This window comes from Cytobacillus gottheilii (assembly GCF_900166665.1).
Classification (GTDB): domain Bacteria; phylum Bacillota; class Bacilli; order Bacillales; family Cytobacillaceae; genus Cytobacillus; species Cytobacillus gottheilii_A.
Window position 1 is genome coordinate 3,481,075 of the sequence record NZ_LT800494.1, and the last position, 57,671, is coordinate 3,538,745.

The 57,671-nt window shown below is 38.6% G+C and carries 56 protein-coding genes and 1 riboswitch (2 of these 57 only partly in view); of the genes, 19 read left to right on the plus strand and 37 right to left on the minus strand.

Going from position 1 to position 57,671, the window contains the following annotated elements; genetic code table 11:
* The 4 genes from B7E07_RS17055 to B7E07_RS17070 form a co-directional block, all read right to left on the minus strand.
* Window positions 1-405, minus strand: partial view of an alpha/beta fold hydrolase gene (locus B7E07_RS17055; protein WP_080847796.1) — the start only. The gene continues 522 nt to the left of window position 1, outside the view; the window shows 405 of its 927 coding nt (coding positions 1-405); it begins with the start codon at window positions 403-405; its stop codon lies beyond the left edge, outside the window.
* A 131-nt stretch (window positions 406-536) separates the two neighbouring features.
* Window positions 537-935 carry a VOC family protein gene (locus B7E07_RS17060; protein WP_176215231.1) on the minus strand — a complete coding sequence of 133 codons (399 nt, stop codon included), beginning with the start codon at window positions 933-935 and terminating at the stop codon, window positions 537-539.
* 81 nt (window positions 936-1,016) lie between these two features.
* On the minus strand, window positions 1,017-1,535 hold the full coding sequence (locus B7E07_RS17065) for a GNAT family N-acetyltransferase (RefSeq protein WP_080847802.1): 519 nt from the start codon (window positions 1,533-1,535) through the stop codon (window positions 1,017-1,019).
* 400 nt (window positions 1,536-1,935) lie between these two features.
* Window positions 1,936-2,520 carry a hypothetical protein gene (locus B7E07_RS17070; RefSeq protein WP_080847805.1) on the minus strand — a complete coding sequence of 195 codons (585 nt, stop codon included), beginning with the start codon at window positions 2,518-2,520 and terminating at the stop codon, window positions 1,936-1,938.
* Window positions 2,521-2,767: 247 nt separating this feature from the next.
* Between B7E07_RS17070 and B7E07_RS17075 the strand changes: the two genes are divergently transcribed.
* The 6 genes from B7E07_RS17075 to vanT all read left to right on the plus strand — a co-directional run bounded on the left by B7E07_RS17075 (window position 2,768) and on the right by vanT (window position 10,130).
* A complete protein-coding gene (locus B7E07_RS17075; protein WP_080847809.1) occupies window positions 2,768-3,868 on the plus strand; it encodes a metallophosphoesterase in 1,101 nt (366 codons plus the stop codon).
* A gap of 411 nt (window positions 3,869-4,279) precedes the next feature.
* The gene (vanR, locus tag B7E07_RS17080; protein ID WP_080847812.1) at window positions 4,280-4,984 is read left to right on the plus strand and encodes a VanR-ABDEGLN family response regulator transcription factor; all 705 of its coding nucleotides are present in this window, start codon (window positions 4,280-4,282) and stop codon (window positions 4,982-4,984) included.
* Window positions 4,977-6,080 carry a vancomycin resistance histidine kinase VanS gene (gene vanS / locus B7E07_RS17085; RefSeq protein WP_373886057.1) on the plus strand — a complete coding sequence of 368 codons (1,104 nt, stop codon included), beginning with the start codon at window positions 4,977-4,979 and terminating at the stop codon, window positions 6,078-6,080. The genes vanR and vanS overlap by 8 nt, the downstream gene beginning before the upstream one ends.
* A gap of 122 nt (window positions 6,081-6,202) precedes the next feature.
* On the plus strand, window positions 6,203-7,255 hold the full coding sequence (gene vanG, locus B7E07_RS17090; protein WP_080847815.1) for a D-alanine--D-serine ligase VanG: 1,053 nt from the start codon (window positions 6,203-6,205) through the stop codon (window positions 7,253-7,255).
* The gene (locus tag B7E07_RS17095) at window positions 7,252-8,019 is read left to right on the plus strand and encodes a D-alanyl-D-alanine carboxypeptidase family protein (RefSeq protein WP_080847819.1); all 768 of its coding nucleotides are present in this window, start codon (window positions 7,252-7,254) and stop codon (window positions 8,017-8,019) included. The genes vanG and B7E07_RS17095 overlap by 4 nt, the downstream gene beginning before the upstream one ends.
* Window positions 8,016-10,130 (plus strand): serine racemase VanT catalytic subunit, encoded by a 2,115-nt coding sequence (gene vanT / locus B7E07_RS17100; RefSeq protein ID WP_080847822.1) that lies wholly within the window; start codon window positions 8,016-8,018, stop codon window positions 10,128-10,130. Before B7E07_RS17095 ends, vanT begins: the two co-directional genes overlap by 4 nt.
* 249 nt (window positions 10,131-10,379) lie before the next feature.
* Here the strand turns inward: vanT and B7E07_RS24495 are convergent, their stop codons facing one another.
* From B7E07_RS24495 to B7E07_RS17135, 8 genes are all read right to left on the minus strand, one after another.
* Window positions 10,380-10,511: a hypothetical protein gene (locus tag B7E07_RS24495; RefSeq protein ID WP_257391484.1), complete on the minus strand. Its 132-nt coding sequence runs from the start codon at window positions 10,509-10,511 to the stop codon at window positions 10,380-10,382.
* A 45-nt stretch (window positions 10,512-10,556) separates the two neighbouring features.
* Window positions 10,557-11,558, minus strand: a complete 1,002-nt coding sequence (locus B7E07_RS17105; RefSeq protein WP_080847825.1) for an HAAS signaling domain-containing protein — start codon at window positions 11,556-11,558, stop codon at window positions 10,557-10,559.
* Window positions 11,542-11,892, minus strand: a complete 351-nt coding sequence (locus B7E07_RS17110) for a PadR family transcriptional regulator (RefSeq protein WP_080847829.1) — start codon at window positions 11,890-11,892, stop codon at window positions 11,542-11,544. Before B7E07_RS17110 ends, B7E07_RS17105 begins: the two co-directional genes overlap by 17 nt.
* A 156-nt stretch (window positions 11,893-12,048) precedes the next feature.
* Window positions 12,049-12,273 (minus strand): hypothetical protein, encoded by a 225-nt coding sequence (locus B7E07_RS17115; protein WP_080847832.1) that lies wholly within the window; start codon window positions 12,271-12,273, stop codon window positions 12,049-12,051.
* A 73-nt stretch (window positions 12,274-12,346) separates the two neighbouring features.
* On the minus strand, window positions 12,347-12,691 hold the full coding sequence (locus tag B7E07_RS17120) for a DUF6176 family protein (RefSeq protein ID WP_080847835.1): 345 nt from the start codon (window positions 12,689-12,691) through the stop codon (window positions 12,347-12,349).
* On the minus strand, window positions 12,688-13,104 hold the full coding sequence (locus tag B7E07_RS17125; RefSeq protein WP_080847837.1) for a GNAT family N-acetyltransferase: 417 nt from the start codon (window positions 13,102-13,104) through the stop codon (window positions 12,688-12,690). The genes B7E07_RS17120 and B7E07_RS17125 overlap by 4 nt, the downstream gene beginning before the upstream one ends.
* Before the next feature lie 600 nt (window positions 13,105-13,704).
* On the minus strand, window positions 13,705-14,052 hold the full coding sequence (locus tag B7E07_RS17130) for a short-chain dehydrogenase (protein WP_080847838.1): 348 nt from the start codon (window positions 14,050-14,052) through the stop codon (window positions 13,705-13,707).
* A gap of 29 nt (window positions 14,053-14,081) precedes the next feature.
* Window positions 14,082-15,806, minus strand: a complete 1,725-nt coding sequence (locus B7E07_RS17135; RefSeq protein ID WP_080847840.1) for an ABC transporter substrate-binding protein — start codon at window positions 15,804-15,806, stop codon at window positions 14,082-14,084.
* 102 nt (window positions 15,807-15,908) lie between these two features.
* Here B7E07_RS17135 and B7E07_RS17140 point away from each other — a divergent pair, with 102 nt between their 5' ends.
* The 3 genes from B7E07_RS17140 (at window position 15,909) to B7E07_RS17150 (ending at window position 19,790) form a co-directional block, all read left to right on the plus strand.
* Window positions 15,909-16,478, plus strand: a complete 570-nt coding sequence (locus B7E07_RS17140; RefSeq protein ID WP_176215232.1) for a non-canonical purine NTP pyrophosphatase — start codon at window positions 15,909-15,911, stop codon at window positions 16,476-16,478.
* Window positions 16,478-17,668 (plus strand): MFS transporter, encoded by a 1,191-nt coding sequence (locus tag B7E07_RS17145; RefSeq protein ID WP_080847846.1) that lies wholly within the window; start codon window positions 16,478-16,480, stop codon window positions 17,666-17,668. Before B7E07_RS17140 ends, B7E07_RS17145 begins: the two co-directional genes overlap by 1 nt.
* A gap of 409 nt (window positions 17,669-18,077) precedes the next feature.
* A complete protein-coding gene (locus B7E07_RS17150) occupies window positions 18,078-19,790 on the plus strand; it encodes a methyl-accepting chemotaxis protein (protein ID WP_080847848.1) in 1,713 nt (570 codons plus the stop codon).
* A gap of 125 nt (window positions 19,791-19,915) precedes the next feature.
* Here B7E07_RS17150 and B7E07_RS17155 read toward each other — a convergent pair whose 3' ends face one another.
* Window positions 19,916-20,428: a hypothetical protein gene (locus B7E07_RS17155; protein WP_257391485.1), complete on the minus strand. Its 513-nt coding sequence runs from the start codon at window positions 20,426-20,428 to the stop codon at window positions 19,916-19,918.
* Window positions 20,429-20,676: 248 nt separating this feature from the next.
* On the opposite strand from B7E07_RS17155, the gene B7E07_RS17160 reads away from it, so the two are divergent.
* Both B7E07_RS17160 and B7E07_RS17165 read left to right on the plus strand, forming a co-directional pair.
* Window positions 20,677-21,396 carry a hypothetical protein gene (locus B7E07_RS17160; RefSeq protein WP_080847851.1) on the plus strand — a complete coding sequence of 240 codons (720 nt, stop codon included), beginning with the start codon at window positions 20,677-20,679 and terminating at the stop codon, window positions 21,394-21,396.
* Window positions 21,397-21,475: 79 nt separating this feature from the next.
* A complete protein-coding gene (locus B7E07_RS17165; protein ID WP_080847852.1) occupies window positions 21,476-22,474 on the plus strand; it encodes a DUF3231 family protein in 999 nt (332 codons plus the stop codon).
* A gap of 231 nt (window positions 22,475-22,705) precedes the next feature.
* Here the strand turns inward: B7E07_RS17165 and B7E07_RS17170 are convergent, their stop codons facing one another.
* A complete protein-coding gene (locus tag B7E07_RS17170; RefSeq protein WP_080847854.1) occupies window positions 22,706-23,176 on the minus strand; it encodes an NUDIX hydrolase in 471 nt (156 codons plus the stop codon).
* A 133-nt stretch (window positions 23,177-23,309) separates the two neighbouring features.
* Between B7E07_RS17170 and B7E07_RS17175 the strand changes: the two genes are divergently transcribed.
* Window positions 23,310-23,804 carry a pyridoxamine 5'-phosphate oxidase family protein gene (locus tag B7E07_RS17175; RefSeq protein WP_080847857.1) on the plus strand — a complete coding sequence of 165 codons (495 nt, stop codon included), beginning with the start codon at window positions 23,310-23,312 and terminating at the stop codon, window positions 23,802-23,804.
* A gap of 147 nt (window positions 23,805-23,951) precedes the next feature.
* On the opposite strand, the gene B7E07_RS17180 is transcribed toward B7E07_RS17175, so the two are convergent.
* A complete protein-coding gene (locus B7E07_RS17180) occupies window positions 23,952-25,874 on the minus strand; it encodes an FtsX-like permease family protein (protein ID WP_080847859.1) in 1,923 nt (640 codons plus the stop codon).
* Window positions 25,871-26,632, minus strand: a complete 762-nt coding sequence (locus B7E07_RS17185; RefSeq protein WP_080847861.1) for an ABC transporter ATP-binding protein — start codon at window positions 26,630-26,632, stop codon at window positions 25,871-25,873. Before B7E07_RS17185 ends, B7E07_RS17180 begins: the two co-directional genes overlap by 4 nt.
* Before the next feature lie 292 nt (window positions 26,633-26,924).
* Here B7E07_RS17185 and B7E07_RS17190 point away from each other — a divergent pair, with 292 nt between their 5' ends.
* A complete protein-coding gene (locus B7E07_RS17190; RefSeq protein WP_080847862.1) occupies window positions 26,925-27,245 on the plus strand; it encodes a PadR family transcriptional regulator in 321 nt (106 codons plus the stop codon).
* On the plus strand, window positions 27,238-28,434 hold the full coding sequence (locus tag B7E07_RS17195; protein WP_080847863.1) for a DUF2812 domain-containing protein: 1,197 nt from the start codon (window positions 27,238-27,240) through the stop codon (window positions 28,432-28,434). Before B7E07_RS17190 ends, B7E07_RS17195 begins: the two co-directional genes overlap by 8 nt.
* Window positions 28,435-28,476: 42 nt before the next feature.
* Here the strand turns inward: B7E07_RS17195 and B7E07_RS17200 are convergent, their stop codons facing one another.
* The 4 genes from B7E07_RS17200 to B7E07_RS17220 form a co-directional block, all read right to left on the minus strand.
* On the minus strand, window positions 28,477-29,127 hold the full coding sequence (locus B7E07_RS17200; RefSeq protein ID WP_080847865.1) for a YdeI/OmpD-associated family protein: 651 nt from the start codon (window positions 29,125-29,127) through the stop codon (window positions 28,477-28,479).
* Between the two features lie 811 nt (window positions 29,128-29,938).
* A complete protein-coding gene (locus B7E07_RS17210) occupies window positions 29,939-30,259 on the minus strand; it encodes a hypothetical protein (protein ID WP_139785653.1) in 321 nt (106 codons plus the stop codon).
* Window positions 30,260-30,456: 197 nt separating this feature from the next.
* On the minus strand, window positions 30,457-30,627 hold the full coding sequence (locus tag B7E07_RS17215; protein ID WP_445079832.1) for a macro domain-containing protein: 171 nt from the start codon (window positions 30,625-30,627) through the stop codon (window positions 30,457-30,459).
* 110 nt (window positions 30,628-30,737) lie between these two features.
* A complete protein-coding gene (locus B7E07_RS17220; protein ID WP_080847870.1) occupies window positions 30,738-31,274 on the minus strand; it encodes a VUT family protein in 537 nt (178 codons plus the stop codon).
* Between the two features lie 142 nt (window positions 31,275-31,416).
* A riboswitch (PreQ1 riboswitch) is annotated at window positions 31,417-31,463 on the minus strand.
* Between the two features lie 172 nt (window positions 31,464-31,635).
* On the opposite strand from B7E07_RS17220, the gene B7E07_RS17225 reads away from it, so the two are divergent.
* Window positions 31,636-33,831 (plus strand): diguanylate cyclase, encoded by a 2,196-nt coding sequence (locus B7E07_RS17225; RefSeq protein WP_176215233.1) that lies wholly within the window; start codon window positions 31,636-31,638, stop codon window positions 33,829-33,831.
* Between the two features lie 20 nt (window positions 33,832-33,851).
* Here the strand turns inward: B7E07_RS17225 and B7E07_RS17230 are convergent, their stop codons facing one another.
* The 3 genes from B7E07_RS17230 to B7E07_RS17240 form a co-directional block, all read right to left on the minus strand.
* Window positions 33,852-34,712 carry an aldo/keto reductase gene (locus tag B7E07_RS17230; RefSeq protein WP_080847872.1) on the minus strand — a complete coding sequence of 287 codons (861 nt, stop codon included), beginning with the start codon at window positions 34,710-34,712 and terminating at the stop codon, window positions 33,852-33,854.
* Window positions 34,713-34,779: 67 nt separating this feature from the next.
* Window positions 34,780-34,977: a hypothetical protein gene (locus tag B7E07_RS17235; protein WP_080847874.1), complete on the minus strand. Its 198-nt coding sequence runs from the start codon at window positions 34,975-34,977 to the stop codon at window positions 34,780-34,782.
* A gap of 152 nt (window positions 34,978-35,129) precedes the next feature.
* Complete coding sequence (locus B7E07_RS17240) at window positions 35,130-35,999, minus strand: helix-turn-helix transcriptional regulator (RefSeq protein ID WP_080847876.1); 870 nt, start codon at window positions 35,997-35,999, stop codon at window positions 35,130-35,132.
* Window positions 36,000-36,262: 263 nt separating this feature from the next.
* Between B7E07_RS17240 and B7E07_RS17245 the strand changes: the two genes are divergently transcribed.
* From B7E07_RS17245 to B7E07_RS23820, 3 genes are all read left to right on the plus strand, one after another.
* On the plus strand, window positions 36,263-36,934 hold the full coding sequence (locus B7E07_RS17245) for a hypothetical protein (RefSeq protein WP_080847878.1): 672 nt from the start codon (window positions 36,263-36,265) through the stop codon (window positions 36,932-36,934).
* A 396-nt stretch (window positions 36,935-37,330) separates the two neighbouring features.
* The gene (locus tag B7E07_RS17250) at window positions 37,331-39,955 is read left to right on the plus strand and encodes a cation-translocating P-type ATPase (protein ID WP_080847880.1); all 2,625 of its coding nucleotides are present in this window, start codon (window positions 37,331-37,333) and stop codon (window positions 39,953-39,955) included.
* A 237-nt stretch (window positions 39,956-40,192) separates the two neighbouring features.
* The gene (locus B7E07_RS23820; RefSeq protein ID WP_176215235.1) at window positions 40,193-40,357 is read left to right on the plus strand and encodes a hypothetical protein; all 165 of its coding nucleotides are present in this window, start codon (window positions 40,193-40,195) and stop codon (window positions 40,355-40,357) included.
* 270 nt (window positions 40,358-40,627) lie between these two features.
* Here B7E07_RS23820 and B7E07_RS17255 read toward each other — a convergent pair whose 3' ends face one another.
* From B7E07_RS17255 to B7E07_RS17300, 11 genes are all read right to left on the minus strand, one after another.
* Entirely contained in the window at window positions 40,628-41,374 is a 747-nt protein-coding gene (locus tag B7E07_RS17255; protein ID WP_080847881.1) for an SDR family NAD(P)-dependent oxidoreductase, read from the minus strand.
* Window positions 41,375-41,416: 42 nt separating this feature from the next.
* The gene (locus tag B7E07_RS17260; RefSeq protein WP_080847883.1) at window positions 41,417-42,076 is read right to left on the minus strand and encodes a suppressor of fused domain protein; all 660 of its coding nucleotides are present in this window, start codon (window positions 42,074-42,076) and stop codon (window positions 41,417-41,419) included.
* Between the two features lie 204 nt (window positions 42,077-42,280).
* Window positions 42,281-42,505 (minus strand): hypothetical protein, encoded by a 225-nt coding sequence (locus B7E07_RS17265; protein WP_080847884.1) that lies wholly within the window; start codon window positions 42,503-42,505, stop codon window positions 42,281-42,283.
* 251 nt (window positions 42,506-42,756) lie between these two features.
* Window positions 42,757-43,725, minus strand: a complete 969-nt coding sequence (locus tag B7E07_RS17270; RefSeq protein ID WP_080847886.1) for an NAD(P)-dependent alcohol dehydrogenase — start codon at window positions 43,723-43,725, stop codon at window positions 42,757-42,759.
* Between the two features lie 138 nt (window positions 43,726-43,863).
* A complete protein-coding gene (gene queE, locus B7E07_RS17275; protein WP_080847889.1) occupies window positions 43,864-44,580 on the minus strand; it encodes a 7-carboxy-7-deazaguanine synthase QueE in 717 nt (238 codons plus the stop codon).
* Entirely contained in the window at window positions 44,577-45,062 is a 486-nt protein-coding gene (gene queD, locus B7E07_RS17280; RefSeq protein WP_080847893.1) for a 6-carboxytetrahydropterin synthase QueD, read from the minus strand. Before queD ends, queE begins: the two co-directional genes overlap by 4 nt.
* Window positions 45,052-45,720: a 7-cyano-7-deazaguanine synthase QueC gene (gene queC, locus B7E07_RS17285; protein ID WP_080847896.1), complete on the minus strand. Its 669-nt coding sequence runs from the start codon at window positions 45,718-45,720 to the stop codon at window positions 45,052-45,054. The genes queD and queC overlap by 11 nt, the downstream gene beginning before the upstream one ends.
* Before the next feature lie 302 nt (window positions 45,721-46,022).
* On the minus strand, window positions 46,023-46,145 hold the full coding sequence (locus B7E07_RS24500; protein WP_257391486.1) for a hypothetical protein: 123 nt from the start codon (window positions 46,143-46,145) through the stop codon (window positions 46,023-46,025).
* 266 nt (window positions 46,146-46,411) lie between these two features.
* Window positions 46,412-49,387 (minus strand): hypothetical protein, encoded by a 2,976-nt coding sequence (locus B7E07_RS17290; RefSeq protein WP_080847898.1) that lies wholly within the window; start codon window positions 49,385-49,387, stop codon window positions 46,412-46,414.
* Window positions 49,387-52,521 carry a UvrD-helicase domain-containing protein gene (locus tag B7E07_RS17295; RefSeq protein WP_176215236.1) on the minus strand — a complete coding sequence of 1,045 codons (3,135 nt, stop codon included), beginning with the start codon at window positions 52,519-52,521 and terminating at the stop codon, window positions 49,387-49,389. Before B7E07_RS17295 ends, B7E07_RS17290 begins: the two co-directional genes overlap by 1 nt.
* A gap of 233 nt (window positions 52,522-52,754) precedes the next feature.
* Complete coding sequence (locus B7E07_RS17300; protein ID WP_080847903.1) at window positions 52,755-54,473, minus strand: DNA cytosine methyltransferase; 1,719 nt, start codon at window positions 54,471-54,473, stop codon at window positions 52,755-52,757.
* Between the two features lie 196 nt (window positions 54,474-54,669).
* On the opposite strand from B7E07_RS17300, the gene B7E07_RS17305 reads away from it, so the two are divergent.
* On the plus strand, window positions 54,670-55,116 hold the full coding sequence (locus B7E07_RS17305) for a very short patch repair endonuclease (RefSeq protein ID WP_080847906.1): 447 nt from the start codon (window positions 54,670-54,672) through the stop codon (window positions 55,114-55,116).
* 25 nt (window positions 55,117-55,141) lie between these two features.
* Here the strand turns inward: B7E07_RS17305 and B7E07_RS17310 are convergent, their stop codons facing one another.
* The 3 genes in view from B7E07_RS17310 to B7E07_RS17320 are tightly spaced (each overlapping or abutting the next) and all read right to left on the minus strand, a layout consistent with a single transcriptional unit that may run on beyond the window.
* The gene (locus B7E07_RS17310) at window positions 55,142-56,632 is read right to left on the minus strand and encodes a DNA cytosine methyltransferase (RefSeq protein WP_218970433.1); all 1,491 of its coding nucleotides are present in this window, start codon (window positions 56,630-56,632) and stop codon (window positions 55,142-55,144) included.
* Complete coding sequence (locus tag B7E07_RS17315) at window positions 56,607-57,584, minus strand: DNA cytosine methyltransferase (protein WP_080847911.1); 978 nt, start codon at window positions 57,582-57,584, stop codon at window positions 56,607-56,609. Before B7E07_RS17315 ends, B7E07_RS17310 begins: the two co-directional genes overlap by 26 nt.
* A protein-coding gene (locus tag B7E07_RS17320) for a hypothetical protein (protein ID WP_080847914.1) crosses the window boundary here: on the minus strand, window positions 57,581-57,671 show its final stretch. The gene runs 95 nt beyond the window's last position; only the last 91 of its 186 coding nucleotides appear in the window; its start codon lies off the right edge, out of view — the gene reads right to left on this strand; it ends in the stop codon at window positions 57,581-57,583. The genes B7E07_RS17315 and B7E07_RS17320 overlap by 4 nt, the downstream gene beginning before the upstream one ends.

Below are 57,671 nucleotides of genomic sequence, written 5' to 3' on the forward strand. Positions count from 1 at the left end.
CATCGCTAGTCCGCCAAAAGAGTGGCCGACCAATATAAAAGGCGGATCTATTTTTAGTGCACTAAGAACATCTCTTAGTTCTTCTACACTATCCAAAGAGGTCATTGTCTTCCTATTTGTCCTGCTCCAGCCATAACTGCCCCGATCATAGGAAATGACACGAGCATGCTTAGAAATCTCTGGCTGAATGTAGCACCAATCAATGGAGATTGAGCTCAGCCCGGCTTCTAGAATGACCGTAACAGGTCCTTCACCACTAACAATGGCATGTACCTCTGAAAATTGGGTTTTAACAATCTGTCCAGGCGGTTTCACCTTATTTTTCCGATCAATTGCCAGGTTCCAGATTGTCAATGGGAACCCAACTGTGCCTAATGCATTTCTGAATACTGTTGCTAAGGTCATTTTTCTCCTCCATATTGTTCCAATATTATGTATGGTAAATATTATTCAAGATGGGGTGAAAAATTTCCTTCTAGCTCAGCCCGATTGCTTTAGTCCTTGGAGTAAAGCTGTATTTATAAATCTGCCTTGGATCAACTGCCTTCGTTAAAATAGACTACTTCCCAAATATGTCCATCAGGGTCTTCAAAATAGCCAGAGTAACCCCAATCGAACTCCTTTGGCTGTTTAGGCAATATGGTTCCGCCAAATTCAATTGCTGTCTTTAAAATAGAATCCACTTCTTCTTTCTTCTCCACCGCACAGCTCAGAATGACATTATTCGTTTTGGCAGCTGTACTTGCTGCTGTAAACTCTTCAAGCTCTGACCTCAAATAAAGAACCAATGATGTGTCATCTTCCATCCTAAAAACGACATGATCGGCACCTTGTACAAACTCTTCCATCGGAAAACCTAATCCTTCCTTATAAAAAGAGATCGACACATCCAAGTTTTGCACAGCAAGTGTTATAATATTAATTTTTGCTTTCACCTTCATCCCTCCCAATCGTTTTGTAACACATTCATTTTTCACTGTTACTTAGACGGGTCTAAACAGCTGCAATCGTACCTGCTAAGCTTTCCTCCACTCTTCAGCTAAAATCGCGTAATAATACTCATCCCACCACTCTGAACCGTTTGGTATACATTTCTTAAAATAGCCTTCTCTTCTCATGCCGATCTTCTCCATAACCCGATGGGAAGCAATGTTTTCAGGTTGGCAGGTTGCAATAATTCTGTGCAGCTTCACTTTCTCAAAGCTATAATCTAAAATGCCTTTAGCAGCTTCTGAAGCATAGCCTTTGCTGTAATACCTTGGATTAAAGACCCAGCCAATCTCATATGTGTGTTCACCAAAGTATTTATGAAAAACTATATGTCCGATAAGAATATCTCCATCAAGTAATACCACAGGAAAATATTTTGCATCAGCATCCATATTTTGATTTACTAACTCTTTCGCTTTCTCTTGTGTGAATACCCCTTCTGGGATGTATTGCATTACATTCCGGTCTGATGTGTATTCATAAACCGCTTGCCAATCTTTAGAATCGAATTGACGTATCAATAACCTATTTGTTTTTATGTACATGACCTAATCTCCGTTTACTTAATTCAGCACCTAAAAAGTAAATTCTTTTTTTATTCCTAAATCCCTTCACATATCTGCAGGCTCTTTACAACAAAAAAAAGACACTCCTTCTGTTTCAAGGATTGCCTCTGTCAATCATTATGTACCAAGCTTTGCTGATCTACCAGCCTGCCCATCAAACCACAAGGACAGTCAAGGTACCTCGAAGTTTTCCTTCAAAGTTGTATGGCAGGATTTTATTAACACTAATTACTTACAACTAAACACTAAACAGTTAAACACTGATCACTAAGCACTCAATACTGAACACTTATCATAGTGTTTCCTCTATGGGAAACCATCAGATTTGATTGACTGGATTTAGTGGTTTACAGCGATAGACCAGCAAAGTTAAGCAATCTTAGTCGATTTCTACTTCAACAAATGTTCTTGCATTCACTTCATTCAGTGTACCATCAATTTCGGTCATGAACTCAACCAAAAACGCATCAAGTTCATCCATTTTTTCGATTGGCACTAAATAGAGTACATCTGCGAGAACCTCTTTTTTCACTTGTTCTGAGAGACCCTCTGTTTTCATGTTTTTATTAAATTGGTCAACTTCAGTGGTTGCCTTCGATACAGCTTTCTGATAAGCATATTTCAGATTTTCAAAGTATGCTTGAATATCATTTTTATAGACTAGAGCTTCAGCAATTTTCATTGTCTTCCCTGTAATGACGATATCGGTTTCCAGATTCGCCTTATTAATCGCTACCGTTAACTTTATGTAATTATCTTTCAGGTCATAAAACTGCTGGAATAATGCTTTCACTTTGTCTATCGATTCTTGATGATTCTTTTTGATATCCTTCTTTTCATCAGATAATATGTGAAGCCTTTTATTATTAATGGCACCATGCTGAGAAATATCTTTTGTAATTTTCTCTAACTGGGCTTTGATCGTTTTTTTGCGTGTCATCGCACGGGCAATCGTCATTTGCATAACGGGCTCCTCCCCTTTTTGCTTCCTATCTTGCTGTGTAAATCATAGAATAATATATTTTAAAAATCAACAAATAAGTCATTTATTTCCTGTATAAAATTCCAGCGTTCCTTCCTTTAACAGGCAGAACATTCTATTACTGTATTTCTCTTAGTTAAAACTTGTTTCTACACTAAAAAAATACTACGATTAACCTACAATAACCATTTGTTGAATAACAATCAGAAAAGGAGTTCTAAAACTGCATATGTTCATTCTTATTATGCTTCTCTCTCTGCTGATTTACGGCGGGCTTGTTTATTATATCGGCTGGAGAGGGTATCGCTTGCTGCGTCCGGATACTTCCTCGCGGCGTTTTAAAACGATTTATATTTTAGTCATCACGCTGGCAGCCACTTCATTTGTTCTGGGCCGTGTGTCCGGAATCACATTCTTAAATATTGCTGGCGCCTACTGGATGGCTTGTTTTTACCTGCTGATCTTACTGGTTCCTCTTGCCCATTTGACAGTCATTCTCTTGCGATTAACAAAGCTGCCGAGACGAAAGACGCAGGTATGGGCTGGAGTTATTACGCTTGGGTTAGTATTATCTCTATTAGGATATGGCGTTTTTAATACATACAGCCCTGTTGTTCGTACTTATGATATTACAATGGAAAAACGTTCTTCCACGCTCGATTCATTGCATATCGCAATGGCGGCAGATATGCACTTTGGTCTCCTGTCCGGCAGAAATCACGCTGAGCGTCTTGTAAAAGAGATGAATAAACTAAAGCCAGATATTATTTTAATGCCTGGTGACCTTTTTGATGATGATGTTCAGCCATTTCTTGATCAGGAAATCAATCAAATCTTATCTGAGCTTGATGCCCCATATGGCGTGTACGCCTCCCTTGGCAATCATGACAAGCATGAAGGAACGATGGATGAGCTGATACAAGCATTAGAGAATAGCGGTATCACAGTTCTGTATGATGAGACAGAAAACATTGAGGACCAGTTTTCGCTGATTGGACGCAAAGATTATTCAGATCCAGACAGACTGTCTTTAGACACACTTATGAATGAAGTCGATTCTTCTAAACCTGTCATATTGCTGGAGCATCAGCCGTATGATCTAGACATCGCACAGCAGGAAGGTGTAGACCTAATGCTTTCTGGTCATACCCATCGCGGACAAGTTTTCCCTGGCAGCCTCATAACGGCTTCCCTTTTCGAAAATGATTGGGGACATTTACAGAAGGAACAAATGCATTCTGTTGTTACCTCAGGGTTTGGCTTCTGGGGACCGCCAATGCGGATTGGCACAAGATCTGAAATTGTCAGTATTCAGGTTCAGTTTCAATAATATAAACCGTTTGAAAGAGACTGAGACATAAGTATTTAACACACGCATAGAACCGAATGCTTAGGAAATCATCTTTCTAATCATTCGGTTTTTTATGATTATAAGATTTATTTTATTCACTTGAGTGAAATGGAGCGGAGGACACTCGACTCCGGAGGGAAATAGAGGAAAAGGTGAGACCCCGCAGGCGTGCCGAGGAGGCTCAGCTTCCTCCCCTCGGAAAGCGAGAGTCCGCAGCGCAGGTGGAACGGACTTGTTTAAATACCCTTACCAAGATAATAAATATTCGTGTTTTAGAAATATTAATTTCGTTTTGTCCTCTTTTTATTATAACAATTACTGCTCCCGCTTCTCATTCTCCTAAAAATGATTTAATCTATAGTAGTTCAGTAAGCAGTTTGAGGTGAAAATATGAACCCTATATTAATTGTAGACGATGAAAAAGAGATTGCCGATTTAGTAAAATTTTATTTAATAAATGAAGGCTATGATGTACATGTGTTTTATGAAGGAAAACCGGCACTTGAATTTATACAAAATCATGAGCTCGAGCTTGCGATTTTAGACGTGATGCTGCCGGATGTGGACGGGTTCTCAATCTGTCAGAAAATCCGAGAGAATCACCATTATCCCGTGATTATGCTAACAGCAAAAATTGAAGATATCGACAAAATCACCGGGCTGACATTAGGTGCTGATGACTACATAACAAAGCCTTTTAATCCGCTGGAAATGGTGGCTAGAGTAAAAGCACAGCTGCGCCGCTATAAACGCTATAATACAAATAACAGCAGCACCCCTGAGCCTGCAGCTGCTGCAAAGGAACATGATTTCTCTGGCTTAATCATTAATCAGGACACCCGTAAATGCACGCTCTATGGAAAACCACTTTCATTAACGCCGATCGAATTCTCGATTCTTTGGCATTTATGTGAAAACAAAGGCAAGGTGGTTTCCTCAGAGGAACTGTTTGAAGCCGTCTGGGGCGAGAAATATATTGATAATAACAATACTGTGATGGCCCATATTGCCCGTTTACGGGAAAAAATGAAAGAGCCTTCAAGAAAGCCAAAGTTTATTAAAACGGTATGGGGGGTTGGCTATACCATTGAATAGAGAAAGTGCTCCAAGCAGCGGATTAACTGGCAGGATGTTTATGAAATTTTTCTCTGCAATCTTTATTTTTTCAGTTGGTTTAATGACATTTATTATTGCAGGTTATTTTATCTATAGCAATTTTGTTTGGCAGCCAAATGATTTGTTCTATCTCCTGCTAAGTCCTGTTCGCAATAACCCCATTCCTTTTATTCTAATCACATGGATGATCGGGATTGTCGGCATCTTTATGTATTTTTGGAGAAAAACGCTCAAGTACGTAGATCAGATTGTAGAAGCAAGCAGGCTGCTTGCTTCAGACAATAGTGATTATATCCGTCTGCCATCTGAATTAAAGCAAGTGGAAGAACGAATGAATAGCACCAAGCAGGATTCGATCCGCAATGCCAGACTGGCAAAAGAAGCAGAACAGCGCAAAAATGACCTGCTTGTTTATCTGGCTCATGATTTGAAAACACCTCTAACTTCTGTCATCGGCTATTTAACACTGCTGCGGGATGAACAGCAAATTTCAGAAGAGCTGCGGGAAAAATATCTATCGATTTCATTAGATAAAGCCGAACGACTTGAGGATTTAATTAATGAGTTCTTTGAAATCACCCGTTTCAATTTAACACAGCTAAGTCCTGAAATGAGTCTTATTAATCTGACTAGAATGCTGGAGCAGATTACTTTTGAATTTAATCCCCTACTTGCAGAAAAGAAGTTAACCTGCCAATTAGAGATTGAGGACAATCTGGAAATCTCCTGCGACGTTAATAAAATGGAACGTGTTTTTGATAACTTAATCCGCAATGCAATTAATTACAGCTATGAAAATAGCGCCATTATCATTCGTTCAGAAAAGGATCAGAACCATTTACACCTTCATTTTATAAACAAAGGTCCTGTCATTCCGAAAGATAAGCTGGAGCGCATCTTTGAACAATTCTATCGATTGGACACGTCCCGCGGAACGAAATCAGGTGGAGCAGGACTTGGCCTTGCAATCGCCAAGGAAATCGTTGAACTGCACGGCGGCACGATCTCTGCACAGAGTGAGAATGAAACGGTTGAATTTATCGTCACACTCCCTCTCACCGTAAGAAAATCGTAAGAATTACAGAAGAAAAACGTATTATTTCCTTGAAAATAAACGAAAAAATAACACTTTTTGTTTTAGTACGATTTATGTACAGAAACAAAAAGTGTTTTTTTATTTACAAGGAGGAATTTATTATGGAAAAAATGATCGTTGCTGTTCTGTTTGGCGGCTGCTCGAATGAATATGAAGTATCTCTGCAATCTGCATACTCTGTCATTACACATATGGATCCTGAAAAATATGAAGTCGTTTTAATTGGCATCACAAAGGAAGGGCGCTGGTACCGATATCACGGCCGTGCAGAAAACATCTTAAATGATACATGGTATGCTGATGAAGCAAACTGTACGCCTGCGATCTTTTCGCCAAACCGCTATGAGAATCATTTATTGGAAGAGGCAAATGGACAAGTTGTCAAAACGATGATTGACCTAGTATTCCCAGTTTTACATGGTAAAAATGGCGAAGACGGAACACTGCAAGGATACTTAGAGCTAGCTGGAATTCCATACGTGGGCTGTAATACCTTATCTTCTGCCTTGTGCATGGATAAAGACCGCGCTCATAAATTAGCAGCACTCGAAGGGGTTCGCACCCCAGCTTCCGTAGTATTTTCAAAGTCTGGGTTAATAGAAGAAATCATTGCAGAAACTGATCAGCTGAAGCTGCCGCTTTTTGTTAAACCCGTTAAATCTGGCTCCTCCATCGGAATTACGCTTGTTAACGAAAGAGACGAACTGCCCAGTGCTGTTGCCGAAGCTTTTTCTCATGATGACCGTGTTATTATCGAAGAGTTTATTGATGGTTTTGAAGTTGGATGTGCTATTTTAGGCAATGATGACCTCATTGTCGGTGAAGTGGACGAAATAGAGTTGGAAACTGGCTATTTTGATTTTAAAGAAAAATACAGTCTCACTACTTCAAAGATTCATATGCCAGCCCGCATCGACGAAGATCTGAAAGCAAAAGTAAAGGATACAGGCATTAAAATCTATCATGCCCTTGGCTGCTCTGGTTTGGCACGGGTGGACATGTTTATTACCCCAAGTGGCGAGATTGTCTTCAATGAAGTGAACACTTTTCCAGGTTTCACAGATCACAGCCGTTATCCAAATATGATGAAAGGCATTGGATTAACGTTTTCCGAAATCATTGATACGCTGATCCAATTGGGGCTTGAGCGATGAGAAACATTACGCTGCAGAAAGACGATATGTATAAAGGCTATTTACTGCTCGTAAATCGCCATAACGGACTAAAACAAAGACAAGCCCAAGATTCACCAGCACTTGTGCCCTGTCTTGAAAACGTCGAATCTATTTTACTCGAACGAAGGGCCGCTGCCTCATTAACTCAGCTTCTTGAAAAAGTAGAAGCACGGGGAAAAATTGTGCCAGTTAGCGGTTTTCGAAGCAAAGAAGAACAAGAACAATTATTCAAAGATTCTCTCATAAAAAATGGCAGAACCTTTACAGAGCAATATGTCGCCTATCCAGGCTGCAGCGAGCATGAGTCTGGTCTTGCCATTGATTTAGGAGAAAATACGGATGAAATTGATTTCATTCGTCCTTCTTTTCCATACACAGGCATCTTTGGTCAGTTTCGCAAACTGGCGGCAGACTACGGTTTTATTGAGCGCTATTCCAGCGGCAAAGAAGAGATAACAGGCATCTCACACGAACCTTGGCATTTCCGTTATATCGGATACCCGCACGCAAGAATTATGGATCATCACGATTTCTGTCTGGAAGAATACATTCAGTTTCTTTCCGATTTTCCGCAGGATAGCCAGCATTATACATTTAGTGAAAAGGGCAAAAACTTCGAGATATTTTTTGTAAGAGCAATAGATCAGGAGACGACCATTCAAATACCAGAGGATTGCTTATACCAAGTCTCCGGGAACAATGTGGACGGCTTTATCGTGACAGTTTGGAGAAATTCTTTATGAGTAAAACAGGGTCGCTTGATTCCTTTAGGTTAATAGCTGCTTTTCTTGTAATTGCTAACCATACATCACCGCTTCTTTCTTATGGAGAGAATGGTGATTTTATTCTGACGCGGATTATTGCCAGAGTCGCAGTTCCCTTTTTTCTCATGGTCAGCGGGTACTTTCTCTATAAGTATATCGAAAATGGCGATAAGGCTTATATTCTTTCTTTCTGTAAAAAAATCGCCATATTATATGCTCTTTCCATTTTCCTGTACCTCCCGCTGAATTTGTATGCCGGTCATTATGAGGCTGCAAATTGGGGGCAGGAATTGATTAAGGATATCATCTTTGATGGCACTTTTTATCATTTATGGTATTTCCCTGGACTGATTTTAGGTGTGATGATTGTTGCTTTTCTAGTTCGTAAAATAGGACTAAAATTCACTTTTTTCATCTCTCTTATTCTTTATATTATAGGATTATTCGGTGACAGCTACTATGGAGTTACAGAGACGTTATCCAGTTTAGAAACATTTTATGATGTAGTCTTTACTCTATCAGACTATACAAGAAATGGCGTTTTTATGGTGCCAATCTTTTTAATGCTGGGAATGCTGATTTATAAAGGGAATCATGTAATTCCTCTTCAGCGAAATCTTCTGTTTTTCATTATCTCTTTTTCTTTGCTGATACTTGAAGGACTGCTCCTGCATGCTTTTGAGCTTCAGCGGCATGACAGTATGTATATCATGCTCGTTCCAGCAATGTATTTTCTCTTTAGAAGCCTGCTGCAAATTCGGGGAAAAAGCAGTAAAGGTCTTCGTACTATTTCAACGATCATGTACATAATCCATCCTTGGATAATTGTGCTTGTCCGTTCTGCAGCAGAGATCTTTAAACTGGAAAATTGGTTTGTTGATAATAGCCTCCTGCACTTTGCAGCTGTCAGCTTTTTCACTTTTGCTGCAGCAAGACTAGCAACGATTGTTTGGAAAAGGGAAAAAAATGCTAACCCGCCCCCTACTGGGAGAGCATGGGTAGAAATTGATCTACAGGCATTGAGGGAAAACGCAAGACAACTGATAAGAATACTCCCAGAGAAAACAAAACTAATGGCAGTGGTAAAAGCAAATGCCTACGGTCATGGGTCAGTAAAAATAGCAAAAGAATTATCGCAAACAGGAATAAATTCATTTGCCGTTGCTACTTTAGCTGAAGCAATTGAGCTTCGGAGTAACGGCATTAAAGGTGATATTCTTATTTTAGGGTATACCCCCGCTCAATCTATTAGGATTATCAAGAAATATAACTTTACACAAACAGTGATTGGACTTGAGCATGCAAAGGAGTTAAACAGACAAGCTGTACCCATCAACATTCAGATCAAGATAGATACAGGGATGCATCGTTTGGGAACTGATGCTTCAGGGCTTGCAGATCTTAAAGAAATTTATCAGTGCAAACATTTAACGATAACAGGTGTTTTTTCGCATTTAGCAGTATCTGATAGCCTAGATCCAGATGATATAGCATTTACGAATAGACAAATAGATAGATACAATCAAACAATTCAATGGCTGGAATCACAGCACCTTCCTGTTGGGCATCAGCATATTCAAGCTAGCTATGGCATCTTGAATTATCCTCATTTACAGTATGATTACGCTCGTGCAGGGATCACTCTTTATGGAGTCCTAAGCCAAAATGATAGGGTTAATACGAATGTTGAACTAAAACCCGTATTATCTATTAAAGCTAGAGTTGCAATGGTAAAGTCCTTGCACACTGGGGAAGAGCTCGGCTATGGAAGATCCTTCACCGCAGCAAGCACAATGAAGACAGCAGTCATCACGATTGGCTATGCTGATGGTATTCCAAGAAATATGGCAAACGGACATGTCCTAATTCGTTCGCAAAAAGCACCGATTATCGGCCGGATCTGCATGGATCAGCTCCTGGTGGATGTTTCAGGAATTGAAGGGGTACAAGCAGACGATATTGCAACATTGATTGGCAAAGATGGATCACAGCAAATCACAGCAGAAGACGTTTCGGAGTCATGCGGGACAATCACGAATGAATTATTGAGCAGACTTGGGGAGCGATTGGGGTATGTTTATAAAATATAATTTAGTAGCAGTCTGTACTTTATAATATTAGATAAGACTAAATTGATAACCTTAAATCAAACAAGCCCGTTTCACCTGAGCTACGGACCCTCGCTTTCCGTGGGGAGGAAGCTGAGCCTCCTCGTCGCGGGACGCTCCTGCGGGGTCTCACCTTTCCTCTATTGCCCACAGGAGTCGAGTGTCCTCCGCTCCATTTCACTCAAATATTCAAAGATATTTTTAATGTAATATAACAAAAAGATTCATTTCTTAACCATTCGGATATAATGTTTGATTAAACATCCCTGTCCACACCTCTTGGGAATTTAAAGAGTGTGTCATATGCTCAATACCGGATAAATGATCAACAATAACTTCTAATATTCTGTTTTTCTCGCGCATTACATTCCCTTTAATGAAGAAAATAAGAGGGAACATCCCCCCCTCTTACTTAATCCTCGCTTTCCGAAATCCATCAACAATGCTGATGACAGCAAATACCAGAACGACCAGGAATGTAACACTGATAAAACCAACCTGCAGCTGTGAACTGGATGCAGAAAACAAAGCAGCGAAATAATTAAAGAACTCCTCCTGCAAAAGGTTTGGATTAATAAATAGAATCAAGAGGACAATTACTCCTGCTGCTTCGACAATTAAATTTAAAATCGCCAACCTCTTCGTCCATTGTCCTTTTACATATTTATAGATTGCCAATGCTACTTCAAGTGCCAAAATAGTAACTACGATCGGCCAATATCCAATGAGTACGTCTTGATGAAAGACTGGCTGCACAAACTCAAGACCATTTCCCTTGTCTTCATACAGTCCAATTAAGTGATTCGCATTAAAATAGAAGCTGATCCAAATCGCACTCCATATAAAACTGCCAAAAATCTCACTCTTTGAGACTGCTTTTTTCTTTGGAACATATGTGATTTGCTTTAGAACTTCCGGGGTCCATTTAGTCAAACTGTTCGTTACCGGGTCTGTACCTTTATTGGTGTCTGTTCGTTCAATGACTGCAAAAACAATCGTTATCCAGAAAAGGACTCCAACACCAACTTCTACTAACGTTATAATTCCCTTTGTGATCAGAGTTGTGATGAAATTGATGAAATCTTCCTCACCATTATATTGAATAAAATAAGAGGCAACCATTGTGATAAACGATACAACAACTGCGATTGGAAGAATCATTTTCAATAGTGAAATATAGAGGTCATAATACCGTGGACCAATTAAATGCATAGGCTGATCCCGATAACCTCCCGCCAATGCTACTGGATTTCCCAGTTTTTCAAGAACTGACTTTACGTCCGCTTCGTTATGCTCATCAGGCAGCATATCCTCAATTGTCGACCGAAGTTCTAATGCAATGTCACTGCGATTTTTTTCCGGTAATCTTCTTGTGACTTCCTGGATGTAAATCTCAATCAGATTTTGCATCGTCTTCCTCTCCTTTTAATAAGTCATAAAGCTCCTTGGAACTTTTCAGCCATTCTTTTTTTAACTCTGTATAAATTTCCTGCCCATAATCACTGAGAACATAATATTTTCTCGGTCTGCTTTCAGATGTATCCCAGCTGCTTGTAACCAATTCCTGTTTCTCCAGACGGCGGAGCAGCGGATACAGCGTACTTTGATCAATATTGATACCTGATTCTTCGAGTAATTGGACAAGTGAATAACCGTATTGCGGTGTCTGTAATTGACTTAAAACGGCTAATGTCAAAGTGCCTCTTCGTAATTCGGTTGTTAAAGAAAGTAACAGATTGCTCATTCACTCACCTCACTGCATTTATGCTGTATGTTATACACTATATGGTTTATACTATGTATCATACACTATTGTTGTTACGATTACCATTCAATTTTTGTAAATATAGGAAAAAAAGAACGCAGCCCTGAATCGGATAGCGTTCTTTACCTTCTATATTCAAACTTCTTCGAAGAAATCATATTCATGTACTTTGAAGTATTGGATATTTTGTTTAATAATGACTAAACCATCCGAAATTGCTATGACGGGACTGCTTAAATCGTCTACAAAATGTTTCATAATTTTGTCTCTTGCGCGCACGAGAGAAGATGCTTCGATGAGATGCCCGATCTCACCGTTATTTAAAATAAATGTCACTTCATATTGCTTTTTCTTCTTCATTCAAATGTCCCCCTCACTATAACTATTCTTCATTCTAATACAGCTGTATGCTGTTTCAAAATAATAGGCACAGTTATTTCATACTATTTCTTATCTTCTCTGGAATCATGACAACTTCTGTTTTCAGGTCAATCGGTTTAAAGGTTTCATCTATGCATTCTTCCCAAAACTCTAAATGCTTCTTATCAATCCAATGCTGAGAATTTTCTACTTCTATTCCCCCGCTTCCTTGGACAGAATACCAGTACAAATACTCCTCACCATTGAGCAGCTCTCTGAAAATGGTTTCGACGTACATCTTTTCACCTTCAAGTGTAACGAGCACGTCATCCATATGCTCATTCAGAAACTGAAGCCATTCATCCACACGTTCTGATTTGCCTTGTTTCACTCTGAACCTTGTCAATTCTACATTCATTTCGTTACCATCCTTTTACTTCCAGATTGATGATCGTAATTTCTTACAATCATGCCGTTTGTTTTCATCATTTTGAATTGATTATAAAAAGGCACCACGTCATCATCGCAGCATAAATCGATCATATAAATATCACTAAGCTCTTCAAGCATGATATTTACCAATTCCTTACCAATACCTTTATTTTTGTATTCAGGCAAGACTTCCAGCAGCGGAATATAAGCAGATAAAACTCCGTCACTAATCGCCGTTATAAAACCAACGACTTGATTTCCATCTAAAGCTACAACTACTTTTGTGCTATTTTTTAAGAGCTGTAAATGGGTTTCTGAGCTTGGCGGATTTGGCCAGTCCACGAAAAACCCTCCTAACATCTCAGCTGTAATTCCATTAATATCAGTTTTAAACATCATTTTAGATCCACTCCTATTTTGTTTATAAACACTTGTTGGAGCGGATTTATTAAAAATAAAGCAGCAAAATGAGACCTCCTATTTTGTAAGCAATCTACTAACCTATTCGGAAAGAACATCCATTTTCCTTCATTTGGTCTGCATTTTTTAAAACGAAAGAGCCCATAACCTCCTCTAAGAAATGGCTTCTTTTTTATAAAACGTCATCTTATCAAATTACAAATTCAAGCCAGCTTTCGGAATATTTCAGGGAAGCAGAGAAATGAAGAGGCTGGGACAAAACGAAAACTACTATTTGTAAAACACGAATGTTCATTTTCAAGGTTTATGTGTTAACACAAGCCCGTTCCATTGCGCTCCAGACCCTCGCTTTCCATGGGGAGGAAGCTGAGTCTCCTCGGAGCAAAAGCTCCTGCGGGGTCTCACCTTTTCCTCTATTGCCCATAGGAGTCGAGGGTCCTCCGCTCCATTTCACTCATGTTTAGAAATACTAAAGGTAAAGTAAATAAAAACCGAATGATTAGAAAGATTCACTCTTTAATCATTCGGTTCTGTGGTTGTGTTAAAACCTATGTCCCAGCCTCTTCTTAACTTTATGCATCAAACGCCAAAATGAATCATATATTTCTCTTCTTCTATTGCCTGCAGAATTTTGGCTGCTAATTCAGCTAGATCATGGGATTCCTTAAAGTCTTTTGAAGAGGTCACCTTCTCATAAAAAAGCTGCAGTGATTCAGGGGGGATTAGTGTGATTCCCCACATAGCCAGGCCATATTCCTGCCTTTTGTAAGATTGAAAATAAGTTTTCATGATGGTTAGGTCTGCTGCGATATTTTGAACAAAATCATCATCAACAGAAATACAGTTATATTTTTCCGGCTCGTAGTTTAAGTATTTTTTCTCTTTATCGAACTCATTCAGAATTCCGAATTCATGTACTAAGGGCATACTTTGTCTTCCTCTCTATTCGTTCTATTTCAGGCTTCATACCATAATTTCGTAAAATCAATCCATCCTAGCGCATTAAATGATACACCTTTTACATCATGGTGATAAAAGGCGAATTGATTTAACCGGTAAAGATGAATATGCCCGTTTTGTTTCAGTATTTTATTTTCTAAAGATAGTAAATCTTCATCATTCACAGCTTCCGGGAGATGATGTTTTAACAAGCTGTGATTTCCCCTGAATGCTGAAAGATAGGTATATACATCACTTTCATCACCGATTTGTTCACCGAGGAGAAGATCTGCTTCTTTGTGTAATGCTCGCTTATGCAATTCAGTATACGTGTAAAATGTGAGTTCTAATTCTATCCCTTTATTCCGTAAAACCTTCTGAATCCACTTTGCATCTGCTTCATTCCCTGCTCCAACATAACTAACCAAGGTAAGCGTTTCCCCTTTGTAACCACTTGCTGCTAGAGCCTTTTCACCAGCCGATACAGATCGTTCCTGATTCTTTTCTTCAAACTTTTTTAATATCCGAGACACCGTTTTAAAGCGTGAACCGCCTAATTCCTCGATTAGTTTTTCCGGTGATAAAAAATGAAAAATAGCTTCTCTTACATAGGCATTTTCAGCAAGAATCCCTTTATGCAAATTTAGCGTAAGCAGCTTGCTTCCCTTATCCAGCATCGTATACTTTTTAAATTCCTGAACCTTTCTCCCCTGATAGGGATAATGGTAAAAGTTCATATCTTCATAATTGGAAACCGACTGCAGATCAGCAGCATTATCATAAAGCTGCGGGAAAAAGTATAGTGTAATCTCGTCAAGAAAAGGCTGTCTTAAGAAGTAGTCTGAAAAGACGGTTAAGACTAATTTATCTTCCGTATTATCACTGACTTTATATGGTCCTGTCCCTACTGGCAACTCACTAGTTACCGGTACATCCTCCGGCAAAATGCTTCCGCCTAATGAGGAAGCTAAATGCAGAAAAGATGGGCAAGTTTCACTAAACACAAATTGAATCGTATACCGATGATTAACCTTTATATCTTCCAGTCCATCTAGGATCCATTCATAAGCGGATCTATTTTCACGATGGCGGATAAAACTATAACGGACATCGTCTGCTGTCATTTCTTTTCCATGATGAAAAAGGACAGCTTTTTGCAGATAAAAAGTCCATTTTGTATAGTCTTCATTATGTTCCCAGTGATGAGCCAGATATGGGAGAAACTCATCATTTTCCTGATCATATGTAACGAGCGTACTAAAAATATGGCGCATAATATGATTTTCGGAACGTCTGTTGACTTTGGCCGGATCAAGAACAGGAAGCGGCCGATAAGAAGGGAAATGCAATCGTGAAAGCTTACCACCTTCAGGACCGAGCAGTTTGCCGAGGTACGTATGAAACACCCAACCAACGAATTCACGTTGCACAGATTCTTTTACTCCATATTTTTTTAACAGGCTGATTCCTGCATCAATGGAAGTCGGTGTTAACATGCTTTTCGCTTCGTCCACAACAAGGTGATCCAAAACTTTCAGAAGTTTTATACTGGAAAGATTCCCTCTCCCCTTCCCCGGCTTCCACTCGATCCAATTCTGCTCCTCTAACTTTCGGAGAATGATTTTGGCATTTCGGTAGGTGCATGACAGCATCTCTGAAAGGTCTTGAACCGTTATCTTTATCTCTTTATTTGTTTCCTTTAAGCTTTGAAAAAGGATGTCATAATGCTCTAATAGCTTCATATTTTCAGCTCCTCCTGACAAAAGGGGAAAAACAATTAAAGCTATTATACACTTTTTTTCCTCTTTTCAAAAAGTACAATGAATAGCAGGAGGTTGATATATATGAAAGTGATCATTGCATCCTGGAATCCATCCAAGGTGAAGAAAATCCAACGTTTTTTGAGTGAAGTTCCCATTGAGGTCACTTCTCTATCTGGTGTAATAGAAGATATTGAAGAAACTGCTCTTTCATTTGAAGGAAACGCAGCATTAAAAGTAGGAGCAGTCAGAAATGTTTTTCCAAAAGACATAATTATAGCAGAGGATTCTGGTTTAACGATTAATGCTTTAGAAGGTTTTCCCGGCGTTAAAACAGCGCGTTTTTCCCCAGGCAGTGATGCTGATCGGGCACATGTGCTGATGGAAAAGCTAGCAGATGTTCCTTTAAGCAAAAGAAGGGCACAATTCAACAGCAGCATCAGCGTTTCATTTCCGAACGGCGAATCTGCAGAGTGTCACGGAATCATGCATGGCTGGATCAGCAATAGAGATAACAAAGAAATCCAAGGATATGGAGATATTTTTTTATTAAGTAATGGAAAAGTTCTTTCTGAAATTGATGATAGCCCCTTTAATCATCAGCACCAGGCTTTATTTCAAGCAAAGCAGCATATCCTCGAATGGCTAAAATAATGACTGCAGCTAAAAGGAAAGTAATTGGAATCGCCGCAATTACAGGAGCCGCACTGCTGGGAGATTCCATGCTGATCATCGCGCTGCCTGTCTACTGGCAGGAGTTTGGTCTAACTTCGCTATGGCAAATTGGTCTCCTGCTTTCAATCAACCGGTTTATTCGCCTGCCTATTAATCCTTTAGTGGGGTTGTTTTACCAAAGGTTTGAGCTGCGGACAGGTGTATTGCTTGCATTGCTGATTGCTGTTGGCACCACGGCAGGTTATGGATTTTTCAATGAATTTTGGCTGCTGTTCCTTATGCGGCTGTTATGGGGAGTTGCCTGGTCCCTTCTGCGCCTTGGCGGATTCCTGACTGTCGCAGAGGTTGCAACAGAGGATAATACAGGCAATCTTGTCGGCTTATATAACGGTTTATGGGGAATCGGCGGTCTTGTTGGCATGCTCGGTGGAGGTTTACTTGTTGATCAAACTTCTATTTTGTTTGTGAGTTCCTTATTTGCTGCTATAGGTCTTGTTATGGTGCCAGCAGTATTTTTTCTGATTCCACTTTCTAAAGTTGAACAAGAGGAGCCTGCGCAAATGAAGGCATCAAAAAACTGGCTTACCATTGATAGCGGATTTATTTTAGGGACGGGTGCGATGGTTGGTTTCATTATATTTGGGCTTTTCGCTTCTACCCTCAGTACATCTATTGAAGCGCACTATGACAATAAGTGGAGCGCTGCTGGATTGACGGTTGGGGCGGCTACGCTGGCAGGCATTATCCAAGCCTTGCGCTGGGGCTGGGACCCTTTCATCGCTCCGAAAATTGGCAAGATGATTGATTCAAGCAAAACACCGGTATTATTCATTATTGTTCCAATACTTATTGGAGCTGTTTTGCTTTTCGGCTTAGGTTTTGTGCAAAATATTGTACCACTGCTTTTGTTATTATTATTATTTCAATTCACTTCCACCATTTTCGTGACAACCGCTGACACTATGGCCGTAAAAACTGCCAGTCAAACAAATAAAGTGAAAGTCATGACCGCCTACACCATTGTCGTTGACGTGGGAGCTGCCCTTGGACCGCTAGTTGCTTTTGCTTTACTTGGTACATATGACCTTGCAGTCGTTTACTATTTAGCCGGCTTGATGTTTTTGTTTTTGGGGATTGGGTGGGTTTTGAAGGCTTCTAGAGATGCTTAGGTTTTCACCTTGACACCCAGAAATTACTTGAATAAACTCTAATTCACCCACTGAAAGATACGCCCTTTAAGGAACACAAGAGGGCGTATTTATAAAAGTTATCAGCTGCCGCTTTTCGATTCTTCTCCCTCCCTTCTATTCTATCATTTCTAAAAGTATCCAATGAATAGGTCTATTGCAAACTTGAAAGTGTTTAATATGGGATGCAGCATTCACTGTAACGCCCAACACCACATTTCTTCATGCTATTTTACGTCCGTTTTTCGGTCTCCTCTTTAATAAATTGGCTATTGAAAAGTCCGATTACGAACAATAATCATATTTAAAATGGTAATCATTACAATTCGATATAGGATATTTTTTACCGATATTTATAGGGAGAGAATATTACTGCAGAGGAGCCTTCAACTTGAAATTCATAAAAAATTTAAGTATCAGCAAGAAATTACTCATTATTATCATTGTAAGTACATTAGGGCTTAGCTCAGTTGGAACCCTAGGAATTAGCTACATTAATGAAATGGCTAAGGGTTCCAATATTATGTATAAAGATAATCTAGTTCCTCTAAATATGGTTATGCAAATCAGAGTAAACGCTAGAGCTAGCGACGCTTATACATTAGAACTTTTAGTAACAGAAGATCCCGAAAGAAACCAGGAGTTAATAAATGAAATTTCATCCGCATGGGAAGAGATCGATTCACTTATTGCTGAAATTGAAAGTACAGTTTTAACAAAAGAACAACAAAATTTAGTCGAGCAATACAAACAAACCTCACAAGAGCTTGCTAAGAATCGAAATTTGGTAGTGGAGCTTGCTGCAGAGAATCAAAATGAAGAGGCTTACTCACTATACCTCGGTGCAGTTGAAGATAACAGATCTGCTTTGAATGAGACTTTAAAACAATTACAGAAATCAAATGTTCAAATTGCAGAATCTATAAATAACGAAAATAACGACAAAAAACAAGAGGTACTCTTTTTTGTCACTGGTATTGTTATTTTGGCACTCCTCATTTTAATAGTGTTAAGCACAATCATCAGCCGTATGATTACCCGTCCGATTAAAGAGGTTAAAGGCTTACTGATGGAAGCTGAAAATGGAAACTTTACTGTTAAAGGCAACTATGAATCAAAGGACGAAATTGGTGAGCTCTCTGTTTCTTTTAACAATATGACAAATACACTCAAAGCTGTATTTGGTACGGTTCAAGACTCTTCTCAGCAAGTTGCATCTGCCTCTGAACAATTAAGTGCAAGTGCAGAGCAAAATAGCAACGCAAGCGAGCATATCACGATGACCGTTCAAGAATTGGCAATCGGTTCGGATAAGCAGCTTAATACAGTTGATAAGAGTGCTAGAGTGATAGAAGATATTACCGAACATACAAAAACGATTACGAATCATACAGAGAAAATCACGAAAGATGTGCTTCATGCATCAACGCTTTCTAGTGAAGGAAATCAGGCTATAAAAAAAGTGAATGAACAAATGAATTCTATTTATGAAAATGTGAATAGCTTATCTAAGGCTGTAGGAAGCCTGGATGCAAGATCGAATGAAATAAGTCAGATAACGAATGTAATAACAGGAATTTCTGCTCAAACGAACTTATTAGCATTAAATGCTGCGATTGAAGCAGCAAGAGCTGGAGAACATGGAAAGGGCTTTGCTGTTGTTGCAGATGAAGTAAGAAAACTAGCTGAAGAATCAACTAAATCAACTGAACAAATAGCAAACCTTATTCAATTAATCCAAAATGATACGAATGTGACTTTAGAAACAATGGAGAAAGCTGCCGAAGAAGTTCAATCTGGCCTTAATGTTGTTCATATAGCAGGAAGCTCTTTCGAGAAAATTGAAGAAGCAGTTAACGGAGTGGTCTTACAAATTGAAGACATTTCAGAATCACTTAAGAAATTATCAAGTGGAACGATTTCAGTAAACGACTCGATTAAAAATGTGAGCACTGTAGCGCAAGAAACTTCTATGGTCACTCAGAATATTTCAGCTGCCACAGAAGAACAACTTGCATCCATGCAAGAAATCACTTCATCCTCACTAGCACTTGCCAAATTAGCTGACGATCTGCAGGTAATTATTAAGCAATTTAAAATTTGATTAAGCAGTCGCTGGGACACCACGAGAAAGCTCGGTTTTGTCGACTTAAATACGCCTCTTGGCAGTCTCTTCTGCCAGGAGGCGTGTTGTTTTCACTATTACTGTTCTTCGGTAAGAGTATGAACTCATGTAACTTCCTTTTCTCTTTTCGAAAACCAACGCTCAATTAAATATTGAAAACCATATAATAGGAATGACTTATAGAAAAAGTAGAAGAAAAACTGGACATGATTGATACGATTTAAGCGATAATATTTTATTTGTTTTGCCATATATGTTAGAGGGAATGCAAAGAAAGCACTTATCCCCGCATTGAGCAGAATAAAAGGTTTGAAATCACCATATGCTTTTTTCAATGTCCACAGAGCCAGCATAAAAAAAGGACCAACCTGATAAGGGAATTCTCCAAAGAAATACGATTTGGGTTTGTTATAGAAAACCCACCATTTCTGCTTCTTCCCATGTGCAGCATGAAGCTTCTCAACGAATAAAATAAAGATAGATGCCGGCAAATATTTTTTAATATTTTCTTTGCCTAAAAGAAGTATGATGAACCATGACAATCCAACCATTCCAACATTTAGAAACACATGATTTTTCTTCTTCATATTGATCTCCTCGTTCATAGATTGATTCAATGTCTTTATTAAAATAACCAGTCATAAAGAAGATATGTATTAGCAGCCATAGGAACGCGCCAGAGAAACTCGAACTTTGTCGCCATAAAAATACGTCTGCTGGCAGAAGATCCATCCTTCTGCCAGCAGGCTTTTCGATTTTCTTTGTTAGGGAATCCTTAATATAGTCATAAAAGCCTTTCTTTGTTTGAATTTCTTTTAATTGGTGAAAAGCACTTATAAAAGTGTCCAACAGGGGAGGTCATAATATGGAAATGCTGTTTAGCTTTATTTTTGCACTAGGCTTTACGCTGATTCACTATTTTTCAAAGTATATGAGGTTTATTAAGGCCATTCCAAGAAGCCGCTTCCTCTCAGCCGCCGGCGGTGTGGCTGTTGCTTATGTGTTTATTCATCTTCTGCCGGACTTAAACAAGCACCAGCAGGTTCTTGAAGAAGCCGCACGTCCAGGATTGTTTCGTTTCCTTGAGAATCATGCCTACATTATTGCATTGCTGGGACTTGCCTTATTTTATGGACTTGAAAAAATGGTAAAAAACTCCAAGTCGAGCCAAAACGACAAAACTAGTCCAGGTGTATTTTGGATCCATATCACTTCCTTTTTCTTATACAATGCATTGATTGGATACTTATTGGTCAGAGAAGAATTCGAAAGTCTTTGGGGAATGTTCTTTTACTTTTTGGCACTGGCCGTGCATTTTGTGACAAATGACCATAGTTTGCGCAAAGATCACCAGGGCATCTATGACCATTACGGACGCTGGGGATTAACGGCTGCCATTTTAATGGGCTGGACCATTGGCGCCTTTGTAAAATTGGAAGAAGTCTATATCTCCCTGCTTACTGCATTTTTGGCGGGCGGTATTGTGCTGAATGTACTAAAAGAAGAGCTGCCTGAAGAACGGAAAAGCAGCTTTGCTGCCTTCTTTTTAGGGGTGGTTGGGTATACAGCACTGCTCTTAGTTTAAAAAAACTCCGCTGAAAACAAACTCTCCGCAAAGATTATATTTTTTCAATATAAGGAAATATTATCGGAGAGGTGAATATATGGAGATGGAAAAAATGAAGCTTACCTCCTCTGAGATTGGCTCCTTGTGGGGAGAGTACATAAATGGAACAGCCACAGATATCGTCAATAAGTATATGTACTCTATTATTGAGGATGAGGCAATTAAGGCGATTTTTCATGAAGCGATCCAAACATTTGGAAGTCAGAAGGAACAAATTAAGACTTTTATTGAGAAAGAAGGTTTTCCTGTACCGATCGGATTTAATGAGACCGATTTGTTCCCAGGTAAACAGCGATTATTCACAGATGCATTTTGTCTAAATTATTTAAATATAATGACCTTGCACGGTTTATTAGGGCACAGCACTTCATTAGGCGTCTCTGTCAGAAAAGATTTAAGACTATTCTATGATTCTTGCGATGACGCTGCGAAAGATATGTATCACAAAACAACTGATCTCTTACTTGAAAAAGGTCTTTTTCAGCGTGACCCTATGTTTTATGCCTATGACCAACCCACCTTTATTTCCAGTAAAGATTTTAAGGATGGCTTCTTTGGCAAAGGCAGAACCCTTTCAGCAATTGAGATTATTAGTATTTCTTTAAACCTCAAAAAAAGCATTATGGCAAAAACACTCTCTATCGCTTTTAGTCAGATCGCACAATCAAAAGAAGTGAAGAAATTTTTACGTGAGTCTGAAAAAACGGCTGATGGGCAAATCAAAACTCTAGCCAAAATACTGCAAACGGATAATCTGCCTGTTCCAAAATCGTGGGAAACAGAAGTTACTCAATCAACAGAATCCCCTTTTTCAGATAAATTAATCATGTATCATACTGGATTTTTATTTCAGGCTGCACAAAACTATCATGGTGCAGGTCTGGCTTCATCCATGAGAACCGATTTAATCGCCACTTACGAAGCGACTATTTTACAGAACCTTCTAGTTACAAAAGATTGGTTTGACATTATGGTCAAAAACAAATGGCTGGAACAGCCGCCCCTTGCGCCGAATAGAAAGGAAATTTCTAAATAACCCTAACTACGAGCCCTATCTGGTAGTTAGGGTGTTTTTGTTCATAATGATAAAGCACCATCTGCTTTTCTTTTGTTATCACCACTGCATTAACATAATAATCATGAATATTGATGCCATTGGGCAGCTGACATGCATTTTTTTTCGTATATGGTCTGGACTTTTATGTATGTATTCTGATTTGATAGTGTTCCATTTTTTATCACCCTCCTCTCCAACATAAGAAATTTCTTAAAAAGAATCCCCCAACTCCCAAAATGCGTCACCCAATTGATTTATCAGTTCCCATGCTCTTTTTTCAATCTCATTTGGAAGATGATCTTTGCCAAAATACTTTAGCTCCAGACTTTCTCCGTCATTTATAGCTAATTCTCCAGTCACCTGCTGTGCATGGAATAAACTAATGACACTATAGGTTTCATCCCCATTTGGATATTGAAAATAATAATGGGGACCGGAAAAGACACCCATTAATATAAGCTGATTCGCAGTTAATCCTGTTTCTTCTCTTAGTTCCCGCTGTGCAACTTCCTCTAATGTTTCGCCGAGTTCCATAGACCCACCAGGCAAACCCCAATCCAACGTATCTGAGCGATGCTGAAAAAGAACTTCTTTCTTTTGATTGATCACTAATATGGTTGCTCCTACACTGATGATCGGCCTGCTGCCAATCTGTTTTCGAAGCTCAGAAATATAGCCCATTTTTCCCCTCCTAAAAACTCAATGATTATTATTTCTCTTCTTTTCAATGAGTTCCTTGTGTCATCTTCCATTTATGCATAAAAGTTTGTGCAAAGGGTAGTTTACCTCTATAGAGACTATAGAAGTGAAGGAGATGCCCAACATGTTAAAACAAGAAGAACTGGAAACATTAAGAGAATTAATTAAAGACATTGATACCGCCATGCTGACAACGGTTTCTGAAGATGGTCTTGTATCGCGTCCGATGAAAACACAGGAAGTCGAGTTCGATGGTGACTTATGGTTTTTCACGAAAAAAGAGACAGATAAGTATGAAGAAATTATGCATGATCAGGATGTGAATGTCGCTTATGCCGGCAAGTCCTATGTTTCTGTACGTGGTAGAGCTGAAATCGTTCAGGATTTAAACAAGAAAAAAGATCTGTGGAACAAAGGGCTTGAGAAGATTATGCAAACTTCTTACGATAACCCGAACGTTGTTTTAATCAAAGTCGAAGCGGAAGCAGCTGAATATTGGGAAACAGGTAATTTCACCAAAAAAGTGGCCTTCTTTTACAAACGCATGACGGGTCAAAGTTCCCGATCTGCAGATGTAAATGAAACGATTGAATTGAATAATAACAACTAGCAGCAGAAAAAAATGGATTGTCTAATTGGACAATCCATTTTTTTGTTTAACATCATTCTTTATAAGTATTGTAAAACTCAGTTTTTTCACTCTTTTTTTCCAACTGAAACTATTGCTTCATCCTATCTTCTTTTTCAGTGTCCTGCATTAATAAATGATAATTCTCTGATAGTTTTTCTCTGTAAATCGAAATATTACACCATATATAATAGTAAACAGAATAGCTGCAAAAAGTGCGCTTCCCAACACAACAAATGTATGATCCATCGCTGCGGTAGTTCCAATGATTTTTATCACAAGGGGCATTATTGCTGCTAAATGGATAGTAGCTACTGTTAGCGGAGCCAAAAACATAATGAGAGTTTGCCTTCTAATTATTTGTGTAATTTCCTTATCACCTATTCCAACTTTCTTCATAATAGCAAAACGATGACGATCATCATGCCCTTCCGAAATTTGCTTATAATAAATCATTAAAGCTGTTTCCGCAAACAAAACAACACTAATAAAAACACCTAGAAACAACAAACCGCCAAAACTACCTAACACCGTTTCTTTGTAAATTGACTTTGCTTCAACATACACATTGCCAATCGTTTCGGCTTTATCAGCGATTGCATGGGAAAATTCATTTACCTGCTTTGAATCTCCTTGTACATTAATGTCTTGATACATCGTCAATGAGTTTTCTAAATCTGCTGCTTGCGCAAACTCACCTGTTAACGATGCAACGACATAAATCCAATTACCATCTATACTATCAGCCAAGGAAGTATCAATAGGCAGTTCTTCCACCGTACCCTTCACGTTGAATGATTGATCATTTAACGTGATGCTCTGTAAATCCACAGTTTCTTGACCTTTTAAAAGCAGGACTTCATCTGAAGCTAACGATATGTTTTCACTTGTTAATGAGTTGAGATCTTCCAGGGGAAGGATACGAAAGAATTCTTCCTTCTCATCTCCTGTTAAATCTGCAGCAAACTGTCCGCCCCGGTAAGATGCAAATGATGTTATCTCAACGTCATATCTGTCTTTATGTTCTTCAATAAATGCTTGCAATTGCTGCTGTTCTGAAATATTTTCAGCTGCATTTGTAATAGACACATCGAACTTAAATGTATTATTCACCATCGTATTGACACCTAAATATAAAGATACCGTGGTTGTCAAAACAATCATGGTTGCTGTGCTTAGCACTGCAATATTGGATAAGCCAATTGCATTTTGTTTCATCCGATAAAGCATAGTTGATATGAGAGTAAAATAATCTTTGTTATAATAGAAGTTTTCATTTTTTCGCAGCATTTTAAGCAGTACAATGCTAACAGCAGTAAATAGCAAATACGTTGCTGCGACCACAAACACGATTGCTGCAATCATCGTATTTAAATCTCGTATAGGATCACTAACCGTAAATGATAAAAGATATCCGGCGATCAAAAGAATACCGCCCAGAACAGCAAGCACATACTTCGCCTTTGGTTCTCTCTCCCCTATTTGTCCACCTTTCATTAATTCTGTAATACGAATAGAGTTCATCTGTTTTAAATTATATAAGTATATAATAATGAAAATAATGCTGAAGGTGGCCAATGTTTTTATAACAGCCATTATAGAAAAGATCTTTAATGTTAACGGCACATTCATCGTAATGGACATTGCTATGCCTACAACTTGATTAAGTATTAAACCAATGGTTAAGCCGCCTATAGTAGCCATCAGGGCAATCAGGGAATTTTCCATCCTCAATAATTTCCTAACATGCTTTTTTTCCATTCCCAGCAAATGATAAAGACCAAATTCCTTTTTTCTTCTCTTGAAAATAAAGCTATTCGCATATAGAAGAAAAAACAGAGAAAGAATCGTAAACAATAAGCTCCCAAACTTCATTACGTCAATCGTAAAATTTCCGCCTGGAATGTTCTTCAAAGCTGTATCATTCACCAGGCTATTCATTGTATAAAATAAGGCAATTGTAACCATGCAAGTAATGATATATGGCAGCAACATTAAGCTATTCTTTTTAAGATTTGTCAGCGCTAATTTACCATATAATTTCTTATTCATAAGCTAGTACTCCTTTTCGCAACTGCTGCTGACTGCATATCAAAAATCTGCTGAGTTATATCTTCATTCATACTCTTTTTTTGAATTTCATTATTGATTTTTCCATCTTTTATAAATAACACCCGGCTTGCTTTACTTGCGGCATACACACTATGTGTGACCATAATAATAGTTTGTCCAGCTTGATGAAACGCTGCAAATAAGTCCAATAACTCCTGTGCTGAACGAGAATCAAGAGCACCAGTCGGTTCATCTGCTAGAATCAGGCTTGGTGATGTGATTAACGCTCGTGCAACAGCAGCTCTCTGCTGCTGACCTCCAGAAACTTCGTAAGGATATTTATCTAAAATATGTTCAATCTCCAACGCAGCAGCTAAATCCTTAATCTTTGCATTCATTTCTTTTACACGAAGATTAGCCATTACAAGCGGCAGAAAAATATTATCCTTCAAAGTAAATTGATCTAACAAGTTAAAGTCCTGAAACACAAATCCTAAATGCTCCCTCCTGAATGCGGCCAATTTCTCATTTGGGATTTCCTTGTAGTTCTTCCCTTCAAGCAGAACCTCACCAGCAGTCACATCATCCAAAGATGCTAAAATATTCAGCAGCGTTGACTTCCCGGAACCAGACTCTCCCATGATGGCAATATACTCGCCCTTATCCACAGTAAAACTGATATCAGAGAGCGCCTCTACCTTTGCCCCTTTCCGAGATTGATATACCTTTTTTACATTTTGAACCTTTAGAATTTCCAATACATATCCCTCCGAATAAAAAACCTTTGTCTCAGTGCCTTTATCATACTGAAAACTATGGCAATCATTATTTGGAATACATAACAAAATTCTTCTATTTTTCTGCTTTAAATCTTACGAAGTTCTTATGGCGTCACAGCGACGCCCCGAATTTGGTCGAAAATTGTCGGGCGCTATTCCGCGTTAAGTCTTGTTTTATTTTCCAATTAAGGTTGACACTGGATGAAAATTCCTTCACTATTATGTTAGACGATATAACGTGTAACATAATAACTTCAAAAGGATGATTGAAATGGCCTACAACGGCGGCCCGATGACAGAAGCGATGTATTATGTCCTTCTAGCCTTAATGCGTCCTAACCACGGATATCAGCTCATGCATTCAATTGCAGAAGTGTCCAATGGCCGAGTAAACATGGGCCCTGGTACTCTTTATGGCGTCCTTTCAAGGATGCAAAAAGATGGGCTCATTTCTTTAGCGGAAGAGGATGGAAGAAGAAAAACGTATGAAATAACACCTGAAGGAGAAAAAGCACTGCGGCTGGAGCATGATCGTTTAAAAGCAGTAATTGAAGATAGCAGGATTTTAGAGGATGGTGATGAAAATGGCTAAAACCATTTACAAACTGCGGCCCAGTGACAATTGGCGAATCGGAGAACATGAAAGCTGGTTTGCAGACATGGCTGCCCAGGGGCTTTTTCTTAAAAAGATGGGATTTCCTTTTGCTAAGTTTGTTAAAGGGGAACCAAAGAAAATGCGCTACCGAATTGAAGTGAATTCGGGAGACGAAATAACATCCGAACAAAAACAAATGTATGCAGAAAGCGGCTGGGAATATGTAACGAGCTATAATTTATTTCATGTCTTTTCATCCCCCGAAGAGTTGCAGGCACCAGAACTTCATACCGATCCGGCCGAGCAGGCTTTTACAATCGAAACTTTGGATACTAAGTTAACTTTTAGCACAATCCTTTCGATTACGGGATTGCTTTTACTATTCGGAATGCAAGCTTCTGTTTGGTTTCTTGATGAAACACCTACACTGGTCTTAATCGAGGGGAGCGCAGTTTTTCAAATCATTTTTGCACTGTTTTTACTTTATTCAACATACCTTTCACTTCAAGCAGCCATATCCATCCGCAAACTGCGCAGAAACCTAATTGAAGGAAAACCGATTGACCACCATGCGCCTTGGAAAAAACGATTCCAAACACAAAATATTATAGGCATACTGCTTACAATCGTAATGGGACTAATTGCCGTCATTCCTATTTTTCAGCTGACAAAAATAGATACGAAAACATTGCCGGAAAGCAGCTCGGACTTACCGTTTATCAGATTAGCAGATTTAGAGAATAACCCGGATTTCATCAGAGAAGAACCTGTCTTTTTTAATGACGATGTAGATCGTGGAAATCAATATTCTTTTAATTGGAGTCCTCTTGCCCCCTTACAATATGAAACTTCTGAACACGGATTAATTCCAGGTGAAATACAGAAATATGGAGAAGAATACTCATCTTCACTTGATACAAAAGTATACCAGTTGCGCTTTCCTTCCTTGGCAGAGCCAGTAATTTCGGATTTAATACAAAGCAGAAGTTTTCAAACTGAACGAGAAGATTTTATAGAAACCTCTCATCCTGAATTGGATCTACTGATTACGTATGATAAGGATAAAATAAAAATGGTGTTTGCACATAAAGGAAAGGCTGTCATGTATGCTTCTTATTATGGTCACGCAACTATAGAAACCATAATTGAAAACACTGTTGAAAAGATTAAATTGATTTCCGAATAGAAACTAAAAAAGCTTACAGAATCAAAGTCTGTAAGCTTTTTTCTATTTCTTTCCCTGTCTGTACAAATCTACTGTCTTAAATCCTTTAGATAAGATCTCGACCATTTGGACTTGGCGGTTATCACGCGTTTTCTGCTGCTTGGCTGAAAAGATATACCGTGCCCAGTCACGCTTATAACCTGGTGTTAATGATTGATAAAAAGTTAATTGTTCAGGATGATCTGTTAACAGTTTTTCTACATCTGGTATCTGATCCTCATAATCCGCCACACACTGGCTTGCAGCGGAAGATTTTTTCGCTTTTTTCTTTTCACGCTTCAAACCAATCACCGTGAAAACATCATCCATGCTCACCATCCGTGCAAATTTGATATCACTTTCATCCACATAGCCATCCTCTCCTACCTTCATAGCCGGAAAGATCTCATCTCGATGTATGTGCGAATCAAACCGCTTATTCCCTTTTTTCGGATATGCAAAAAACAGATACCCTTTCTCAACTAATTGCTCCTCTTGTATTATGCGCTTCGTATGCTCAACCATTTGGTTGATATTCTCGATAAAAATAAAAATTGCATCATGATCTCCGGACAGTTCAGTCTTATAGCCATTAAATAAATCGTAGTCTTCTGGCTGATGTAGCACCGCTAGATTGTTGTATTTAGTTAGATTTAATTTATCAATGATTGACATTATGATATTACTCCTTTTAGACAATTATGTAGTTACTGCGGGAGAGGTAGTTTGCGCTTTTGGGGCCCTCGGCTCTCTTTCACTTGTTGACGGGCACTTAGCTTGATCTTTAGTGCCCGTCAACTCGCTTTTCGCTGCCTGACGGGCACTTACCTTGTTCTTTAATGCCCGCCAACTCGCTTTTCATTGTCTGACGGGCACTTTGCCCGCTCTTTTGTGACCGCCAACTCGCTTTCCGCTGCCTGACGGGCACTTTGCCCGCTCTTTTGTGACCGCCAACTCGCTTTTCGTTGCCTGACGGGCACTTTGCCCACTCTTTTGTGACCTCCAACTCGCTTTTCGCTGCCTGACGGGCACTTTGCCCGCTCTTTTGTGACCGCCAACTCGCTTTTCGCTGCCTGACGGGCACTTACCTTGCTCTTTTGTGCCCTCCAACTCGCTTTTCATTGCCTGACGGGCACTTTACCTGCTCTTTTGTGACCGCCAACTCGCTTTTCGCTACCTGACGGGCACTTACCTTGCTCTTTTGTTCCCGCCAACTCGCTTTTCGCTACCTGACGGGCACTTTGCCCGCTCTTTAATGCCCGCCAACTCACTTTTCGTTGCCTGACGGGCACTTTGCCCGCTCTTTTGTGACCGCCAACTCGCTTTTCATTGCCTCACGGGCACTTTGCCTGCTCTTTAGTGCCCTCCAACTCGCACTTCGCTGCCTCACGGGCACAATTCTCCCCCAAAATCTTCTATGCCATGATTATACAGTGCCCCGTATCTATAACTCAACACTACTATTGTTTACACACCCATCACCTGTCTAGCTTAAACCCCCAAAATAGTAAAGCACAAAATAAGCAACCAGACATAATATCGATCCTACTAAAAATGGATTAATGGATAATGTTGTTTTCTCGCGTTCCGGTTTATAGCTTCCTAAAGACATATTAAACACTGCCCGCTGAGTGTTTCTCGATAAAACATCGCCGGTTGAGCTCATGATAAACGCAAAAAAGACAAGGATAAGCGACCCGATAAACATGGTATCTGCCAGATTTGTATTTAACAAGATTGCTATTCCGTAGAGCAAGCCTAATTCTAAGACTAAGACCAATAAAACGAATAAGAAATACCTTTTCACCCTCATTTCTCCTCCTTTACCTCTTAAATACGAATATAATTAACAGAAGTTTCAGATATTTAACCCACACCAAAAAGATCCTAAATCACTAAAGATTTAGGACAGCTTATACCTTATTTCATTTTCTCCGCTCATTATAAGGTTAGGAGTGTGATATTTAGCAGGAAGCTTAAATCCATCCTTCAGCACGGCTTCCCCTATTGCACAGCCCCGATTTGATCACAAGCTTCTGTTAGCATCTCAACTCCAGCTGCTTGAAAAATGGCACCACAAACACCGCCACCCCTTTGCAATGTTGTATTGGCGGCATTCACGATGGCATCTACCTTCATGACTGTAAGATCCTGTCGAACAATTTCCAAAGGCATAATAATGCTCCTTTTTTTACTGTAAGCATAGCATCGACTCTGCTTTGCGACAACAGCATTCTGCATCCATTAAAAAGGAACCTATTCTAATCAATAGGTTCCTCGCCAGCTTAAAACGCCATTTTATTTTCTTTTCCAGTATGAATGCGATGGATAATGATCGCTGCGATCATTTGAATGATCGTTTTCGCCAGTATTTGGCCAACGATCGCTGCCGGCACCGCTTCCCATGGGAGCATGTTTGCACCCAACGGACTTAAACCGATCACAACAAACACAACTGAATCCAGCAAGCCGCCGACGATTCCGCTGTAAAATACACGCCAAGCAAATGGGAGCTTTAAACGTGTGTAAATTTCCGTATCAGCTGTTTCCGCAATTAAGAAAGAAATAGCGGATGCAATCACAATCATCAGCGTATCTCCAAGCAGAAATGATACGACTCCGGATAGGATTAATGCTGTAAAAATAAATAAGTACGTCTTTGATCTTCCATATTTATTTTGGACAAGATCTCGGAAGATGAAGGTCGCGCCAATAAACAGCGTACCCATTGGGATCATGAAAATCCCTACAGCCAATGGTGCAAATTTAGCCGTTACGACATTGGCGATAATAATAGATAATAAATACAATAAAATTCTCATGTATACTCCTCCTGAAGTTAAAGGTTTGTATGATAACCGAACGAAAAAAGACCTCCCATGCGAAGTTCAGAAAACTTCTCAAAAAGAGGCCTAGGTAATCTTTCTATCAAAAAAATAAAAAGCTGTGACCACATGGACACAGCAATCCATAGTTTTTTATAGAGGGTTTAAGCTAGGAACCTCTCCCGATCGGGTTATGCAATTGAGTTTAATATTATCGTATAAGACAGGGCTGTGTCAATGGGATTTTTTATCCTCATTTTAGCTTACCAATCACAGAGCCCTCTTAAAATAATATGCTAAAATTTGACACTATCATGTTATAATGATACCAATATTGCATGAAACGGGAGTCAATTCAATGAAACCAGTTTTCAAAAAATATCACTACATTGTTCTTTTCATACTTTTTACACTCTTCTTTCCTGTTTCAGTTTCTTATGCTGAAGCCAATACAGTGAACGTCAGCAATGATTTTACGGAAAAGGACATGACCTCCCATTTACAGGTGTATGTTGATTCAAACGATCTTACCTCAGATCAAATTCTCGATAGGCAGGATCAGTTTGTTCCCTTCAGTCAGGCGGATATCGATGGGGATATTGCTGATTTGAATTATTGGATCAAGATCGACATGCAGAATACAAGTGACCGTGAAAAAGAATTGCTGCTTGAAATTAAAAAGCCGCATTTAAGCTTGGTTTCCTTTTATAGTGATAACAATGGAAGCCTAGATTTACAAGAAACGATTGGCTACAGCCTGCCTTTTGATAATAGAACCATTAAACACCGTAATTTGGTTTTTCCGCTTCACCTCGATTCATCTGAAAACTTACATACATATTATTTAAAAATTGAAACGGACAGTTTTTTTCAGGCACCCGTCACACTTTGGACTCCCGTTGCCTTTTCAGCCCAACATTCTGATTCGCAAATGATGTTTGGTCTTTTTTATGGCATTATGATTGCTATGATGATTTACAATAGTTTTTTATACCTTTCTCTTAGAGAAAAAACGTATTTATATTATATTTTGTTTATAGCTGGTTTTACGACCATGCAGGCGATTTGGGATGGATATGCATTTGAATGGCTCTGGGGCGATTATCCTTGGTGGGCACTGCGGTCAAATGCCTTTTTCATCCTTTTCACCTCCCTGTTCGGGTTGCTGTTTGCCAAACATTTTCTGCAGCTGAAAAGCATTGCACCAAGACTGGATAAATGGGTGCTTATTTTTACGGCGATTTGCAGCGTTTCATTGATCATTCCGTTCATTTTTCCAATTGGAGTTGCGACAATGGCCAGCACGGTCATCGCTACCATCTTTGCCGTATTCATTATCCTGATCATCATGAAAGTAAGGCTGCGAACAAGAGAAGCCAGATTTTTTATTGCTGCATGGTCACTTTTATTAATAGGTGTATTAGCCAATCTTCTTGCGGCTTATCAGCTGCTTCCGCTTAATGCATTAACCTTATTTGCTCCAAAAATCGGCATGGTGGTGGAGGTGCTTGTCCTCTCATTCGGTCTTGGTGATAAAATTAAACGAGTGACCATTGAAAAAGAGCAGGAATCAAAGAAATATTACATGCAGACACTGATGCAGAATTTCTTTAAGCAAATGTCCAGCATTAAAGAGCCTACCCTTTTGGCGGAGAATGGCCTTTACACGCTCCTCTATCTGACAAAGCTTGAAAAAGGTTTGTATTTACATAAAAATAATGCAAAATGGGAAGTGGTTGTTCAGCAGGGGGATTTATCGCTTGATGATCGCTTTCATATAGATGATCAACATTTAAAAAGGATCATCTATGCGACTGACATCACGCCTAGACCTTTTGGAATGGTTGATTCTTTTGGCACATTCCTGGCTATTCCGATCGTTTGTCAAAATCATACAGGTATCCTTATTGTCTGCGGAGATGAATTTGACCATATTGATCCGTATCAAAAGGATAAAATGGTTCTTTATTTTCATGATCAATTTACCGTTTTAATGGACAATCTTATGAATTATACATCGATCAAAGAATCGGCTATGTACGACCATCTCACAAATGTCTTAAACCGTAAGTATTTTTTAGAAAAAGCAAATACTATAGTTAAAGATGCTAAAGAGGTAAGTATTTTACTAATCGACATTGACCATTTTAAAAGTGTAAATGATACATACGGTCATACAATGGGAGATAAGGCAATTATCTTTGTTGCCAATCGAATTGCAGATACATTCAAGGATATAGGGTTTGTGGGCAGATATGGCGGCGAAGAATTTATTGTCGTTACGAGTGATGTTAATGAACAAGAGGTGCTTCATGCGGCAAATGCGTTAAGAAAATCACTTCATTCCCGTCCACTTTTTTTAAATCGTAATCAAACACTGTCTTTAACGGTCAGTATTGGGGTTTGCATTCAAAGAGAAAACAGCCTTTCATCCATCAAGGATATGATTCTCGAAGCAGATGACAATTTATATCGTGCCAAAAACGCGGGAAGAGACAAAGTCGTGATAAACACGGACATGAAGGTGAGATCATGCAAGGTGGCTGAAAAATGACAGCCACCTTTTTTATACCGTTATATAATATCCAAAGGCATTTTCCGAGCAGGTTTCGGGAATACTTCATCAAGTTTGTGTAAATCGACTTCTGTTAAAATGATTCTCGCTGCTTCCGCATTTGCCCGTACATGTTCTTCCTGAACAGCTTTTGGGATCGCCAGGCAATTGCCAGCTCGAATCGTCCATGCTAAAGCGATTTGCAATGGCTGGGCATTATATTTTTCGGCGATTTCCTTTACCGTTGGATCACTTAGCAGCTGCGTCCTTAATGAGCCTCCTTGAGCGAGCGGACTATATGCCATGATCGGCATATTATGCTCCTGATGCCAAGGAACTAAATCATAGTCAATACCTCTAGAACCTAAATGATAGAGCACTTGATTGGTCATGCAATTCTTCCCATTCTCTGTCTTCCAAAGCTCCTTCATATCGGCTGTATCAAAATTAGAGACTCCCCACCGTGCGATTTTTCCAGCTTTTAGCAGCTTCTCCATTCCTTCAATCGTTTCTGCTAAAGGCACAGATCCTCTCCAGTGTAAAAGATATAAATCGAGATGATCCGTTCCCAATCTTTTAAGGCTGTTTTCACATGCCTTTTCAATTCGATTCAATCCAGCGTTGTGCGGATACACTTTGGATACTAAAAAGACATCGTCGCGGCGGCCTTTAAGCGCTTCCCCAACAACCAGCTCCGCTCCTCCTTCAGCATACATTTCCGCCGTATCAATGACATTCATGCCTAACTCAATGCCAAGCTGCAGTGCTTTGACTTCCTTTGACTTCATTTGTGGGTCTTCCCCCATAAACCATGTGCCTTGTCCCACATTTGGCAGCGATGTTTCGTCCGGTAAAGTGATGTTTCTGCTCATTAGAATCATCCTTTCTTTTTTCGTGAATATCTACCCTATTATCTTATAATAAAATTTTAGCTCTCTGCCAAAATGTTCATATATTGTCACTTTTCTGCTTACTCAATTTATAAACATTTGTTACAAATCCAAGAAAACCTGAAACTGCAAAAATTAAGGGAATAATCATAGAGGTAAAACCGGATGAGTTCTCAATTAATAATCGGTACACACCAAATACACATAAAATAAAACATCCTGCGGTTCCTATCAACAATTTTGTTCTTTCTATCATAAATAGACCTCCACTCACTACGCTGGCAGTTTAAAACAACAGTCTGCTGCAAAAGAGAAGCGTTAAGTTTTCTCCCCCTCCTGATGCAAGACATTCTTCCTCATGGATACATCCAGCTACATTGCATTAAATACGAACATAAGTAGATAACATCAAACATCTGAATCGATCGGCAGCTTTTTGACTGGGACAACGATATGATACGACGATTCTAAATTGTGAACGTCCTCAAATACTTGAATAAGCTCTATATCCGCATCCTCCGCTTCTTGTCTGGATATTTTTAAGAACCTCGCAAAGTCTGTAATAAAGACATCCCCAATTTCTAGCAAATCTCCATAGTAGTTAAATTTTGAACAAAAAAAAGCGGGAACATCTACAGTGAAAAAATGCGGCTTATCAATCTTTATATGATGTGGAATCCCAACAAGCGCTTTAAACTTGGTCGAATCTGGCTGGCAGTTTGAATAAATGACATAGCAGGGACTTTTTATGGTGTGATTAATGCTTTCTGTCAGCATTTTCGAATGAAACCGGATGACTTCCTTAAAATCGTTTGTGGATAAATCAACCTCGAATGCAAGGCCGCTTATTTGTATAGAATCGAAGTTTGTTAAGGTAAAATCAGTTACAACGTCTCCATTAATATGTTTAATGGGTCTTTTAATAACAGGAGGAATATCAGCTAAATCGACTGTCTTTTCACTATTTCTTAGAGAGTTCGGGGAAATACCGTATTGTTTTTTAAAAGCACGGGAGAAGGACGATGGTGTTCCAAAATTTAATTGATAGGCCAGATCTGTTAAGGACAGATTTGAATTTTGAATGTATTTTACAGAGGTATTCAATCTTCTGACTCGTATGTATTCGTTTAAAGAACAGCCCATGATGGCAGAAAATAGTCTATGAAAATAGTACTTCGACATATGAAAAGCTCCTGAAACAGCTTCTAATGACAATGGCTGGTCCAAGTTATCCTCAATATGTATTAAAGCTTTTTCAATTACTTCATAATGCTCCATGAGATCACCTTATTTTGTATATTTTTATCGGTCTATATACCCTAAAATACTATATGCTGATTAATTCGTAAATATCTCCGGGTCTAACTTACTATTAAATGAACATAGGACGAGTATGAAGCTGAATGGAAATTGGCATTACAGCAAGATATGGACAGTGAAAAGGAGATGAAAATGTTAATTTTGATTTATCAAATATACAAAGAAGTGGAATTGGGGTAACAAAAACTTCAAACCCCTTCTTACAGGGAGATGGGTATCGTATGAAAAAGATCAACAGTGATGCAACAGCAGAAAGCGTCATTCAATTTGGTGGTTTATGTGCGATTTTAGCAGGGCTTTTTTACATCTCAATTCAATTTTTCCATCCAGCAGACCAACTATCGTCTGTTAACACAGATTTATGGATGATCACTGCTGTCATTACCATTTCCATTTCGCTGTTTAGTTTAATTGGCATACTGGGGATCTACTTGAAGCAAGCGGAAGAAACGAGATGGCTTGGCCTGATTGGATGGGTAACCTTCAGCCTGTTTTGGTTTATTTCGATGAATTTTAGTTTTATTGAGGCATTCGTTTTACCTTTGCTAACACATGATGCTCCAAGATTTGTAGAGGGCATCACAGGAATCTTTGGCGGGCTGCAAAGTGAAGTGAACCTTGGTATTTTCCCCATATTAGCACCGGTAGCAGGGATCCTTTATACAGGCGGCGGACTGCTCTTTGGGATTGCAACATTTCGTGCAGGAGTCCTGCCTCCCATGGCTGGCGCTTTACTTGCCGCTTCAGCAGTCATTACTCTTGCTGCCGCTGTCATCCCACATCCATTCGATCGGCTATTAGCCATTCCAATGGGAATAGCATTCATTTGGCTGGGAACTGCTCTTTGGTCGAGCCGCATAAGAAAGAAAAAGAAGCCATCTCAGATACAATAAACTTTTGTCTCAAAACCAAGTCAGGGAATCTTCTCCTTGTCTTGGTTTTTTTATGTGTTTTCACACCTGTATTTTTTAAAGGAATACACAAAAATTTAATAAAAACTTATCATAATCACCCTTTTAAGATCGTCATCTCTAACATACTCTAAAGGTACACTAAGCTCTCTTCTACTCCACGTAAACAAATACTAAAATAAATATTTTAATAAATTCAATTTCTCCAATGAAGCAAATGCAATTAAAATTCCATCCATCCCATCTTGGAGATCAACACACTCGAATGACTCATTCGGCATCTTACATTTGTTTCGACTTATCTTCCCTTTCTGTTTAAATAAAAGCATGAAAAGGGAATAGAATACGAATAATAGTAGCAAGGAAAGGAGCAATACTATGCAATTTTATCGTGAAAGTCAGGAAGATGTGCTGCAGCATGTTCAGTCGACTGAAGATGGTCTGGCACAGGAAGAAGTACATAAGCGGTTAGAAAGAGACGGCTATAACGAAATTAAAGGGAAAGAAAAGGTTCCTACCTGGAAGTTATTTTTAGAAACGTTTAAAGACTCGATGGTCATTGTTCTGTTAATTGCTGCCGGTGTGCAGCTTGTTCTCGGCGAAGTGGTCGAATCTTTAATTATTTTCCTTGTGCTTATTATTAATTCGATTATCAGTGTAGTTCAAACGAAAAAGGCGGAAGGATCTCTTGAAGCCTTGCAGAGCATGTCCGCACCAAATGCAAAAGTCATCAGGGGCGGCGAAAGACAGACCATTCCTGCGCGGGAGCTTGTTTCTGGAGATATTGTCCTGCTCGAGGCAGGCGATCATGTTCCTGCGGACGGGCGAATTCTTGAAAGCGGCTCGTTAAAGGTCAATGAAGGCATGCTGACGGGAGAGTCGGAAGCTGTGGAAAAGAACACCGACACTCTCAGCGAGGATGCTCCATTAGGGGACCGGCGCAACATGGTATTCAGCAGTTCTTTAGTCGTCTACGGACGCGGCACATTCGTAGTGACAGGCACTGGCGAGCAAACGGAAATTGGCAAAATTGCCGACATGATTGCCACCGCTGAAGAAAAACAGACACCGTTGCAGCGGAAATTGGATGCTTTCAGCAAAAAGCTCGGCATTGCCATTCTCATTCTATGTATCCTCATCTTCGCAGTCGAAGTAGGCCGGATCTGGTTTGGCGATACGACAGAGGATATGACGACAGCGATTTTACATTCCTTAATGTTCGCGGTTGCGGTGGCTGTTGCAGCCATTCCAGAAGCACTCTCTTCCATCGTTACGATTGTTTTATCCGTTGGAACAAATAAAATGGCAAGACAGCATGCCATCATTCGGAAGCTGCCAGCAGTAGAAACGCTTGGATCCACGAGTGTCATCTGTACCGATAAAACCGGGACACTAACGCAAAATAAAATGACAGTGACAAACTACTACATTCCAGATGAAGGGAATAAAGACAAACCGCTTGAAAATCCGAATAACAGTGAAGAAATGCTGTTTAACATCATGGTGCTCTGCAACGATTCCTATATTAACAATGAAGGAAAAGAAGTTGGAGATCCAACCGAAGTAGCGCTGATCAACTATGTAGACGATTTTGAAGAAATCCGCAATCAAAACAAACGCGAAGCAGAATTGCCGTTTGATTCGGATCGGAAGTTAATGTCGACCGTCTACACTATTAATGGTTCACGGATGATTTTAACTAAAGGCGGTCCTGATGTGATGTTTAATCGGGTCAGTCATGTGCTCATCAATGGGAAAGAAGAAGCTTTAACAGACTCATCCCTGCAATCATTTAAAGATATGAATGAAGAGTACTCAAAGCAAGCTCTGCGTGTTCTTGCTTATGGCTATAAGAAACTGCCGGAGAATCATGGCATTGGGCACGAAGATGAACATGATTTAGTATTAGTTGGTTTAACAGCGATGATGGATCCGCCTCGTGAAGCAGTGTACGGTTCAATCGAGCAAGCGAAGCAGGCAGGTATCCGTACAATCATGATTACTGGTGATCATAAAACGACTGCACAGGCAATCGGAAAAGACATCGGCCTCATGGATGAAAATGATATTGCCTTAACTGGTCAGGAATTAGATGCACTCTCTGAGGAAGAGCTGGACCGGAAACTAGAAGATATCTCCGTCTATGCCCGTGTTTCACCGGAAAATAAAATCCGCATTGTCCGAGCATGGCAAAAGAAAAATCGCATCACAGCAATGACTGGTGATGGTGTAAATGATGCTCCTGCTTTAAAGCAGGCAGATATCGGGATTGCAATGGGAAGCGGGACGGATGTTGCCAAAGACGCCTCTTCGATGATTTTAACAGATGACAATTTTGTCTCGATTGTTAATGCAGTCAGTGTGGGACGGACCGTTTTTGACAATATTAAAAAGTCAATCGGCTATCTATTCGCCGGAAACTTAGGTGCCATTATTGCCATTCTGTTTGCGGTCATCATTGGCTGGGCAAACCCGTTTACAGCGATTCAGCTGTTATTTATTAACTTAGTCAATGACTCTCTTCCAGCTATTGCACTTGGCATGGAAAAATCAGAACCAGGTGTCATGAAAAAGAAACCGCGTAATATTGATGAAGGCATTTTTGCAGGCGGGACGATGCGAGCGGTCTTAACAAGAGGAATTTTAATCGGGATCGCGGTAATCGTTGCACACTACCTTGGATTGCAGCATTCAGAAGAGTTAGGTGTAGCGATGGCATTCTCAACCTTAATTCTAGCACGGACCCTGCAGACATTTGCTGCACGATCCACGACTCAAACAGCCATTGGAGCTGGCTTTTTCAGCAACAAATATGTTATTGGTGCGGTAGCATTAGGATTTGTACTATACGGATTCACTCTTTTACCATTTACACGTGAGATCTTCTCGATTCCGGCCACTTTTGGAGTACAGGAATTCTTGACAGCATTGGGGTTATCCTTTGGGGCTCTTGTGCTGATGGAGATTTTGAAGTTGATTTTCAGACCGAAAAATCTAACTTAATCTAAAAAAATGCCAGGCACCTTTTCTATGGTGTCTGGCATTTTTATTCTTACAGTGCCTATAGGACTTGTTGTTGCAGTTCATAACATTGAAGTCATAAAATTGCTAGATTTAAAGCATCTTTTATTTCTAAATGTCGAAAGTTTGATATGTTTCCTAATTTTCCTATAATTTTAACACGAATTATGTTAGGCTTAAGGTATCCTTAAATTTATAAGGATAAAAGGAGTTGATCCAATGTTCGTATTAATACGTAACATTAGCGGAACAACAGAACATTTAAAGAATTCAAACAGCCAAATGAGCAAAACCTTTGAAGACTACTCGGAAGCAGAAGACATGGCAAAAAGGCTAAACCAGAATACGATTCCTTCTCATAAGTGGTGTGTAAAAAAGCTATAAGTTTTATAAACAAGTTGGTGGATGCCAGCTTTTTTCTTTTTTTCTATGCCTGAACAGAAAAAAAAATTCTCCCAAACAACAAACTGTAGAACTAGTATTAGCATTCTCCGCCGATATCAGAACCTGCTTGCATTGTGCATCTCTTATCTTATTACACTCATTTTCCTCCACACCAAATCACTTGCAAACTTCCTTATGACAGAAAAAACGCTCGTGAAAGCAAACATGAATCATACTGGCTTTCAGCGAGCGTTTTTTCAATTGCCTACTTTAAGGCAGACTCAGCTTGGACATTCTGCCGCCATCAACAGGGTAGATTTGTCCAGTAATAAACCCTGACTCATCAGCCGCAAGAAAGGCCACGAGTGCTGCCACTTCTTCAGGAGAACCTGTGCGGCCAATTGGATGAATTCGCCCGATATTACGCTGAAACGCTTCTGCATCAGGCATATTTGCGATTAAATCAAGATTTAAATCTGTATCAATCCAGCCAGGTGCTACTGCATTGCAGCGGATTCCTTCATGTCCATGGTCCACAGCTACTGCACGGGTCAGTCCATGAAGACCAGCTTTAGTCGCTCCATAAGCCGCATGCAGCGGGTTTGAAGCCAATCCCTCAACCGATCCTGTATTAACGATACTTCCTTTTGTTTTACGGAGATAAGGCAATGCAGCACGAATCATGAGAAAGGGAGCAGTTAGATTCAATGTAAGGTTCCTCTGCCAATCCTCCAGACTCATTTCTTCTATCGCTGCTTCCTGCATCATCCCTGCATTATTAATTAGCACATCAAGCTGTCCTGCCCTAGAGATCACCTCTTCTACAATTCGTTCTGGTGTTTGCGGATCGAAAAAATCAGCAGCGATCCAATCAAATTCCTTATCCTCCCCGCGCTGTGCCGTAATAACGGTTGCACCTTCGTCGCGCAAACGGCGTGCGATTGCCTGCCCAATTCCTGAACGTCCGCCTGTTACAAGTGCGACCTTATTTTCAAAACGTCTTAATGTTTTTTCCATGATAAAATTCTCCTTCCTATGTATCGTACAATAACCAATCCTCTATAAGTAAGATCTCTTCCGTTCCATATCCGTTACCAAATACGGATTCTCCTTCTTCATCTCTTCAACAAGCTTTGGTGCCAATGTAAAATCCTCTTTCAATAGCTCTAATTCTCGTTCTGTAATGCCAACTACTTGCAGAAATTCTACTCTGCCATGTACCGAATTGATCCCCTTCGCCTCTGTATCATTGACCACTAGCAATGCCGTGATGTCTGATTCCACTCCGTAATGAATAGTGGTTCCATTGCCCGCCACAAACTGCAGTGGTTCGAAAAAGCGCTGCTGCGTATACGTATAACGGGCAAGATTGGCCAACACATCACAAGCCCACAAGCAATCTTCAGCCGATTCAGCTTTCAGCTTAAACGTCATCTCATATCCCCAGCCGCTCCATTCTCCGCCAAACGCTTCCTCATTCACATATAGCTCACTCATTCCATATGTCAGAATGTGTTTATATTCATTCACGGAATCATAAATACTAAACCCGTCCAAATACTGATCTCCGCCAAACTTCGCTCGCTTATGTAATTCCATTCCATAATGAGCCGGGTTTTGATTGTCATAAAGCTGATCAAACACCCTGTCAATTGCTTCCCAGCCTGGTGCCCAATCCTCCTGCTGTTCTGAACGTGCTTTATATTCTTCTATCTCCATCTAAATATCCGCCTCCCTTCGCAACTTTTTATCCTTCTAGGCATTTCTCTTCCATTTAAGGATAACAAAATTGTTTGCAAATTTAAAAAGAGAACCTTCATAAAATAAATTGTTTCAGTGTTTGCGGGAATTTCTAACAGCTAATAAAGATTTGACTCTTTTGCACAGCAAACAAAAAAATCCCTCAATAGAAGGGACGCTAGATTAATATAATGGCTGCTGGTTCTGACAAGCTGGAAATCCATTTATATCCTGAATCATATGAAAATCGTACTGCTTTATGGCGAATTGTGCTTGATACAAATATTCAATCACAAGCAGCTTTCCATTAGATGTACCGCATAAAACACCTGACGTTCCTTGTCCGTTAGTCATTGAAATACCAACAGGCTGACCGATCAAATAGCGTATTTTATGTTGCCACGGCATCGTCATCACTCCTTCAAATTCATTATATTGAAAATGAAAAACAATAGGTGCCTCTCTTACTTTGATGTGACACACCTTTTAAGCAAACCCAAACTCCAAAGTCATTTAATTTGTGGATTTTTATTCTTTTTCATAAATTTGTTGCCACAGTTAACTGAACTTCTAATCCATGTCATTAAAATAGAACCAGCAGCGCCAATCTGCCTGTAACCTTTACATGACGACCAAACAAACATAGCTTTTCATTAATTTTATACAGAAATAATGACTTTCCCCTGAGAACGTCCTTTTTCAAAGTATTGAATGGCCTTTGAAACCTCTTGCAGGGAGTACGCTCGATCAATTGTTGGCCGTATCTTTCCCGCTTCTATTTTCTCTTTAAGAAAAAATAGATCCTCCTGCTTTGTTCTGTGCATAAATGTGCTGTATTTCTTTTTCCCAACCATGGATAACCATGAGCCCTTTAGGAGCGTTTGATACATCTGGCTGCTTTCCCCTCCAACGTGGAAAAACTGGCCATTCTCTTTTAATAGCCTGCTATAAATGGAAAAAGGCTGAGCGCCATTCACACCAAAAATAACATCATAGGTTTGCTCAAGATTCTCTATGGTTTCCTTTTGATAGTCAATGACATGGTCAGCACCTAAGGCTCTTGCCATCTCTGTATTTCGAGTACTCACCACCGCGGTTACTTCCGCACCATACATCTTTGCGATTTGAATAGCATAGGTTCCCACTCCTCCTGAAGCTCCATGAAGCAGCACTTTCATGCCAGCAGCTACCTTCCCACTATCCCTGATCGCCTGCAATGCTGTTGCCCCTGCCATCGGCACAGCGGCCGCTTCGGCAAATGTCAGATTGCTGGGCTTCAAAGCCAAGGATGTTTCATTTGCAGCTGCATATTCCGCAAAAGCCCCCCAGCCGCTGCTGGACAAATCTCCAAACACTTCATCGCCAATCTGAAACCCAGTCACGTTCTCACCAACAGCCTCAACGATACCAGCTACATCCCCGCCTGGAATAGGGAACTTCGGTTTCAAAAACCCAAATGCAAGGCGGGCAGGCAGCGGCTTTCCTTTTAATAGAACAAGATTTCCAAAATTAATGGATGATGCATGAACCTTTACCAGCACTTGATTGCGATCATGACTGGGAATTGCCACTTCCCTTAATGTAAGACTATCTGCCTGGCCATACCTTTCTGAAACAATCGCCTTCATCTCGCACTCCTCCTAGTCCTTTTTACATTATTCTAGTCGGAGAAAATAAATACCGATGTATTAAAATCTCATACGGGTAATATCTCGAATATAAAAAAAGACACTCCCGCAGAAGTATCTCTTTCCTAAAAAATATAATTACACGCCCCGCTTATTGCCCCAAATATACGTATGAAGCTGCGGAAGCACCTTAATATCCTTTAGCTCGTGATCGGCCATTGTTTTATCAATCAGCCATTCATATTTCTCTATCAATTGAGCTAACAGCTGCTGGTTGTCGGCTGTTTGATTATCACTGTTTCCAACCTGCAGGAAAAACGGCACTTCAGGATAACGAAGATGCACGTTCTTGGCATAAAGATAATCCTCATCATCAAACACAACCACTTTTAAACTTGCGTTACATGCATGAAGCTTTCCGATTATCTTATCCAGCATATTAAAATTCGTTATCATCCCAGAACTCGGCGGTTTGGGAGAGATTGTTAACTCGTCAATCTCCAGGAACCAGTCCTGCCATTTGCTTCCCTGTGTTTCCAGCCCAATTTTAATATTCTTTGATTTTAATAGCTGGATTAGGTAACGAAGATTTTTTAGCAATGCCGGGTTGCCGCCTGATATGGTCACAAAAGAAAAGCCATCTCCGCCATGCTTCACAAGCTCTTCCCAAATTCCCTCTGCCTCCATCTGCTTGATGAGATCTTTCCCCGACCCATCCCATGTAAAAGCAGAATCACACCACGAACAAGAATAATCACAGCCGGCTGTTCTTACAAACATGGTCTTCTGGCCGATCACCATGCCTTCTCCCTGAATCGTCGGTCCAAAAATCTCCATCACTGGCACCTTACTCAAGCTTCCATCCACTCCCGTCTAACCTCTGCAAAACTCGTAGGTGTTTCATATAAACGAACAAATTCAACTCGTGCATCCTTGTACTGATTGGATCTGTCATTCAAGGATTCCACCATTTTTTCAAAAATCCATACAACCATGTTCTCTGCCGTTGTATTCATTTTAGGCAGCGTCTCATTCAGATATCGGTGGTCCAGATAAATCCCAATTTCCTTCTTCCAGATTTCTTTGATATCTCCAAAATCAATCACAAGACCAATTTCATCAACAAAACCACTAATGCCAAACGCAACTTTGTAGGTGTGCCCGTGCAGATTCTTGCATTTCCCTTCATAGCAATGAAGATGATGGGCGGCATCAAACGTAAATTCCTTACTGACAAGTACACGCTTGTGATGATACTTTAAATCACTTTTCTTTATATCTTCATCGAGCTTCTGAAGCTTCTCCACAATTCGAAAACCAAAGAAATTATCTGTCATATGCAGCAGCTCCTTCTAGATACTTCTCCAGACCATTTCTTCTTAACTTACATGCCGGGCATGCACCGCAGCCATCGCCAATAACCCCTTCATAACATGTGAGCGTCTTCTCACGAACAAACTCTAATGCACCTAAATCATCCGCAAGCTTCCATGTTTCAGCCTTATCTAGCCACATCAACGGCGTATGAATCACAAACTGCTGATCCATCGACAAATTAATCGTCACATTCAGCGATTTAATAAACGCATCCCGGCAATCCGGATATCCGCTAAAATCCGTTTCACATACACCCGTAATAATATGCTTCGCCTTCACCTGACTCGCCAAAACCGCTGCAAACGAAAGAAAAATCAAATTACGCCCAGGAACAAACGTCGATGGCAGCTCCCCATCTTCTCCCTCTTTAATCTCAATATCATCTCTTGTCAGCGCATTCGGAGCTAATTGATTCAACAGCTGCATGTCTAACAGATGATGCTTCACCTTTAGCTCCTCTGCAATCCGCTTCGCACACTCAATCTCTTCCTTATGGCGCTGATTATAATTAAACGTAACAACCTCAACCTCTTTAAACGTCTCTAACGCCCAAAACAAACAAGTCGTACTATCCTGCCCGCCACTAAAAACGACAATTGCTTTTTCATCTCTTAACATGTAAATACTCCCCTTCCCTAAAACACAAGAAAAAACAGCACCCCAAGATCGAAGTGCTGCTTCATCTTAGTTTTTTTAGAGAGGGGTGCTAGAACCTCTACCGCTGTTTGAAAAGCGGATTTGGATTAGATTTTATATTGGTATCGTAACATAAGATTAAGTTAAAATGAATTATTATTGGCTGTACGATTCTTTTTTACCAGACAAAATTAAGGAACAACACAGCAGTAATGCTAGATTTCTAATATAAAAATAACCGTATATTCTGATCTATCAACAGAAATACGGTTATTTATAAGTACTTACTTTTTACCGCCAATAATAAGCTTGAGTTGAGGCTTTCTTCTGTCTTTGACTCGCTTTAGTAGCTCTTTGCCGAACTTTTCTGGGTTCTGCTTGATTTCTTCTACAGGGGTTCTTTTCATGGTAGGTCTCCTTAAATTTAGGTCAATTTCCACACGAATAACCTGGAAATTTCACACTTATTTATGAGTAATTTACTATAATACATTTCTCTTTTATGCTAATAAATATCCTACTACTTATTGATTGCATATCTAGAATTATCCTTTATTTTCTCTTACTCATTCCTACGTTACTTTTAACTTTAGTCTGTATTTGTTACATTTATATTTCCTTGAATAAAAATATAATAGTAATAAATATTATTCATATATATAAAACATGTTACTCAGTCTTCTAGAAACCATGCCTTTCGCCTTTCTGTTGAGCGGCTGCCATTAGGAACAAACCGAAAATGAAAGTCCTTCGCTTTTAATTCATCAAATAATTGCTTAAGTTCCTCTCCACCCACAATCCATAACCGTCCATTACTACTCCGTTTATCAATTAACTCAACCTTCTTGGATTTTAAAAACAATTCTAATGAAAAGGATAGTTCTTTTGATTCCATTCTTTCTATTTTCTTGTGAGACGTGTTTCCATTTCTAATTCTATTTTCTGAGCTCTTCTTTGGTATATCTTCGTAATCTTGTGCGTAAATTCCATCATTGCAGATTAAAAGAAACGGGCAGTACCTACAATGTTTACCAGGGATAGCTTTATGAAGCACAACTTTTTCCTTTACTACTTCACTAGAATTTCTATGTGCATAGCTAGTAGGCATCAGATGCAAATAACTAATTGCCTGACTGTAATGCCTTCCGTTTAGCTCAATTAACTTCTTTGAAACTCGTCTATTTTTATAGCTAGATTCATATAAAAAATTTCGCTTCATATCATTCCACTGAGGAAACCATGAATCAACTACACTACGTAGTTCCTGAGGAGCTATTACATTACTATCGACTAATTTATGGAGGGATCCCATTAAGTTCTGATATAAGAATCTATGATGAAAATCGGATTGAAAGCTTGTATGCTCATTTAAAATAAAGCTAAAGGAAGCTCTCTTCCCACATACCTTTGCTTCGCGCTCCATTGAAAGTGTCCAACCTTCATCCCTAACATTAATCTCATCAATTAATTCTTTCTTAACTTCACCAACTTTTTTAGTAACTCTTCCCATTTGTATTTTTTCAAAGTTTAATAGCTTAAGGTACAATGCAAGCTCTAATCTTGATTCATTTCCTACATGCTTTGCATAGGAGAAACGCACGTCATCAGCAGAATGAAACAGTACATAAAGCAAATAGCGTGTTATTGAGTTGCTTTGTTTCTCCCTCTCCTCCAGCAAATAAAGTTCAGTATTGTTTTTTCCTAACTGGGTCAAAGTATCACGAGAAATCGGCCAGATCGTATAGCCTTGAGATAAAGGCAATGCCTTTTGATCGGCAAAGGCTAAATGAAACTTCCGGTTAATACGAAACGGTGCACCATCTGCTTGATCTAAAGCAAACACATTGTCAGAGATTGTCTCTGATTTCCCTGCTTCATGCAACGAACCGTCTAAAAAAAATAATAACCCTTTTGAAATATCCTTAAGGGAAAACTCCAGTTCTTCGTCCTTTACTTCTGAAATTTCTTCCATCAAATTGTTAATTATTTCTTTTTCATCATTCTCAAAAAAGTCCTCGACATTTTTCAATACAATCTCTTCAAGTGTCTTAAAATGAGCTGAAACGCTTCTTTTTTCCATTTCCCACTCACCGAAGAGAGCATCATACATCCCTTTTAATAGCTTAATTCCCTCAATAATTCTCTCTAGATCCTTTGTGGCAACTGAAAAATAAGAAAGCTGTCTCATTGGCATCGAATGAAATAGATGAGCCCTATTATTAAAAGCATGGTTGTTATACTTTAGTGTCTTTTTCTCGATGGATTCTTTCTCTTTGATTAGGTTGTTAATCGTTCCTATCCAAGAATTAAAGTTTGTAGCTTTTCTACAGTATGGAATTACTTTTTCTAGTTGTTTTACATACTTCTTTAAATCCTCACCTTTAAGGATGAGACAACCGGAGGAGAAGCTCTCCAAAAGAGTTTCCGCTTTAACTATCTCGATAAATTTTTCAGTTCCATTTTCCAAGTCTGTTTCACGATTTTTTATTTGGTGAAGATGATATAAAAATCGTCCTATTGGATAGTCTGTTAGCTTTTTTTTGCTCGGTTCTACAAACTCATTGGCAATCAAATGTTTTTCGATTTCAGCTGCTCTTGGTGTTAGAATATGATATGGTTCATCTAACTCACTTCCAGAATCAGATGCAGATTCATAACGCTCTTTCTCAGATTCAACGAAATGTACTAAATCATTGTACACTTCTACTTTTTGATCAACTTCTATCCGAGAGCCGCCTTCTAGGCTTTCAACCATTCTAGCTGCAATTGGATGTATAGCGACAAAATCACTCACAACATTACAGGTTTCATTTTTCCCAATACCAAGAAAAGTTTTAACTGTTTCAAACGTATTTGGAAAACGTTTATCATACGCATTCAGAAAGACCAGCTCGAACTCATCCTCTAACCGCTTTAATATTCTTTCCTGAATTGGTGTAATGAAGTAAAAGCCGTGTAGTATTAGTTTCTTCTTTGCAAGTGACTTCTCAATAATATGTCTCCAGTTTTCCTCAAGGAGATTGCTAATTCTCCTTTGGTTAAGAAGATTCGTACGAGCTGCACCCTTCCTCTGACTTCTAAAGTGTGATTCCCCCCAATTATTTAAAGCCATTTTCATTATATTGGTGGCATATTCTTTGTCTTCTTTTTCTTCTAAAAAGGAACTTAAATCCTGAGAATTTTCTCGAAGCAAAGACAGCATTCGATTCCATATTTCCAAAAAGACTGTCTCTGACTCAGTTAGCTGACCTTTTCTGCAAGAGAGATCTTTTGGTGACAAGCCAAGCTCTGTTACCATTCGTAACGTCTTTAAGACCTGAAGTTGGTTTCGTTCAATCGATTGTACAATTAATCGATTTCCTGCTGGATTCTCACGCCAAAGCACTGATTGAATATCCGATAGAGTTAAAAATTGTTTTAACTGCGATTTAGAATCTGTCCATTTGAATCCAGAAATCTCTTTAAAAAGTTCTGAAAAAGTGATAATTGGCGCTGTTATCCACCTCCCCATTTTCATGGATTCACCTAAGCCCATTTTCAAACTATTAGTTGCTACAATATGGAGACAATCAGAATAATTTCGATAAAAAAGTGAATCTGACCTGTATAGCTGTGCTGGTGCTTGATAGGTTAGCACTTTCCTTACCATTATATCCCTCCCCCTAATCGAATTAATTCAGACCAATTATACAAATTATTTTTAACATATTTTGGTTCATTGTATTTCACTACTAATCGATGCTTCGCACGAGTTAAAGCTACATACAATAATCGAGCTTCTTCACGAATACTTTCGTTATCCTCGATCTCTTTTAAATCATCATAATTTGTAGACTTAATTCCAATTTCATTTGTATTTACTTTAGTTTTCCATCCAGCTTTAATCTGCTCATTTTCCCTTACGACAATCATATTTTGAGCTGACTTTTTTACCAAAGGCTGATTTGTATATGGCAAGAAAACAGTATCAAATTCCAAACCTTTGGCTTTATGAACAGTCATAACACGAATAAGCTTCTCTACATTGTTGATCTCAACTTCCATTTCATCTTCTTTGCGATTTGTTGCAACCTGTCTTTCGAGCCAATCACGAAGATGAAGGATTCCAAGCATAGAAGGTTTTAAGGATTCTCCTGCAATTTCGAGGATTCTGTATAGATTCAATCGATATTTTTGAATTTCATGGTCTTGAACATTCATTGCTTTTAAGACTTCCTGGTATGGGTTATTCATAAGAATTTGATAAATTGCGTGTAGGGTTGGTTTTATTCTTAATGCCTTGAGAGTTTCTGAGTACCCGCTAACCTCATCAAACGACAGCCTATCCATTATTTCATTAGAATTACCTTCAAGAGATATAAATTCTACAGGGTTAAATGATTTAGTAGAAAACGCTGTTTGGCGAAGCGCATAAAAGCTTTCAGTATCTCCTATGTAACAAAGAGCATTCACTAAGATAAGCAAGTCTTTTGCTGCTCTGGATTTAAACAGACTTCCACCTGTATTCACTTCAAACACAATCTCACGATGGTTTTGCCGAAGATCCTCTAATAACTTGCGTATTTCCTGTGCTTGATAATTAGTACGCACTAAGATTGCTAATTCAACTGGCTTATCTTGTTTCTCTTCTTCTTTGTCTCTTATTAAGGCATGATATAGTTCAAGTGTAGTCTGAGAAACATCAATGCAATTATTAATGTTATATGGTTCTGTGTATTTGGTTCTCATGACTGTTGGCACAAGTCGTACCCCTACTGTATCATTAGACTTTGGTAAAACTTGAAGCGAATGGTTGCGCCACACATCAAATATGTTCTCAAGCGGATGAAGAATAGCAGCTTCAGTTCGATAGTTTTTTTTCAATTTGTATTCTTTATTGATGGTACATTCACCTAATTTTTTGGTAAGTAAGTCGAAAGCAGTATAGTTCGCTCCTCTGAATCTATAAATTGATTGTTTGATATCGCCTACTGCAAATAATTGAGAACCAGTTAATATTGTGAGAGAATGTATTAAATCGATCTGAACATCATCTGTGTCTTGAAATTCATCCACAAATAAGAAACGAAAAGGCTTACTCATTTGTTGCTTATTCAAATACGGTTTGAATGCACTGATCTTTTGTGTCAAATCATTAACAGTAAGTACATCTTCTTTCAGCTTTTCTTGAGTAAATTTACTCTCACATTCCGTAATCACATCTTTAAATAACCGAAAGTATTTTTTTTCCATTTCATTAGATGGAAGCTCTCCCCACTGAATCTCCTTATGATTTTCTAAAATAATTCCTTTTTGCTCAAGTTGATTCCAGAAATGATCAATTAGATTTATTATTTCATAATCATTCAAGTGACCTAAATCTTTATATGTCAATTTATGGTTTGTAATATACTCATCAAGTACGTCTGCTATCATTTCAGCACGTTTCATTTTTAGAGAACGCACTGAAAAGTTCCTGCCCATCCCAAGTTCTGAACTAAAATCTTGAATCAAGGTTTTAGAATATGAAGAGATGGTCATTATACTCATTGCAGTGACTTCTTCACTCCAATTTAAATACTGTATCTTCTTTGTAATCTCAAAAAGTTGTAAAAGTCTCTTTAAAAGTTTAGATTTCATACTGTCAGCTGCTTCGTTCGTAAAAGTAATCATCACAACTTCTGAGAGGCTGGTTATGATCCCTGTATGAAGCAGATAAACTATACGTGAAATCATTGTTTCTGTTTTTCCACTTCCTGCACCTGCTTCGACCATCAAGTGCTTATCAAGTGTCCCGTGTTCAACCGCATATTGTTCAAAATTAAATGAAGACAGATCTCCAATTTCCTGAAGAATCTTTTTTTGTTCTTCTTTAAACATACCGTCATGAATAAAAAAATCATATCCTTGTGCATTCGGCCATTCATGAATACGTAAATTTGTCTTTCCTGCTCCTTTAAAGGGTGATATCCATTCAATGCGTATACCTTTATTTAAAAGCAAGTCAATTTTGCTTGCATAATCGTTCGGATTCTTCCTTCCAACATATATAAGAGAATGCTTAGGTTGTCTGGTTGGGACATTCTTAGATGACTGTTTCAGTACAGTTGGAAATACGTATTGCTCTAATACTTCTGCATGGTTTAAAGAATCTGTTTGGATAGACAACTTATGATATATCAACTCAACATCCTTCTCACTATACACATAAAAAGGATCTGTCTCAGAACCAATATTTATTGGAGTTGCATCTGAACCATTTAGCGGTAAGTAATAATCGGCATACCCCGGGCTTATCAGTCTTCTAGAAGTCTGCTTTTTTTTAATTGCTATATGAGTATCATTTCCTTTAAAGAGTTGCAACCCTAGCTTTTTCTCGCCCAAGGTCACTACCAAATCCTGTTTTGCTTCAATATCATAGGCATAATTTAATTGGACATTATCGAACTTTTTACTCTCTCTAAGTTTGAAAAAAAAATGTAAGTCACGAATCAAAGAATCGTATGCTTGGTCTATACGATATAAATAAGCAAAATATATGGATTCATTTGGTTTGACATGTGAATAATAAGCATCCATGTACAAATCCCTAAACTGCTGATTTGAAGGCAATTTTTTAGATTCTATAATTAAGTCATATAAGAATGATACAAATATAGGCATCTGCTCATACCTTACGTTCGGATGCCGCTCAATTTTCTCATGGTATTTCTTATATTTAGAAGTTATTTCTCGCTCGATATTAATGGTTGAATGTAGGATTTGAATCACTTGATCCTCTAGCCTTAGTTTTAAAGTTTTCATTGAATGTTCATCTCTCCGTGAAGGTTTAGACATTATTATTAATCTTCCTAATTTTCCACATAGGACCATTATACCAAGAAAAAGGAGAAGGAAAAGATACAGATTTTAGTAAATTTATGTGAAATTTAATTAAGTTATTATAACCACTTACCTAAGGCTTTTCTCTTTAGATTTAAAAAAACTGTATCCACATAGATACAGTTTTAAAAAATATAATCCAACTATTGCTTTACTCAATTTTTAATACATGCTTTTTCATTACAAATTAAAATATCTTTGATTTTAAACTTTAGTTTTAATCCTATTGTTTCCAAAATTCCCTCAGCAATGGCTCTAGCAAGTAAAGGAGGAACCGCATTTCCTATCTGCTGATACTGAGAATCTTTTGTTCCGCAAAACTTATATGAATCCTGGAAGGATTGCAACCTTGCAGCTTCTCTAATACTTATTGCTCTATCAATTACAGGATGTACCCACATTGACTTTCGAGCATTAAGTACTGTATCAGAAGGCTCGTTATATGCAAGTCTTCTGTAGATCGTATTCTGTGTTCTGCTATGGTCTGTGTAGGTTGTCTTTAATGATTCATCTAGATTATGAAAATTCTGCCCCTCTTTAAGGGCTTGAAATCTTTTTAAAGCTACTTCACGAGATTCGGTTCTGATGTGGTTATATATCTTATCATTGTTATTAAGATAATTATTTAAGGGACTATCATGTAATGGGCGATGGAAAGTTTTATCCATTTCATCCTTTTTCACATCTACCCCTGGAGATATAGTTTCCAAGTCACCTATAGCATCATAAATTTTGTTATACTCTTTCCTGTTATAAAAAAGCGGCTCAGGAATTACTACTGTTTTTGTTTTTAAGCATTCTCTTTTAATTCCCATTAAGACTAATCTGCTTCTTTCTTGTGCTACACCATATTGAGCCGCATTAAAAATATAATTGTCTTCATTTAAGACATAGCCCAAGGTAACAAACTTACTTTTAATATAATTAAACACATTAAATGATTTGATGATAATCTCAATATCATTCTGATCTTCCTTTATATCAAATAACAAAACCTTATTCTCAATTATTTCTGAAATTTTGCGCATGATCTTTTGCGCCTCAATAATATTTTCTAGCTTATCTGTAAAGAAAGAGATTTCTTCAGTTTTGGTGAATATAAGATTTTTTAAGGTTTTTCCCAAGTCATCCCAATCTAATTGATAAAGGCTGTTCCAATATTCACGATGCTGATTAAGCCATTGCTTGTTTAGAACCTTCATAAAGAATTTATAGTTTGTCTCTTTCTTTATAAAGTGCAGTAAGTCATCGGTCGTTTGCTTTTTAGCATGCTTTAAAAGTGTATTTAGTTTAGAAAAGAGGTCTTTATTTATCATGAAAGGAGTTAAATCAATTCGGTGATCGTACGCATTCTTAAGGAAATTGCTTAAGTTAGCCGAATAGGATGTGCTACTGCCGACCTTGATATGTTCTTCCACCGGCTCGATTCCCAGATTAACTAGTTCAGCTTCGTCCTCCTCACTCATAAAGAATTTATGCTTTTCCGACTCCATGCTTTTTACATTTTCCATTACAAAAGCTACTGGTTTTATATCTTCAATCGCCCGTAAATATTGCTTAACAAGATTGTTATTGGATGAGATTAACGTATTCTGCTGCCGATTGGCATTGGAAAATCCCTGACACGGCGGACCCCCGATTATTACATCTATATCACGGAACTCACCAATTTTATCTCCATTTTCATCTACAAACTTCAACTTTGTTATGTCTTCATGTAAAAGTACATCTTTATTGTGGTTCATTTTGTAGGTTTTACGTGCGTTCTCATTAATTTCGACAGCGACTTTCACTTCAAAATTGCCTGTCTGTTCAAATCCGTTGCTGAGCCCGCCTGCCCCTGCAAACAGATCCATTACTTTTAGTTTTTTCATTATAAAACCTCACTTCAAATAAGAAGTAATCTTTCTTTACTATATATTTTTATACAAGAACAAATGTTCTCAGTTGTTATTTTTAGTCAACTTTTCAATTATAACATAATAATTTTTCGGTGATTAATGACAAATGGTGTAATGTTGCGTCCTCATGGGTAATATTTCAATATAATCTCTAAACGGACGTGATTTAATGCCTGATAGAATAACAAAATTACAGCGATCCAATAATATGAGAGCAATAAAGTCCCAGTCCATGCTGGAGAATACTGTTACTAAGGCTCTCTGGAAAAGAGGCTTTAGATTTAGGAAAAATGCGAAAATGTTCGGAAAGCCGGATATTTCTATAAAGAAATATAAAATCGTCATTTTCATAGATTCTTGTTTCTGGCATTGCTGCCCGATTCATGGCAACATGCCAAAATCCAATCAAGAGTATTGGACTAAAAAACTGGCACGCAATGTCAGCAGGGATCGGGAAGTAAATCAATTTTATACTGAAAACGGCTGGAAAGTTATGCGTATTTGGGAGCATGAATTCAAGCAGAACTTTGACACTGCAGTTGACTCTATTGCCGATTTTATTAGGCGTCATAGACCTTCAAAGGAAAAACACCCTGAATCTCCACCAGAAGATTAGGGTGTTAAATGCTTAAAAAAATATTTTATATGTTTGTCTTGGGTATAGGTTTCTTTAAGGCATTTAATACCCCTTCAGCAATTCCTCGGCTCATAAGAGGTGGAACTGCATTACCCACTTGCATATAAGTTTTAGTATACGGTCCTTTAAAGAAGTACTCATCAGGAAAAGTCTGTACTCTCGCAGCTTCTCTTGGTGTTAGTCCTCTAGCTTGGGTAGGATGGATATACATATTACAATCAAATTTCATATGCGCTGTAATAGTTTTACAAGGAGCATTATAAATAAGCTTAAAATACTTATCTTTAAAAATTCCACTTCTACTCTGATATGGCATAATATCCGCTATCTTTGGATCATCTGATTTATCACCTTGATCCATTCTTCCAAATATCTCTATATCTCGATCATTGTTATATCTTGCTTTATGATTGTACAAAACCTTAGGAATTGATCCACAGTTAATTACCTTTAAAAATTCATTTGAATTTGATAAGGGACTATTTGTAATGATTTTCCCGCTTTCTTCTGATTCTAAATTAGTTGCATTCTTTACTCTTGAAGCCTCTAGTTTAGGTAAGTCTTTAATTGCATCTTTAAGGGTAAACCGCCTATTTAAGTATGCATTCTGCATATTTATTTCCGCAAAAATAGATGCATTGTCTAAACCTAGCCTGTTACCGATGAAGATTACCCTTTTTCTATTTTGCGGAACCCCAAAATCTATTGCATTTAATACTTCACAATGAAGTTTGTATCCAATCGCCTCGAAGTCCTCTTGCACTTGTGAAGCCACAGAAAGCATCCCTTGTACATTTTCCATAACAAAAAATTTAGGTTGAATATTCTCCACAATCTTCACAAAACTCTTATAAAGTTTGTTTCGAGGATCATCAATAATTCTTTGTCTGTTAGCATTACTAAAACCTTGACAGGGCGGTCCGCCAATTACTACATCTACATCTTTATATCTGATTCTTTCTTCAATTTCATCAATTATATTATTAATATCTTCATGGTAAATATATTCTTTTGGTAATTCAGGATGGTTAAAAGAATATGTTTCAATGCAAGATGGTTCAATGTCATTTGCAAAAGCAATTTTGTAACCTGCTTGTTTAAATCCAAGTGACATCCCTCCTGCACCACAGAATAGATCCACAATCACAGGTTTATCATCTTTTCCTTCCATCTCTGATATATGGCTAATACAATGATTACAGAACTTATAAGTACAGCATTTTTTTGTTTCATCGTGTTCAATTTTGCTTAACAATAAACTGAATTTATCCTTTGATATGTGAAACTCTTTCTCTATCAAAGCCAGCAAAGTTTTTAAATCTTCCTGCTCTGAAATGAGACCAATTTCGACTAATTTCTGTTCTATACTTGATTGATCTTCCTTATTTATTTTTTTATCATCTACAATTTTTAGTATTTCTAAAAAGTCTTTAAGCTCATTAAGGAATACCTTTTTTACTTTACTATCGTTAAGATCCTTGATGCTGTAGTTCACGAGCTTCATCCTTTTTGCTATTTAATTTGTCCAATATCGCCTTAGCAACATATTCAGCTACATTAACGGTAACTGCATTTCCAAATTGCTTATAGGCTTGAGAATCAGACACAATAATTTCATATTTAGACCCCTCAGGAAATCCTTGAAGACGAGCACATTCTCGTGGCGTTAATCTTCTAACTGATGTTTTACCCTCTATTTCTGCTAACTCACTCGGCTGGGTTACATAATTGTCTTGACTGGCACGATGCATCTTAGCCATAGTAGCGCATAAAGGGCGGGCAATTGAAAGATCAATCTCTGTTTTTGCCTTATATGTCTTTGTCCCGCTTGCCATGATCGTTGGAAGAATTTTGTGAGAAAGATAGTATTTAGCCGGTACATTTTTTTCTAGGATATTTTGCAATGTTGTTTCTAATGGAATAGGAGCTGGAAAGTCGAATTTGCCGATATTTAAGTCTTTTCTAAAACAAACCATAAAAATTCTGTTTCGTGTTTGAGGCACACCATAGTCAGCACTATTTAAAACCTGATCAAATACATCATAGCCTGCTAAATCAAGATGTTCTCTGATCACTTTATATGTTCTGCCATTTTCGTGATTTACCAAATTACGGACATTTTCTAAAACAACTACTTTAGGTTTATGATGCAAAATAATCTGTTCAATATTAAAGAATAGTGTTCCCCTAGTATCTGTAAAGCCTTTCTGATCCCCCATCATACTAAATGGCTGGCATGGAAATCCCCCAATTAATACATCATGGTTTGGTATTTCACTAACCGGAATTTCCGTTAAATCTTTTTCAATTATATGATCACCAATATTATGTCTATAAGACTGTACTGCAAATTTATCGATATCATTTGCCCAAATTATATTAAATCCTGCCTGGATAAATCCCAGGTCCAAACCTCCGCATCCACTAAATAGTGAAACAACTTTCATTCTTCTTCAACTCCATGTCTTTTTATGTAATCTACTATCCATTCTCTTAGTACTATAGATGCATACTGATTATTTTCATGTAGAGAT

Coding starts and splice junctions, on each gene's coding strand:
- B7E07_RS17065 (WP_080847802.1), bottom strand. CDS start 1,535: ATGTACATAAAAACAAATAGGTTATTGATACGTCAATTCGATTCTAAA.
- B7E07_RS17070 (WP_080847805.1), bottom strand. CDS start 2,520: ATGCAAATGACGATTGCCCGTGCGATGACACGCAAAAAAACGATCAAA.
- B7E07_RS17075 (WP_080847809.1), top strand. CDS start 2,768: ATGTTCATTCTTATTATGCTTCTCTCTCTGCTGATTTACGGCGGGCTT.
- vanR (WP_080847812.1), top strand. CDS start 4,280: ATGAACCCTATATTAATTGTAGACGATGAAAAAGAGATTGCCGATTTA.
- vanG (WP_080847815.1), top strand. CDS start 6,203: ATGGAAAAAATGATCGTTGCTGTTCTGTTTGGCGGCTGCTCGAATGAA.
- B7E07_RS17095 (WP_080847819.1), top strand. CDS start 7,252: ATGAGAAACATTACGCTGCAGAAAGACGATATGTATAAAGGCTATTTA.
- vanT (WP_080847822.1), top strand. CDS start 8,016: ATGAGTAAAACAGGGTCGCTTGATTCCTTTAGGTTAATAGCTGCTTTT.
- B7E07_RS24495 (WP_257391484.1), bottom strand. CDS start 10,511: ATGCGCGAGAAAAACAGAATATTAGAAGTTATTGTTGATCATTTATCC.
- B7E07_RS17105 (WP_080847825.1), bottom strand. CDS start 11,558: ATGCAAAATCTGATTGAGATTTACATCCAGGAAGTCACAAGAAGATTA.
- B7E07_RS17110 (WP_080847829.1), bottom strand. CDS start 11,892: ATGAGCAATCTGTTACTTTCTTTAACAACCGAATTACGAAGAGGCACT.
- B7E07_RS17115 (WP_080847832.1), bottom strand. CDS start 12,273: ATGAAGAAGAAAAAGCAATATGAAGTGACATTTATTTTAAATAACGGT.
- B7E07_RS17120 (WP_080847835.1), bottom strand. CDS start 12,691: ATGAATGTAGAATTGACAAGGTTCAGAGTGAAACAAGGCAAATCAGAA.
- B7E07_RS17125 (WP_080847837.1), bottom strand. CDS start 13,104: ATGATGTTTAAAACTGATATTAATGGAATTACAGCTGAGATGTTAGGA.
- B7E07_RS17130 (WP_080847838.1), bottom strand. CDS start 14,052: ATGCCCTTAGTACATGAATTCGGAATTCTGAATGAGTTCGATAAAGAG.
- B7E07_RS17135 (WP_080847840.1), bottom strand. CDS start 15,806: ATGAAGCTATTAGAGCATTATGACATCCTTTTTCAAAGCTTAAAGGAA.
- B7E07_RS17140 (WP_176215232.1), top strand. CDS start 15,909: ATGAAAGTGATCATTGCATCCTGGAATCCATCCAAGGTGAAGAAAATC.
- B7E07_RS17145 (WP_080847846.1), top strand. CDS start 16,478: ATGACTGCAGCTAAAAGGAAAGTAATTGGAATCGCCGCAATTACAGGA.
- B7E07_RS17160 (WP_080847851.1), top strand. CDS start 20,677: ATGGAAATGCTGTTTAGCTTTATTTTTGCACTAGGCTTTACGCTGATT.
- B7E07_RS17165 (WP_080847852.1), top strand. CDS start 21,476: ATGGAGATGGAAAAAATGAAGCTTACCTCCTCTGAGATTGGCTCCTTG.
- B7E07_RS17170 (WP_080847854.1), bottom strand. CDS start 23,176: ATGGGCTATATTTCTGAGCTTCGAAAACAGATTGGCAGCAGGCCGATC.
- B7E07_RS17175 (WP_080847857.1), top strand. CDS start 23,310: ATGCCCAACATGTTAAAACAAGAAGAACTGGAAACATTAAGAGAATTA.
- B7E07_RS17180 (WP_080847859.1), bottom strand. CDS start 25,874: ATGAATAAGAAATTATATGGTAAATTAGCGCTGACAAATCTTAAAAAG.
- B7E07_RS17190 (WP_080847862.1), top strand. CDS start 26,925: ATGGCCTACAACGGCGGCCCGATGACAGAAGCGATGTATTATGTCCTT.
- B7E07_RS17195 (WP_080847863.1), top strand. CDS start 27,238: ATGGCTAAAACCATTTACAAACTGCGGCCCAGTGACAATTGGCGAATC.
- B7E07_RS17200 (WP_080847865.1), bottom strand. CDS start 29,127: ATGTCAATCATTGATAAATTAAATCTAACTAAATACAACAATCTAGCG.
- B7E07_RS17215 (WP_445079832.1), bottom strand. CDS start 30,627: ATGCCTTTGGAAATTGTTCGACAGGATCTTACAGTCATGAAGGTAGAT.
- B7E07_RS17220 (WP_080847870.1), bottom strand. CDS start 31,274: ATGAGAATTTTATTGTATTTATTATCTATTATTATCGCCAATGTCGTA.
- B7E07_RS17225 (WP_176215233.1), top strand. CDS start 31,636: ATGAAACCAGTTTTCAAAAAATATCACTACATTGTTCTTTTCATACTT.
- B7E07_RS17230 (WP_080847872.1), bottom strand. CDS start 34,712: ATGATTCTAATGAGCAGAAACATCACTTTACCGGACGAAACATCGCTG.
- B7E07_RS17235 (WP_080847874.1), bottom strand. CDS start 34,977: ATGATAGAAAGAACAAAATTGTTGATAGGAACCGCAGGATGTTTTATT.
- B7E07_RS17240 (WP_080847876.1), bottom strand. CDS start 35,999: ATGGAGCATTATGAAGTAATTGAAAAAGCTTTAATACATATTGAGGAT.
- B7E07_RS17245 (WP_080847878.1), top strand. CDS start 36,263: ATGAAAAAGATCAACAGTGATGCAACAGCAGAAAGCGTCATTCAATTT.
- B7E07_RS17250 (WP_080847880.1), top strand. CDS start 37,331: ATGCAATTTTATCGTGAAAGTCAGGAAGATGTGCTGCAGCATGTTCAG.
- B7E07_RS23820 (WP_176215235.1), top strand. CDS start 40,193: ATGTTCGTATTAATACGTAACATTAGCGGAACAACAGAACATTTAAAG.
- B7E07_RS17255 (WP_080847881.1), bottom strand. CDS start 41,374: ATGGAAAAAACATTAAGACGTTTTGAAAATAAGGTCGCACTTGTAACA.
- B7E07_RS17260 (WP_080847883.1), bottom strand. CDS start 42,076: ATGGAGATAGAAGAATATAAAGCACGTTCAGAACAGCAGGAGGATTGG.
- B7E07_RS17265 (WP_080847884.1), bottom strand. CDS start 42,505: ATGCCGTGGCAACATAAAATACGCTATTTGATCGGTCAGCCTGTTGGT.
- B7E07_RS17270 (WP_080847886.1), bottom strand. CDS start 43,725: ATGAAGGCGATTGTTTCAGAAAGGTATGGCCAGGCAGATAGTCTTACA.
- queD (WP_080847893.1), bottom strand. CDS start 45,062: ATGACAGATAATTTCTTTGGTTTTCGAATTGTGGAGAAGCTTCAGAAG.
- queC (WP_080847896.1), bottom strand. CDS start 45,720: ATGTTAAGAGATGAAAAAGCAATTGTCGTTTTTAGTGGCGGGCAGGAT.
- B7E07_RS24500 (WP_257391486.1), bottom strand. CDS start 46,145: ATGAAAAGAACCCCTGTAGAAGAAATCAAGCAGAACCCAGAAAAGTTC.
- B7E07_RS17290 (WP_080847898.1), bottom strand. CDS start 49,387: ATGGTAAGGAAAGTGCTAACCTATCAAGCACCAGCACAGCTATACAGG.
- B7E07_RS17295 (WP_176215236.1), bottom strand. CDS start 52,521: ATGAAAACTTTAAAACTAAGGCTAGAGGATCAAGTGATTCAAATCCTA.
- B7E07_RS17300 (WP_080847903.1), bottom strand. CDS start 54,473: ATGAAAAAACTAAAAGTAATGGATCTGTTTGCAGGGGCAGGCGGGCTC.
- B7E07_RS17305 (WP_080847906.1), top strand. CDS start 54,670: ATGCCTGATAGAATAACAAAATTACAGCGATCCAATAATATGAGAGCA.
- B7E07_RS17315 (WP_080847911.1), bottom strand. CDS start 57,584: ATGAAAGTTGTTTCACTATTTAGTGGATGCGGAGGTTTGGACCTGGGA.